The following is a 55,174-nucleotide window of genomic DNA, read 5'->3' on the forward strand; positions in this document are numbered from 1 at the left end:
CCCGCATCCTCTTCTCCCGGCTGACAATGCTGGCCAGCAGCGCGTCAGTCGAGAGGAGTTGGACGGGAGTTTTGCTCACGTGTTCGACTATACCGCAAGATCACGACCAGATAACGCCAAAAACAAAACACCATCGTGTGAACCGCCCGAACAACGACGACAAGGGGCGAAGCGAAGCGAGCCCGAACGCGGGTATTACCAACGCGGGGCACCGGTAATGACGGAACCCGACAGCGCAAACGCAACCACGCACGCAAAGCGATTGGGGCTTGACTTTGGGTGCGAGGTGCTACCCTTTTCGGATCGGGCGGGTGCGGAGCATCCGACCTTTTCCGCCCGACAAAGCGCCTCGCAAGGGACCCGAAGTCAAGCCCCAATCGCAATCGTCGCGAAGCGGCGATGACGAAACCAAAGCCCGTTCATTACCCACGCGCCCACGCTGGAACCGCAGCCCGAACACGTGGAAGGCCCCAGCGGACCAACCCGCCGGGGCCTTCGCCGTACCGATCAGGTCTTAGGCGACTGCGATCTGCACGTCGTGAACCCCAGGCCCGTCAGCCGAAACGTCGGCCTGCCCGTTCCCGGTCCGGTGCAACGCCCGAACAGTCCAGCTACCAGGAGCCGCGAAGAACCGGAAGTCGCCCTCCGGAGAGGAAACGACCTCTGCCGTGAACTCACCGGTCGAGTCCAGCAGCCGCACGTAGGCGCCACCAACGGGAGACCCGTCAGCCACGACCTTGCCCTGCAGCACGGTTTCAGAGGTCGAAACGTCGATCGAGCCGCCCTGCACGGGCGCGCCGCATGAGTCACTCACAGGAATCAGGCCTCCTTGCCGGAACCGAGTTCGATCGGCACGCCGACGAGCGAGCCGTACTCCGTCCAAGAACCGTCGTAGTTCTTGACGTCTTCGTGGCCGAGCAGCTCGCGCAGGGCGAACCAGGTGTGCGAGGAGCGCTCGCCGATGCGGCAGTACGCGATGGTCTTGCGCGAACCGTCGAAACCGGCCTCGGCGTAGATCTCGCGGAGCTCGTCCTCGGACTTGAAGGTGCCGTCCTCGTTGGCCGCCTTCGACCAGGGCACGTTCACGGCCGACGGGATGTGGCCGGCGCGCTGGGCCTGCTCCTGCGGGAGGTGCGCGGGCGCCAGGAGCTTGCCGGAGAACTCGTCGGGGGAACGCACGTCGACGAGGTTCTTGTTGCCGATGGCGTCGACGACCTCGTCGCGGAAGGCGCGGATCGAGAGGTCCTGCTCCTGCGCGACGTAAGAAGTCGCGGCGCGCGAAACCTCTTCCTTGTCCAGGGGGCGGCCGTCGAGCTCCCACTTCTTGCGGCCGCCGTCGAGGAGCTTCACGTCCCCGTGCCCGTACAGCTTGAAGTACCAGTACGCGTAGGCGGCGAACCAGTTGTTGTTGCCGCCGTAGAGGATGACGGTGTCGTCGTTGGAGATGCCCTTGGCCGAGAGCAGCTTCTCGAAGCCCTCGCGGTCGACGAAGTCGCGGCGGACCTGGTCCTGCAGCTCGGTCTTCCAGTCGATGCGGACGGCGCCCGGGATGTGTCCGCCGTCGTACGCGGTGGTGTCCTCGTCGACCTCCGCGAACACGACGCCGGGCGTCTGGAGGTTCTCCTCGGACCAGGCGGCCGAGACCAGCACGTTCTCACGGCTCATGGGACGTTGCTCCTGTAGTAGTGCGTGGGCGTTTATTGCGATTGCGGACGAGCGAGGGCGGGTGCGTACCGGCGCAGCAGCAGGTACATCTCGCACCCGAGGCACAGGCCCAGCGCGGCGTTGAGCAGCGCTGCGACGAGTGCGAAGGCCGTGGCCACCATGCCGAGCGTGGTCAGACCCGTGGCGTAGCCGAGGGTGCCGATCAGCGCGAAGACGAAACCGACGCCCTGGGCGAAGCGCAGCGGTGCCGCTTCTTCGCGTTCGGTGGTCGGGGTGATCCGGGGCTGGATCGCGTAGCGGTAGACCTGGCCCCACGGGTTGAGCTTCAGCGAGATGAACGCGCACATCGCGAACAGCACCGTCTGCGCGGCGAGGAGCCGCCACCAGCCGGTGAGGAGCACGATCGCCAGGACGATGGTGGTCATCCAGGCGGAGAAGCGCGGTCCGCGCGGGTCTACTGGGGCATCTTTGGGCACGACGACCTCCGGGCATTCGGACGAGGAGAAATTCAGTCCGTCAGAGGTGGCTGCTGGGCGTCAAGCGGCCCAATCAGCTCGTCGTGCGACACAGGCTGCTGCGCACGCGGCACAGGTCAACCGCGCGTCGCTTCGTGAGCAGCATGGTCATGCCAGCGAGGGTAGCCCTCAATCCCTCGGTCCGGGAGGTATGTCCATCTGGTGGAACAACGCAGGTTCACTCGACCGGATTAGGGCAGATGCGGTTGCAGAGCGGCCAGCAGAGTGTCGCGTTTCGGCACGCCACCGACTCGCAACACTTCGACGCCATCCGCGGTCAGCGCGAGAGTCGTCGGCGTGCGCATGACACCCAGCGACGCGGCTACGTCCGGCAGGTTCGTCACGTCCAGCTCGGCGTGCGTGAGGCCGTCGACGCGGGAAGCCAGGTCGCTCAGGATCACCTTCGCGTGCCGGCACGGCGCGCAGAACGTGGTGGAGAGCTGGACCAGCGTCACTCCCGGCGCGAGCAGGTCGCGCACGGGAGCGGGCAGGTCGGCGGAAGACTCACGAGAAGAGATGCGGCCCTCCCGGACCTTGAGCAGCACACCGATCGCACCGGCCACGGCCAGCGCGCCCAGCAGCGCCCACACACCAGTCATCGTTGGACCAACGGTACATCCGTGATCACGCCCGAAAGGACGAACGCACCCGGCTCCACCCGGACGGCGGTCGGCTTCGCCCCGAACGGCAGGGTGCCCGGGTCGATCTTCACCGCGAGTGCCTGGCGCAGCGTCGGGATGATGTTCTTGAGCGAGGTGTCGTCGAGCTCGATGTCGTCGACGGTGATCTGGATGGCGCCACCGGCCAGCGAGATCTGGCCGTACGCGGTGAGCTTGACGTCCTTGCCCGCGACGTTGGTCTGGCCGGAGAGCTTGATCGCCGCGGTCGTCTGCGGCGCGGCCGGCGTGGCGGGGGTGGTGGTCGTCGTCGTGGTCGTGGTGACGCGGTTGTCCGGGTCGATCGAGAGCTTGTCGAACGGCGTGACCTGGCTCGCGAGCCGGTTCAGGTCCAGCGACTTGATCTTGACGCTGCCCTCGACCTGGTCGATGGTCGCCTTGGAGACGTTGCCCGCCAGCAGATCCGACAGCTCGACGCGGGTGTGCCGCAGGTCGGCGTGGATGTCGAGGTCGCGCAGGTCGACGCCCTGCGCCTCGTTCTTGATCGGCACGCCGGTCGCGTCGATCGCCACGTGCGTGTAGTCGCCGCGGACCGCCTGGAGGATGAACGGGAAGCCGTTGATCCGCACCGACGGGTCCTCGTCGAGCTGCAGCTTCTCCCGCATCCGCTGGGCGATCTGGTACTCGCCGGCCGCGGCCAGCGCGAAGTCGGCCGCCACGAGCAGCAGTGCCAGCACGACCACCGTGATGAGGAGGACCTTCCCGCGCTTGGACTTCTTCTTGTGCGGGCGTGCAGGGGTGTGCGCAGTCATTCCTCGTCCTCGACTTTGCCGGCGATCCATGCCGCCATCCGGTCTACCAGGTCTGGAGTCGCGGCTGATTCCGCGTGCCGCATACCGGGCTCGATCCACAGCTCGGCATGTCCTGAGGACGCGCGGTGCAGTGACTCGGCGTGCTCCAGACCGAAATAGTGGTCCAGGTCACCGTGCACGATCAGCAGTGGGGTGGGCGTGATGCGCGCCACCACCTCCAGCGGACTCTCCGGCGGTTGTACCCAGCTGTCGCCGAGCCGAACCCCGATCGCCCGTGCCGCCAGTTTCCCGTGCGGCTGCTCCAGCAACCAATGGACCCTCCGCATCGGCGCGGTCTCCCGCGACCACCACCGGGCCGGGCCGCTCACGGACACCACGGCGTCCGGCTTGGTCTCCCCCAGCGCCGCGTGCCGGATGACGATCGACGCGCCCATCGAGAACCCGACCGTGGCGATCTTCGAGTAACCCAGTTCGCGCGCCTTGAGCACGGCCGCCTCGATGTCGTGGACCTCGTCCGCGCCGACCGTGGACCGTCCCTCGGACCGTCCGTGGCCGCGGAAGTCGAACGCCACGACACCCGCTCGAGTGGCCAAACGGGCGAGAACGCGAGCGACGTACGGCTTGGTCACGTTGTTCGTGAATCCGTGTCCCACAACGAAAGCGAGGTCGTTTTCACTCTTGTAGTGGACGCCGTGCAAGCGCACCCCGTCGTGTGACATGGATGTAACAGGCGTGACGCTTGTGGAAACAACTGTGAGCACGGCTTCTTGACCTGGGACTTTCTCGGGTTGCACCGGTATTGTCTCCGTCATCCGCAGGCAACGGGGCCCGGTCACCGTACGCCGCTGGTCTGGTCGAGGTGACCTGACCACGGCCGATTTGGAGGGCGCCGCGATGAGCATCGACGTGCTTCTGCTGACGACAGACCCGGACTCGGAGGCTGTGCTTCCCGCTCTGGCTCTGCTGCCTCACGCCGTGCGGCCGCTGCGGCCGGAGGTCTCCGCGCTCCTCGAAGCCGGACCCCACGACATCGTGCTGGTGGACGCCCGCACGGACCTGGTCGGCGCGCGCTCGCTGTGCCGCCTGCTCGACTCCTCCGGCGTGGACGTGCCCGTGGTGGCGATCGTCACCGAGGGCGGTCTGGTCGCGGTCAACTCCGACTGGTCGGTCGACGAGATCCTGCTGCCGACCTCCGGCCCCGCCGAGGTCGACGCCCGTCTGCGCCTGGTGCGCTCGCGCCGTGGCGCGACCCAGCCCGGTGGCGACGGCGCGCTGCAGCTGGGCGACCTCGTGATCGACGAGGCCACCTACACCGCGCGCCTCAAGGGCCGCCCGCTCGACCTCACCTACAAGGAGTTCGAGCTGCTCAAGTACCTCGCGCAGCACGCGGGCCGGGTCTTCACCCGCGCGCAGCTGCTGCAGGAGGTCTGGGGCTACGACTTCTTCGGTGGCACCCGCACGGTCGACGTACACGTGCGACGGCTGCGCGCCAAGCTCGGCCCCGAGCACGAGGCGTTGATCGGCACGGTTCGCAACGTGGGCTACAAGTTCGTCCGCCCGCCGCGTCCCGGTTCGTCCCGTCGGCCCGAGCTGGCCGAGGTCGACGAGGTGGGTGACTCGGTCCGCGTTCTGGATGAGCGTTTGATCGCGCGGTAGGTTCGCCTGTGTGGCGCAACTGAGCTGGTACGACGAGCTGACGACCGACCAGGCCGCTGAGGTCGAGGGCCTGCTGGCGGCTGCCGAGAGCACCGACGGCGTGGCCCCGGTCGGCGAGGCGGTGCGACTGCGGATGCGCCCTGGTGCGCAGGGCAGCAAGCACCTCCTCGCGCACCTGAACGGCGAGCTCGCCGGGTACGCGCACGTGGACATGATCGGTGACTCGGGCGGCCACAAGGTCGCCGAGTTCGCCGTGCACCCGAAGCACCGCCACGAGGGCGTCGGCGAGGCGCTCGTGAAAGCGCTCCCGCAGGAGAACTCACTGCGGATCTGGGCGCACGGCGGGCACCCGGACGCCGAGAAGCTCGCGGAGAAGCTCGGCTTCCGCAAGGTGCGCGAGCTGCTGCGGATGCGTCTGCGCGTCGAGCACGAGCTGCCGGAGCCCAAGATTCCCGAGGGCGTCACCATCAGGCCGTTCGTCCCCGGCAAGGACGAGGCCGCGGTCGTCTACGTGAACCACCGCGCGTTCGACTGGCACCCGGAGCAGGGCTCGATGTCGATCGAGGACGTCCGCGCCAAGGAAGAGGAGTCCTGGTTCGACCCGCAGGGCTTCCTTCTCGCGTTCGACGCGGACGAGCGGCTCGTGGGCTTCCACTGGACGAAGGTGCACACGCCGGACCTCGGTGAGGTCTACGTCGTCGGCGTCGATCCCGACAGTCAGGGCGGCGGTCTGGGCAAGGCGCTGACCCTCGCCGGCCTCCAGCACCTGCGGAAACAGCAGGTCAAAGAGGTCATGCTGTACGTGGAGTCGGACAACGTGGCGGCGGTGCGGGTGTACACCAAGCTCGGCTTCACCCTCTGGGATGCAGACGTCCAATACGCCCGGTAGTCAACGGACCGTCACAAAACGCATACGCGCTGGTCACGCCCTCACTCTTTCGGCCGTGTGACCGGTCACTTCCCGTTCGGTGTTCACCTTCCGTTCACCCTGTCTAGGTGGGTTGTCCACCATGGATACCTACCTTCCGAAGCGAGCGGCGACGTCCGTCGCGAAACCGCTAATGCTTCCGCAAGGTGGAGGACCAAGGTGAAGATCCAGCGGCACGGCGCCGTGCTCGGCCTCGTCGCGGCCAGCGCGCTTCTGCTCGGTGCGTGTGGCAGTGACAACAACACGGGAGCCGGCGGCAGCACGCCGACCAGCGGCGCTGCCGCTGTGCCCGTTGAGTGCGGTGGCAAGCCCAAGCTGAACGCCGAGGGTTCCTCCGCGCAGAAGAACGCGGTCGACGCGTTCGTGCAGGCGTACAAGCAGGCCTGCCCCAGCGCCGACCTCGCGTACAACCCCTCCGGCTCCGGTGCCGGCGTGAAGAACTTCAACGCCGGCCTCGTCGACTTCGGTGGCTCGGACTCCGCGCTGAAGGACGGTGCCGAGACCGAGGCGGCCACCAAGCGCTGCAAGGAGAACCCGGCCTGGAACCTGCCGCTGGTCTTCGGCCCGGTCGCCATCGGCTACAAGGTCTCCGGTGTGGACAGCCTCGTGCTGGACGCCAAGACCACCGCCGCGATCTTCTCCGGCGCGGTCAAGAAGTGGAACGACCCGGCCATCAAGGCGCTGAACGGCTCCGCGTCCCTGCCGGACAAGGACATCTCGGTCATCTACCGCTCCGACGAGTCGGGCACGACCGACAACTTCCAGAAGTACCTGAAGACGGCCGGTGGCTGGTCCAAGGGTGACGGCAAGCAGTTCAAGGGTGGCGTCGGCGAGGGCAAGGAGAAGTCCGCCGGTGTCGCGCAGGCCGTCGGCTCCATCGACGGTGCGATCACCTACGTCGAGTGGTCGTTCGCGCAGGACAACAAGCTCTCGGTCGCCAAGATCGACGCCGGTGCCGGCGCTGTCGAGCTGACCGCCGAGTCGGCCGGCAAGGCCATCGACGGTGCCAAGGTCAAGGGCACGGGCAACAACCTGGTCCTCGACCTCGACTCGATCTACGGCACCAAGACCGCCGGTGCGTACCCGCTGCTGCTCGCGACCTACGAGATCGTCTGCTCCAAGGGCTACGACGCCGACACCGCCAAGGCCGTCAAGGCGTTCCTGACCGCCGCCGCGACCACCGGTCAGGCCCAGCTCACGGAGGCCGGTTACGTGCCGCTGCCCCAGGCGTTCCAGGACAAGATCCTGACCGCTGTGAAGGCGATCGCCTGAGGTTGATGCGAAACTTCGGCTGACGCAGACGCGATGAACGATCCCGTCGTGGCCAAGCGCCCCGCCGGCTCCGGAGACACCGGAGCCGTGCGGGGCGTTGCGGCTGCTCCCACTGCCACGGAGGCTCCGATTCCCCCGACACCGGAAGCTTCAGAGACTCAGACCAAAGTTCACGTTCGGCCTGGCGACCGGATCTTCCGCGGCCTGGCGACGGGTTCCGGTGTCTTCATCGTCGCGATCATCGGCGCGATCGGGCTCTTCCTGATCCTGCAGGCGATCCCGTCGCTCGGGTTGGACAACGTCAACTTCCTGACCAGCCGCGAGTGGAACACCACGGATCCGGCGAACCTCCGGTTCGGCATCCTGGACCTGCTGCTCGTGACGGTCGTGGTCGCGTTGCTGGCGCTGCTGATCGCGATGCCGATCGCCATGGGCATCGCGCTGTTCCTCACCCAGTACGCCCCGCGCAAGCTCGCCCGGCCGTTCGCGTACGTCGTCGACCTGCTGGCCGCGGTTCCCTCGATCGTCTTCGGCCTGTGGGGCCTGTTCGTGCTCGGGCCGGTGCTGTTCCCGGTCTCGACGTGGCTGATCGACAACCTCGGCTGGATCCCGATCTTCGCCAAGGGCAACGTCAACGTGCAGCTCGGCGGCACCGTGTTCACCGCGGGCATCGTCGTCGCGGTGATGATCCTGCCGATCATCACGGCCGTCAGCCGCGAGGTCTTCGAGCGCACGCCGACCATGCACATCGAGGGCGCCATCGCGCTCGGCGCGACCAAGTGGGAGGTCGTGCGCACGACGGTGCTGCCGTTCGGCAAGGCGGGTTACATCAGCGCCTCGATGCTCGGCCTCGGCCGCGCGCTCGGTGAGACCATCGCCGTCGCGGTCATCCTGAGCACGGCGACCAGCTCGTTCGGCTTCTCCCTCTTCGACGGCGGCTCGACGTTCGCCTCGAAGATCGCCCTGGCCGCGCCGGAGTTCAACGACGCGCGTTCCGCCGGTGCCTACATCGCGGCGGGTCTCGTGCTGTTCGTGCTGACCTTCGTGGTCAACGCCATCGCGCGCTCGATCGTCGCCGGCCACAAGGAGTACGAGTGAGCACCATCTCCGCGGACCCCCAGCGCCTCGCGACGCCGCCGACGTTCCAGAAGGTCGGCGCCGCCCGCCGGTTCAAGAACGGCCTCGCCACCACCCTGGTCTGGGGCGCGTTCCTCGTCGCCATCATCCCGCTGGTGTGGGTGCTCTACACCGTCGTCCAGCGCGGTTTCCCGGTCATCCTCGACGGCGACTGGTGGTCGAAGTCGCTGTCCGGCCTGCTCGCCCGTCAGCAGGGCGGTGGCGCGTACCACGCGATCTACGGCACCCTGGTCCAAGGCCTGGTGTGCGGTGTCATCTCCGTGCCGATCGGCATCATGGTCGCGATCTACCTCGTGGAGTACGGCGGCCGCTCGAAGCTGTCCCGCGCCACCACGTTCATGGTCGACATCCTCACCGGTGTCCCGTCGATCGTGGCCGCGCTGTTCGTCTACACGGTGTGGATCACGTATTTCGGCCTCGGCCGCAGTGCTCTCGCCGTGTCGCTCGCCCTGGTGCTGCTGATGGTTCCGGTCGTCGTGCGCACCACCGAGGAGATGCTCAAGATCGTCCCGGACGAGCTGCGCGAGGCCTCCTACGCGCTGGGCATCCCCAAGTGGAAGACGATCGTGAAGATCGTCATTCCGACGGCGCTCTCCGGCATCCTCACCGGCATCATGCTCGCCCTCGCCCGCGTCATGGGCGAGACCGCGCCGGTGCTGGTGCTGGCGGCGTACGCCCCGTTCATCAACTTCAACCTGTTCGAGGGCCCGATGGCCTCGCTGCCGTTGCTGATGGTGAACGAGCGCAACAACCCAACGCAGGCGGGCTTCGAGCGCATCTGGGGCGCCGCGATCACCCTGGTGCTCCTCATCACCCTGTTCAACCTGCTGGCGACCGTGATCTCACGGGCGCTGGCGCCGAAGACGAAGTGAGCGGGCGGACATGGCCAAGCGACTCGACATCAAGGACCTGAACCTCTTCTACGGCAAGTTCCACGCCGTCGAGAACGTCTCGCTCGCGGTGCCGCCGAAGAACGTGACCGCGTTCATCGGCCCCTCCGGTTGCGGCAAGTCGACCGTGCTGCGGTCGCTCAACCGCATGCACGAGGTGGCCATCGGCGCGCGCGTCGAGGGCAAGGTGCTGCTCGACGGCGAGGACATCTACGCGTCCACTGTGGACCCGGTCGAGGTGCGCCGCACCATCGGCATGGTGTTCCAGCGGCCGAACCCGTTCCCCACGATGTCCATTCGCGACAACGTGGTGGCGGGCCTGAAGCTCGCGGGCGTGAAGAACAAGAAGGAGCTCGACGAGGTCGCCGAGCGCTCGTTGCGCGGCGCCAACCTCTGGAACGAGGTGAAGGACCGCCTGGACAAGCCGGGCGGCGGCCTCTCCGGTGGTCAGCAGCAGCGTCTGTGCATCGCCCGCGCGATCGCGGTGCAGCCGGACGTCCTGCTGATGGACGAGCCCTGTTCCGCGCTGGACCCGATCTCCACGCTGGCGATCGAGGACCTGATCACGGAGCTGAAGAAGGAGTACACGATCGTCATCGTGACTCACAACATGCAGCAGGCCGCGCGTGTGTCGGACCAGACCGCGTTCTTCAACCTGCTGGGTGTCGGTCAGCCTGGTCAGCTGATCGAGGTGGACGACACGGAGAAGATCTTCTCCAACCCCGGCCAGAAGGCGACCGAGGACTACATCTCCGGCCGTTTCGGCTAAATTGCTGGCCGTGAGCCCGCAAAGCAAGTCGCGCAAGAAGAAGCAAGGCAAGGCACCCGGCCGCCGGCCGCAGCAGCAGTCGCCCTACGCGCCGCTGCTGGAGTCGGCGGCCGCGTTGCGTTCCGAGTCCTGGCTGCTGGCCGAGTCGTGGGCGAGCGAGCTGTTCGGCACGCTGTGGCTCGGCGCCTGGCGCTTCGAGGACTGGCTCGAGGCTTTCACGTCCGAGTTCGGCCGGATGGTCGACGCCCTGAGCCAGATCGAGCAGCCGGAGGCGCTCACCGCGCTTCGTGCGTTGTCGGGGGTGGGCGACGCCGACCTCAGGGCGACGGTCACGACGGCGGCGAACGAGCTGGCGGACAAGGGTGTCGAGGAGCCTGGCTGGTACTCGGCGGGCGCGCTGCCGGTGTTCCGCGACGCGTTCCTCGTCACGAACCTGTTGGGAGACGTGGAAGTCATCGCGTTCACCCAGGACCGCGCGGGTGTCGCCGAGACGATGATGTTCATGCGGCAGCCGGTGCTCGGTGCCACCTCGATCGAGCTGTTCTCCACGCCGGACGAGGGCACGTCGGCGTTGCTGGAGGACATGATCTCCTCGACGCCCCACGCGTTCCGCGACGTCATCACGCCGCTCACCGCCGAGCAGGTGTTCGACCGGCTCTGGCCGGACGTCGAGCAGTTCTGGACCGACGGGCCGGACGAGGAAGCCGAGGAGAGCCTGATCGGTGACGACGAGGAGGCCCTGCACCCCGTCCAGCTGATCGCACTCGCCGAAGCGCGCGTGAGCCTGCTGGTGCCGGGCGACCACGAGATTCCCGCCGTCAGTCCGAAGAGGACGGACGAGGTCGTCGAGGCGTTCTTGGCGTCAGAGCACGGAATCGCGGACGTCGAGGCCGCACGTGCGTTCGCTCGCGTAGTCGCTTCCGCCGCGGTGGAACAGAACCGCGATCCGGTCGAGTACGGGCCGGCCTCGCTCACCGCGGTGCTGATCATGAACCTGGCCGCGCGCGTGCACGTCTCGGACGAGGATCTGGCGCTGCTGCCCGAAATCGTGCGGGCGTGGGCGTACTTCACCGTGGAGGCACGGGATCTGCCGCGTGCGGAAGCCCTGAAGGAGTGGGACGAGGAACTGCCCACCGTGCTCGCCGAGTTCTCCGAGGCCTACGCCGATCCGGAGCTCGCGGCAGAACGCGATGGGCAGTTTCGTTAGAGGTTCTTACAGTTCGTCGTCGGCAGCGCCGTAACCGGGCATCCTGCCGGTGACGACGAAGACGGTGCGCTTGGCGACCGACACCGCGTGGTCGCCATAGCGCTCGTAGAAGCGGCCGAGGAGCGTCACGTCGACCGCCGCGGCGACGCCGTGGCTCCACTCCTTGTCCATGATCACCGAGAACAGGTGACGGTGGATGTCGTCCATCGCGTCGTCGTCGTCCTCGAGGGCACGCGCGCGGCTGACGTCCTTGTCGCGGATGATCTCGGCGGCGTCCTGCGCGAGCTTGACCGCGATGCGGCCCATCTCGGCGAAGTAGGGCTGCACGTCCTCCGGCACGGCGACGGCCGGGTGCCTGCGCCGCGCGGCCTTGGCCACGTGCAGCGCCAGGTCGCCCATGCGCTCGACGCTCTCGGCGGCGTGGATCACCGCGAGCACGGTGCGCAGGTCGGTCGCGACCGGTGCCTGCAGCGCGAGCAGCGCGTACGACTGCTCCTCGATGCTGGAACGGACGTCGTCGACCTTCTGGTCGCCGCTGATGACCTGCTCCGCGAGGCCGAGGTCGGCCTGCAGCAGAGCAGAGGTCGCGTTCTCCATCGCTTCCGCGACCATGCCGGTCATGTCGGCCAGTCGGTCGGCGAGCTCTTCTAGCTGGTCATGGTAGGCCTCGCGCATGGCGCTCAGCCTACGTCCCGACCATCGCAGCAGCGACATGCCAGGATGAACCACAGGTGAACCCCAGGCGAATCACTTCGCGCAGGGGTCCTGTGCCGCGTTCACAATGGACAGATCGTTGCCGGCTTGTCCCTGGTTGGTGCCTGCCTGCGTACCCGCCGTCGGTGCCACGACCTTGCCGTCGAAGTTCTCGCCGAGGGTGAGCTGGAGTGCCCCGCCCATCCCGGGCGTCTCCACCAGTTCCGCCGTGGGAATCGCGGCCTTGAGCGTCGCCGCCTTGTTCTCGTTGCCCTTGGAGAACTTGATGGTGGTCTTCGACTCCGGCGGCGCGTCACCGACCTGGACGACCTTGAACCCCTGGTTCTGCAACGCGGTCGACGTGCGGCCTGCTCCACCGGGATTGGTCGTGTCACCGTTGCGGACCTGGACGGAGACTTCCTTGGGGTCGATGATCGTGCCGGGCTGGACCGGCGTGCTGTTCGGGTCACCCGGCTTCGACTCGGCCGGCTTCTCCTGCGGCAGCGGCGTTCCGTCGATGATCGTCTGGAACAGCTTCTTGACGTCGTCGTCGCGCAGCCGCTCGATGTTGTCGTCGTTCGACTTCGTCCGGCCCTCGTCGGTCCAGTGCGGCATCGTCACGAACGAAACCCGGCCGGCGTCGAGGCTCTGCAACGAGTTCGCGAGCTCCAGCAGCTGCGCGACACCGATGTTGTCGCCGACCGTGGACTTCGTGAGCGCGTTGATGAAGTTGTTGAGCTTCGTCGGGCTCAGCAGCACCTCGTTCGACAACGCCTGGCGCAGCATCGCCGACAGGAAACCCTGCTGCCGCTTGATGCGGTCGAAGTCTCCGCCGACGTCACCCGCGACCTTGCGGGCACGCACGTACGACAGGGCCTGGTCGCCCTTCAGCGTGTACTTGCCCGGCTTGTCGAGGACGACACCGAGTTCGTCGTCCTTGATCGCCTTGGGCGCGCAGATCTGCACACCGCCGATCGCCGTCGACATCTCGCGGAAGCCCGCGAAGTCGATGCTGACGAAGTGGTTGATGTTGAGGCCGGACAGCTGGGTCATCATGTTGGCCACGCACTCGGGCCCGCCGGCGCCGTAGACCGAGTTGGCCATGACCTCTTTCTCGGGAGCGAGAGGTCCGCCGTACTGGCCGTTCTCCGGGGTCCAGGCACGGCACGCCGGCCGGTCGACCCGCACGTCACGCGGCAGCGACACGATGACCATGCGCTTACGGTCCGCGGGGATGTGCGCGAGCATGATCACGTCCGACCGCGCGCCGCCGAGCTCCGGGTCGTTCGCGTTGCCGACGTTGTCCTCCGGCTTCGCGCCCGCACGCGTGTCCGAGCCGACGAGCAGGAAGTTCTCGTCGCCGAGCTGCTTCTCGGCCTGCTGCACGGCCTCTTTGTTGCCGCCCAGCGCGTCGATCTGCGGAATCTTGGAGTCGGCCCACTTCATCGCGCCCCAGCCGACGCCGGTGGACACGAACACAGCGGCCGCGGCGGCGATCGCCCCGACCCTGGCGATGCCCATCAGCTTGCGCTGCTGCGGCGTGCGACCGGCGGTCTTCTGCTCGCCCTCGGTCTCGCCCTCGGAGAGGCTGACCGGGTCGGCGAACTGGGTCGCCTCCTCCAGCTCGTCCTCGTCCTTGACCCACGGCATGAGCTTGGCGCGCCGTTCCTTGCGCTGGCGCTCCTGCTCGAGCAGCTCGTCGTGCACCGCCGAGAACCGCGCGAGCGTGTGGTCGACCTCGCGACGCTTCTTGACGTCGTCGCCGATGGCCTCCATCTCGGTGGTGAGGCACATCGGGTCCATGTCTTCGCGCTTCTCGACCTTGGCCACACCGACCGCCGCGGCGATCTGGGTGGCTTCCGGGCCGGGCGCGTCGGCCTTGGGCTCCTCGACTGGCGGGGCGGCCGGCGCGGGTGGAGCCGCCGGTGCGCCGCCTGCCGCGGGACCGGCCGGGCCACCGGGACCACCCGGACCCGCGGGAGCGCCGCCGAGCCGGTTGGAGATGGCCGCACCGCCGGGCGCGGGCCGCGGACCGCTGGACTCTGCCCTCGGGGGCATCGGCCGGGGTCCGCTCGACTCCGCGCGGGACGGCATCGGGTGCCTGCCCGTGCGCGGATCCGGCCCCTCGCCTGGGGCCGGGGGACGCGGAATGCTGTTCGAGGACGGCGCCTCACCAGGCAGAAGGCGGCGAGGAGCGCCTGCGTCCGGACCCTCGGGTGCCTTGGGGCGCGGCATGCCGTTGGCCGTCGCGTCGCCAGGTGCCTTCGGGCGCGGCATCCCGTTGGACGTCACGTCACCAGGTGCCGGCGGGCGAGCCATGCCGTTGGCCGTCGCGTCGGAGGGTGCCGGCGGGCGCGGGATGCCGTTCGACGACGGTGCGTCGCCGGGAGCGAGCCTGCGCGGCGGTGTGCCGTTGGCTTCGGGTGCCGGGCGGCGGACCGTGCCGTTGGGGGTTCCGTTGGCCTCGGGTGCCGGGCGGCGCATCGTGCCGCTGGGCATGCCGTTCGCCTCAGGAACCCCGTTCGGCGCGGGACGCCTCGGGATGCCGTTCGACGAGGGCGCGTCACCGGGCGGCACGCGGCGCGGGTCCCCGGGTGCCGGGGGGCGCTGGACGCCGTTGGACGACGGTGCGTCGCCGGGAGCGGGCCTGCGCGGAACACCGTTCGGAGCCCCGTTGGGAGCACCGTTCTGCGGCATCGGTCGCGGACCGGTCTGCTCACCGGGAACCGGCCTGCGCTGCATCCCTGTCGCGTCGGGACGCGGGCGCTGACCCGTCTGCTCACCAGGAGGCGGGAAGGCGGGCGCGTCCGGACGACGCCGCCTGCCGGTCTGCTCACCGGTGAAGTTCTGCGGTGGTGCCTGCTGCTCGGCCATCGGCGGCCGCGGGCGCGTACCCGTCTGCTCACCAGGCCGGTGGGCGACGGGCGGCTGCTGCCGCGGTTGCTGAGGCTGCTGTGCGGGCGGGTCGGGCAGTGCACGCCTGCCCGTCGCGGGTGGGTCAGGCAGGGCACGCCTGCCTGTCGTGGGAGCTTCGGGCGAGCCTGGCGGGACGGGTCGGGGGATGTTCGTCCTGCTGTGCTGCTCGATGAGGTCCGAGACGCTCAGGCCCCCAGAGCCTTCCATCGAGCGACGTCTACGGCCGGTCGGCTGGTCCTGCTGCTGGGGATCCTGATCACCACGGGAAGAGGGGCCGCCACGTCGGGGGTCGTCGGGCACCCAATCTCCCTTCTGGGTCAGAAGCTAAATGCGGTTCGTCATTACGAGTTGACGACGACCGGGACACAAGGGTTGCATCACCGGCGTGTCAGTTGCGCCCGCGATACTACGGATGTAGCCGACTTCTGACGACCACTCCGGGTGATACAGCTGCGATCTATACGCGATTACGCGCAGTCTGCTTGCCCTGAACGGGTGAGCCAGCTCACTCAGTAGTAACCGAGAACACGTGTCTCGGTGATGGCACGCCGACCACTCGCCGCACCGGCGAGGCGAACCCGTCCATCTGCACGGTACGCCACCGCGTTGCGTCCCGACTGCTTGGCCGTGTACAGCAGACTGTCGGCGCGCAGCAGCTGCTGCTCGGCACTGACCGCCGGGCGCTGGGGAGCCTCGTCCGCGGGCGGCTCGTACGCCAGACCCGCGCTGACCGTCACGCGCAACTCCGGCGCGATCTCCTGCCACGCGTGACGCTCGACACGTTCCCGTGCCGCCTCGGCGATCTCCACGGCCGTCGCGGCGTCCACCCGCGGCAGCACGAGCACGAACTCCTCGCCGCCGTAGCGGGCGCAGAAGGCGTCTTCCGGCAGGCCCTGCTGCAGCAGCTCGACCACGCGCTGCAGCACCCTGTCGCCGAGAAGATGTCCGAACGTGTCGTTGACCTGCTTGAACCAGTCGAGGTCGATCAACGCGATGGCGAGCCCGTGCCGGGACGCGCCGTGCTCGGTCAGCATGTCCATCAGCCGCTGGTCGAGGTAGCGGCGGTTGTAGGAGTCGGTGAGGCTGTCGCGCAGGCTCTGCTCGCGTGCCTCGGCGTGCTCCTTGCGCAGCCGGTCGACCTCGCGGCGCAGCTGCTCGGGAACGTGCGGCTCCTCGTCCTGGTCCGCGTGGACGAGGTCGAGAGCGGAACGCAGGTGCTGGTACGCCTGGCGCCACTGGCCGCGGGAGGCGAGCAACGTCGCGATGGACTCGTGCAGCCCCACCAGGCCGGGACCCTGCCGGTCGACGCTGGCGTCGTCCTGCGTGGTCTCTGCGATCTCGGGTCGCAGCGCGGTCATCGCGGTCACCTCCTTACTTGCCTGGTGTCGTCTCCTGAGAGGCGGCGCTTGAGCAAGAAGGACGCGTGGGGGTGGGATTTCCCCCGTCCGGTTGACCGTCAGCTGCTCCGATCAAGTGAGCTTGGAAGATCAACAACCCGTTCAGCCACCGAGGCAGGGCGCGAACCCGTACACCTCGTCGTCCAGGAGCACGACGTGCAGTGATCCGATCTGGCTGCCGACCACCGCGTCGTCCTGGCGCAGCGTGACCGTGACGGCCACGACGTAGACGTCACCCCTCGGATGGGCCTTCTCGCCAGGGGGTGCCCAGTCGGCGTCGGTGCGCAGCGTCGACCAGGTCGGCTCGACCTTGATGGTGGCGCCGCGAAGATCGCACGTTTTCTGCCGGAAGTCCGGATGTTGGGTGTCCTTCAACAGTTTCTGCTGCTGTGAAGGACTCTCGTCGCCCGCTTTGTTGAGGCGTTCGTAGTACGCCTTGAACTTCGTCTTGTTGTCCTCGGTCAGCTGGACCGGCCGTGCCGTGCCCGTGACCGGACCGGCACAACCCGCGAGCAGCGCGAGCGAGGCGAGCAGGAGCGCTCTGCGGTCAGCCACCGGAGTGCATCACGTCCGCGCCGGCCGGCACCGTCGCGTCCTCGGGGTCGTCCAGCCACCCCTCCGGCAGCACGACCTTGGCCGAGGAACCCTGCCGCCCGCGCGGGCCCTCCGCGTTCTCCGGGAAGGGAACGGTCGGGTCGAGCTGGCCGATCAGGTCGTCGAGCTGCTGCAGGCTCGAGACCATCGCGAACGCCCGGCGCGTGTCGCCGCCGACCGGGAAGCCGTGCCAGTACCAGGCCATGTGCTTGCGCAGGTCGCGCAGGCCCTTGTCCTCGCCGTAGTGGGCGGCGAGCAGCTGGGCGTGGGTTTTGAGGATCGCCGCGACCTCGCCCAGGTTCGGGCCCTCGGGAATCGGTTCGCCCCGGAACGCCGCCTGCAGATCCCGGAACAACCACGGCCGGCCGAGGCATCCGCGCCCGACCACGACGCCGTCGCAGCCGGTCTCCGCGACCATGTCCAGCGCGTCCTGCGCGCTGAAGATGTCGCCGTTGCCCAGCACCGGAACGCTCGTGACGGCTTCCTTCAGCCGCGCGATCTTGCTCCAGTCGGCCTTGCCCGAGTAGCGCTGCGACGCCGTGCGCGCGTGCAGTGCCACGGCCTGTGCGCCCTCGTCCGCCGCGATGCGTCCCGCGTCGAGGTACGTCAGGTGGTCGTCGTCGATGCCGATGCGGAACTTCACGGTGACCGGCATGTCCCCGGCGTTGCGCACCGCGGCACGGACGATCTGCCGGAACAGCTCCCGCTTGTACGGCAGCGCGGCTCCGCCACCCTTGCGCGTCACCTTGGGCACCGGGCAGCCGAAGTTCATGTCCATGTGATCGGCGAGGTTCTCGTCCACGATCATCTTCGTGGCCTCGCCGACGTTGCGCGGGTCGACGCCGTAGAGCTGCATCGACCGCGGGTTCTCGCCCTCGTCGAACGTGATCATGTGCATGGTCATGGCGTCGCGCTCGACCAGTGCCCGCGCCGTGATCATCTCGCAGACGTAGAGCCCGGCCCCGTACTGACGGCACAGCTGCCGGAACGCCACGTTGGTGATGCCGGCCATGGGGGCCAGCACGACGGGCGGGTCGACGGCGAACGGGCCGATCTTCAGGGTGGAGGGAACGGACACGCCCTTCAGGTTACGGCACTGACCAGCCGCGATCTTCGCCTGTGACCGCGGTGATGGCGTCCTGGATCGCTACCTGGCTGCGACGTTGGTCACGTGCGGCGGTGCCCCACTCGTGCTCGTGGGGGCATTCCCACTGCGGCCGGGTGCCGTCCTCGCTGAAGCCCAGCCGCACCAGCCCGGCCTTCCACGCGAGTCCCAGGTCGCCGATCATGCAGCCGTAGATGATCGGGACGCCCTTCTCGCCGCAGGTGGGGCAGAGCTCGACGACCGGCTCGGCCAGCGCCTTCGTGAGTGCGTCGTTCGTGGCATGGTCGAAGGCCACGAACCGGATCCGTTCGATGATCGGCAACGAGCGGATGGTGATCGCGGCGAGGTCCGCCGCCCGTTCGGTGGGGAAGCCGTAGATCCCGGTCGCGATGGCCGGGAACGCGATGCTCTCGAGCTCCAGCTCCTCCGCCAGCAGCAGCGACTCGATGTAGCAGCTGATGAGAACGTCGTCCTCGCCCTGGTCGCCGCCCTCCCAGACCGGCCCGACGGTGTGGATCACGTGCTTGACCGGCGCGAGGTCGAAAGCGGGCGTGGCCACGGCTTTCCCCGGTTCGCACGGGGCGAGTGCCGACCCCGCCTCCGCGAGCCTCGGTCCCGCCGCGCGGTGGATCGCCCCGTCCACCCCGCCGCCGCCCAGCAGTGACTCGTTCGCCGCCGTCACGATCGCGTCCACGTGCTCGGCCGTGATGTCGCCCCGCACAACTTCGATCGTCCCCATGCCTGGAAGCCTTGCACCTGCACGGTTGTCCCGGAGCGGACTTCACGCAACGCGAACACCCCCGGTGCCCCGATCGGGTGTCAGACCCTTCTGCCAACATGCCCTTGGAGGTGGCCTACGCGTGGGGGCGGTTCAACTGATCAGGTCCGGGTTCGAGCGGATGTTCGTCGACGGGCCCGTCGGCAAGCCGACCGGTGGCGGCGAACAGCAGGTCGTGGCCGTGCAGCAGGTGGGCGAGCTGTCGCTGCCGACGGGCAGACTCGTGGCGGCTGACCCGTTCGTGGTGTGGCCGGAGGACGCCGAGGCGTTCACCGAGACCGTCGCGCCGGGCACGTACCCCGTGTCGGTCTCGCTGGTCTCGTACCTCGACGGCGACGGCTTCCCCGATGTCCGCCAGGGCTACCGGGTCGCCGCGGCCAGGGTGACAGTGCTGGACGAGCAGGCGTACTCGTGGACGCCCGCCGTGCTGCCGGGCCGGCTGGTGCCGATGGAGGAGGAGTTCGGTTACGACGTGAAGTCGAGCACCGGTGCGTTCTTCGACCTCTCCGCCGCGGATGCCGTCGACCGCCTGGCGAGCGACGACGAGGCCGGCAACTGCGACCTCATCGACGCTCTGGGCAAGGTGGGTGGTGGCCGTGGCCCGGCGAACGTCACCGATCCGCGGTCAGGGTTGAACGTCGTGGCCTTTTCGACCGGATGGGGCGACGGGGTCTACCCGACCTGGGTCGGCCGCAACACCGCGGGCGACCCGGTCGCGTTCGTCACCGATTTCCTCGTGATCAATCGTTTCTAGAAGGGCACGTTCACGCAGGCGAGCCGCGGTCCGGCCGTTCCGGCCTCTCCCGGCTTGGTGTGCGTGTGTTCGTTGTGGACCACGACGGACTGCGCGTGCCTGGTGGTGAACTGCCAGTCCACAGTGGACGACGTGTAGGCGAACCCGTTGCCGTCGGTGTGCACGTCGAGCCAGATCTCGTTGTGGGGGTTGGCGTACGCGGGGTCGACCGACGGCTGCTTCGGGTCCACCACGTTCTGGAAGTGCGGTCCGGCCTCGGCTGGGGTCTTGCCGCACTTGCTGACGTGCACGTGCGCGCCGTACGCCCGGTGCGGCAGCAATCCCTTGAGCGTCAGGATGACCGTGGTGCCACCGCTGACCGTCGGCACGCCGAGCACGAGCACCTTGGCTCCACTCGGGACCTTCTCGTCGTAGGTGACGGCCTTGGCCTTCTCCGTGTAGCTCTCGAACTTGCCGGACGCGTGGGCCACGTGCGCGGGTTCCGCCTGCGCGGTTCCCGTGAACAGGAGAGTGGCAGCAGCCGCCACTGCGAACGTCTTCATGGTTCTTCTGCTTAGCGGTCCGGGCATTCTTCCGCCATTTTTGAGACGGTGTCGTCGTTTCAAATGGGCTCTTTCGGGGTATTTTCAGCCGGTGAGCGATGCCGTGGAATCCGAGCAGAGCAGACTCGCCCGCAACGTCAACGAGCTGCTCCAGGAGCTCCGCGTGGCACAGGCCGGCGTGCAGATCCTGTTCGGTTTCCTGCTCTCCATCGCGTTCACCGACAAATACCACGCGACCAGCGGCCACATCCGCGTCACGCACCTGGTCACGGTCCTGTGCGCGGCGCTCGCCGTCGCGTTCCTGACGGCTCCCGCGGCCTGGCACCGGGTCCTGTTCCGGCAGGGTCGCCGCGAGGAGGTCGTCCGGGTGGGCAACACGTTCGCCCTGGTCGGTCTCGCGTTCCTCGCCCTGGCCATGAGCGGCACCGTGCTGTTGCTGGCCGAGGTCATCCTGCCGACGTGGGCCGCCATCGTCGTGGGTGCGTGCGCTCTGATCGTCTTCGCCGGCCTCTGGTTCGCCGCGCCGCTCTCAGCCAAGGGTGCTCAGCACCGCGAGAGCCCCCAGTCCCAGCACTGACGGCACGGCGATCATCAGCTGCCTCCTGGTAGGTCTGGGCTGGTCGACGAGCACGCGGATTCCCAACGGCACCAACGCGACGCACAACCCGATGGTCCCCACGATCGACACGATCTCGGTGCCCTTCAGCACGCCGAGCGGTAACAGCCCCATGCTCGCCAGTGCGACCGAGCGCACCTTGCCGAGCACTCCGCTCCGGTACGCCCCGAACGCCAGCACGTACCAGCCGAACGCGATCGTGAACGACAGATAGCTGAACAGGTGCAGGTCGCCGTATCCCTCGGCCACCAGGTCGGTGGCCGCCTGAAGACCCAGATTCCTGGTCGCGCTGAACGCCGCGTGGTCCACTCCGGCGTGAAAGGTCCGCTCGAACAGGCCGACCGTGACCAGCACTGCGCCCCACACGGCCAGCACGGGTCTGGTCGCGGAGATCCGTTGCGCGAGAAGGGCGACCGCGGCCCACATCACGACGTTCCCGGCCAGGAACGCCGTGTAGGCCGCCGTCATCAGCCCCGGATGCTCCGCCGCGGCCTTGAGCTGGTCCGGGAAGAAGAAGTTGAACGGCGACCGCAACAACGTGCCCGCCAGCAGCAACAGCGGCCCGAGCACCAGTGCCGCCCCACCGATCCACACCCCAGGAGTCTTCATGTCGTGAACGGTGTCAGCGCTCGGGTTCCACCGGATCGGCCCGCGGTCCGAACTTCCGTCTCAGACCACGGTCCGATCCCCTAGGTGACGTCCCTGCTTTCCCCCTGAGCTCCGAATCCGTTGGACCCCAACGGCTTTACCGTCATTCCATGAGAGCCGCAGTGCACACCCAGTTCGGTTCACCCGACGTCGTCCAGGTGGTGGAGACCCCGGTTCCCGCCCTCCGTCCCGGCGACGTCCTGATCAAGGTCCACGCCACCACGGTCACGTCGGCCGAGACCGCGATGCGCCGCGGCGAACCCGTGTGGGGCAGGCTGATCCTCGGCCTGACCCGTCCCCGAAGATCGCTCCGCACGCTGGGTCTGGAGTTCTCCGGGGTGGTCGCCTCCGTCGCGTCGGACGTGTCGCGCTTCCGCGTGGGCGACGAGGTCTTCGGCTTCACCGGTTTCGCGGTGGGAGCGCACGCCGAGTACCTGCGCCTCCCGGCCACGGCTTCCGTCGACCTGAAGCCGTCGCAGTTGACCTTCGTCGAGGCCGCCGCGGCCGTCGACGGTGCCACGACGGCTCTCTTCTTCCTGCGGGACAAGGCGAAGGTTCGCCCCGGCCAGCGCGTCCTGGTCAACGGCGCGTCCGGCAGCATCGGCACCTACGCCGTCCAGCTGGCCAAGCACCTGGGCGCTCACGTGACCGCGGTCTGCGGGCCGTCCAACGTCGCGCTGGTCGAGTCCCTGGGCGCTGACCGCGTGATCGACTACACGGCTCACGACTTCACTGTGGATGTCGACACCTACGACGTCGTCTTCGACACGGTCACCAAGTCGTCGTTCCCGCGGGCCCGTCGAGCCCTTCGTCCCGGCGGCAGGTACCTCCCGACCACCGGTCTCGTGAACAACTTCTGGGCCCTCTGGACGGCTTTTGGCCGAAAGCGTGTGATCGTCGGCATGTCGGTCAACAAGCGGGCGACGCTGCCGTTCATCAGCGCCCTGATCGAGGAGGGCAGGCTGCGGGTGGTCGTCGACCGCACCTACCCGTTGCACGACATCGCCGAGGCTCACCGCTACGTCGACGCAGGTCACAAGCGCGGCAACGTCGTCGTGGAAGTTTTTTCGGCCTGAATGTCGATTCGCGTCCTCGTCGTTCGACCTCTAGGTAGACGGACGAGCACCCGGTCCGCTCACGGCGGAATTCGGGTGAGACCGGCTCGGATTTGAGGAAGACTCGGGCTACCGATGACTTCTCTCAGATCCACCGGTCTCTACCGGTGTCGCTTCGACATCGGCGGCCTTGGCCGCGACACGACTGCCAGCTACCTAGTGAGGGCCTGACATGCCTGCAGCGATCCAAGACCGCCCGACCGCCCAAGCGGCCCGAACACCGCTGGTCGTGCGCCTGCTGGTGCTGGCCACGTTCGTGGTGATCCTCAACGAGACCCTGATGATCAACGCGATTCCGCGCCTGATGGAGTCGATGCACGTCACCGAGCAGGCGGCCCAGTGGGTCTCCACCGCGTTCATGCTCACCATGGCCGCGGTCATCCCGATCTCCGGCTGGTTCCTGCAGCGCGTGACCACCCGCCAGGGCTACGCGATCGCGATGTGCGTGTTCCTCGCGGGCACGGCCATCTCCGCGGCCGCGCCGCACTTCTCCGTGCTGCTGGTGGGCCGCATCGTCCAGGCCGCAGGCACCGCCGTGATGATGCCGCTGCTGATGACCACGCTGATGACCGTCGTGCCCGAGCAGGACCGCGGCCGCGTGATGGGCAACGTCACCCTGGCCATCTCGGTGGCACCGGCCCTGGGCCCGGCCGTGTCCGGCCTGATCCTGCAGCTGGGCTCGTGGCGGCTGCTGTTCGTGACGGTACTGCCCATCGCCGGCGCCGTGACCTACTTCGGCCTGCGCCAGCTGAACAACATCGGCGAACCGCAGACGGGTTCCATCGACTGGCTGAGCGCGGCCCTCGCGACTCTCGGCTTCGGCGGCCTGGTCTACGGCCTGAGCCTGTTCGGCGAAGGCGACGCCAAGCTGGGGCCGACCGTCGGCATCGTCGTCGCGGGCGCCGCCACCATCGCGATCTTCGTGCTCCGCCAGCTCAAGCTGCAGCGCACGGACTCCCCGCTGATGGACCTGCGCACCCTCACCCACCGCACCTTCGCCCTGTCGCTGGCCCTGATGTGCATCGCGTTCCTGGCGATGATGGGCTCGATGATCCTGCTGCCGCTCTACCTGCAGAACCTGCGAGGGCTCACCCCGTTGCAGACGGGCCTGCTCCTCATGCCGGGCGGCCTGGCCATGGGCCTGCTCGGCCCGACCGTCGGCAAGCTCTACGACCGCCTGGGCAGCCGCCCGCTGGTCCTGCCGGGCTCGATCGGCCTGGTCCTCTCCCTCGCGGGCTTCACCCAGGTCGCCGCGGACATGCCGTACTGGCAGGTGCTGGGCCTGCACACGTTGCTGATGCTGAGCCTGGCAGCGACCTTCACCCCGATCTTCACGCTGGGAATGGGCGCCCTCCCGCCGAACATGTACGCGCACGGCAGCTCGATCCTGGGCACGCTGCAGCAGGTGGCCGCAGCCCTGGGCACCGCCCTGGTGGTGACGGTGATGTCCGCCCGCTCAGGCCAACTGGTAGCCGACGGCGCCGCCACCGCAGCCGCCCAGCTCAGCGGCATGAAGCTGGCGTTCGTCGTAGCCACCGTGCTGGCCGCGGGCACGATCGTCGCCGCGGCCCTGCTGCCCAACCGCACCTCCGAGACCTCGGACGCGGTCGCTCACTGACGCAACCAGACGCGAAGCGGCCCGAGCACGCGAAACCCGCAGGCAATCGCGTGCTCGAGGCCGCTTCCGCGTTCGTACCCGACGACCGGAAGACCAGGGCACCACGCCCTCGATGCCGCGACCGCTGCCGACCAGACCTCGGCAGCGTCGCGGCCTCCGACCGTGAACAGGTTGGAGAGCCCGACCACCCCCGAACCGCGGTTCAGCACGGCACCGCCGGCCAGCTCCCGACCTTCGTACAGACCCAGCACCAGCACGTTCGCATCGTCGAGCAGCTTCGGCCTGAAGACGTCCGGTGCCCCGTCGCCGCCGTGCCAGGCGTCCTGCCAATCGCTGAGTTCGGCAGCCGTGGACACCCGCTCGGCGCGCAGGCCTGACGTCACTCGCTGTCCCGCCTCCAGATGGATCCACCGGGCCGTGAACAGCTCGACAAAGCCGTGGGAACTCAGATCGACGGTGCCGAAGCTGTCCTTGACCGAACACCCCGGCGACGTGTCGATCTCGGCCAGGAAGTCGGCAGTCGCGTCAGGCCGCAAGGTGACAGCGTCGGGGTAGTACAGCGGCGTGCGGCTCGCGCTGCGCCACACAGTCTCGCCGAAGTCGCTCTCGATGCCGTGAGACCGGCAAACCGCGGCGCACCACTCGGCGTTGTTCCTGGCCTCACGAGTCACGAGAACCTCGCAGTTAGGTGAGGCCCCGGACATGTCCAGTCCGGGGCCTCGCTTGTCCGCCCATTTGCACACACCAGCGACTTTTAAGAGCCGGATCAGTCCTTAGGTCGCCGCGCTCTTCCGTTGAGCTACGGCCGCAAGACAGAGCGGCCAGAGGGATTCGAACCCCCACCTCAGCGAGTCTTGTCCGTACTCGGGCGATCTGGCGTTCGGCGGTAATGCTGAACCTGGAGCGAGAGTCTGAGCTTGATCCCGGCTGCCTCTACCGATTGGGCTACCCCGGCGCGCGAGTGCCGGGAGGAGGATTCGAACCCCCACTGTGACCGAGTGGTTCAGGCTGACGTTTCAGCTTCAGCTTTCGCGCTCCCTCGTGGGAACGCACCCCCGCGCTCCAGCGGGGGAGTCTTCATCGCTACCGCAGCAGGTAGTCGAACACGACCTCACCGACCCGCTGGTCGGTGATCTCCATGTTGTTGGCCTCTTCCCGGGCGAACTTCACCGCGTGCTGCAACTTCTCGACCCGGTCCACGAGCTCGTTGACCCGACGCGCAGGCAACGCCCCCGAGAACTTCACCGTGTTCCAGTACCCCACAGCGATGTCCTCGTAGTACACCTCGACCTGCGCGGGGTGCTTCTCCGTGGCCTCAGCCTTGACGTGGTTGCGCGGCACCTTCTTGGTACGAATCGTCCGCACCTGCTCAGTGCGCCAGTAGTCAGCGGACTCGTCGAAGTTCCAGTCCTCAGCCGCATCCAGCAGAGGCAGCTTCTTCACAAAGGTGTGCAGATCCGTCAGCTGCTTCTCGAGAAACAGCAGATACGACACGGGCACATCGCGAAGCAACGTCTGCCCCTCGACCACAACGTCAGCCTTGGCAACGCAGTTGGCCCAGTCCTTCGTAGCCGTGACGTCGAAGAGCCGAGTCATCACAGCCGCAGTCTTCCGCAGCACGTCCTCAGCCTTGACCTGCACGCGAGTGGACTCCGGCGGCAACACCTCGCCGTCCTCGTCCTTGGGCTGGTACGTCCGCGAGATACCGGCCAGCAGCGCGGGCTTCTGCAGCCCGTGATGAGCATCGGTGAGGTCCCGAAGCGTGCCGCCCTTGACACTCTTCTCGACCGCAATGATCTGGTTCAGCTTCGTCATGGCCACGCCCCCTTGTTCCCGCGCACCCTACGTCCTGGAAAGCGACGGAGGCACGCGATTTCCGCTGGCCACCGTGAGTGCGTCGCCCAAGGCCGTGTGCCTTGTCAGGCTCAGGCTCGTGGCGGAGATCAACGCCGCGAAGCCGCTCGATCGCCGTTCGCACCGCAACATCGGCGATGTCGACATCACCAGCCATGTGGGCAGCGGCCCATCGGTCGACCTCATCACGCGCCGTCAGCGGCACAAAGCGTGTCAAAGTTGGGCCGGCACCCCTGGCAAAGCGAAACCCCCAGGCCGATGACCTGGGGGTTTCCGGGCGAGTGGGCCGCCAGGGACTCGAACCCTGAACCCGAAGATTAAAAGTCTCCTGCTCTGCCAATTGAGCTAGCAGCCCTCGCCGCGACAGCCTACCGATCGTGGTCCGGAGGTGTCGCACGGGTTGTCTATCTCACGGTTGACAGACCTGGGATGCCCAAACGATCACTTCAGCCAGAGAGGGAGGATCAGGCAAGAGCGAGGCTGGATCGAAGTACCGCGCGACCAGGCCGGCAGGCTTCCATTGGAGTACGCCAGAACAGCGACCAAGAGGAGCCAGGAAGATGCCGCTCGACCACTACGTCACGCTCGGCCGGTCCGGTCTGCGGGTGAGCCCGTTCGCGCTCGGGGCGATGACCTTCGGCGAGGATCCCGGGGCTGCCGGGTGCAGTGTCGAGGAGTCCGAGAAGATCCTCGCCACCTACCTCGACCGCGGCGGGAACTTCATCGACACCGCCAACTTCTACACCAACGGGCATTCGGAGAAGATCCTCGGCGACTTCTTCCACGCCAACAAAAAGCGCGACCGGGTAGTACTCGCGTCGAAGTTCTTCTTCAACATGTTTCCCGGTGATCCGAACGGTGGCGGGGCCGGGCGCGGGGCCATCAGGAAGCAGCTCGACGAGACGCTCAGGCGGCTGCGGACCGACTACCTCGACCTCTACTGGATGCACAACTGGGATCGGAACACGCCCGTCGAGGAGACGATGCGCACGCTCGACGAACTGGTGGGATCGGGCAAGATCAGGTACATCGGGTTCTCCAACGTGCCGGCTTGGGTTACGGCCCAGGCGCAGACGATGGCTCTGCTCAACCGTTGGACGCCGTTGATCGCGTTGCAGGTCGAGTACTCGTTGCTCCAGCGTGAGGTCGAGGGCGAGATCGCGCCGATGGCCAGGGACCTGGGCATGTCGCTGGTGCCGTGGAGTCCGCTCAAGAACGGGTTCCTGAGCGGCAAGTACAGGAGGAACGCCCAGGTCAGCGACTCGGAGCGGGCGAAGTTCGTCCAGCCGCCGACCGAGGAGCAGTTCAAGGTCATCGACGTGGTCACCGAGATCGCCCAAGACCACAACACCACGGCGGCGGCGGTGTCGCTCGCCTGGCTCAAGCAGAAGGGATCGGTGCCGATCATCGGGGCGCGCAGGCTGGAGCACCTCACCAGCAACCTTGAGGAAGTGAGCCTCACCCCACAACAGATCAACCACCTCGACGACGTGTCCACACCGGACCTCAACTACCCCGCACCGCTGCACGGCGAGCTCAGGGCGATGCTGCAGTTCGCCGGTACCACGGTCGACGGCGAACGCTCGAACGTCTACCCGCCGCTGCTCCAGAGCAGCGTCCGGTACTGAGGTAGAGCCTGCTCCACCTGATCAACGGCAGCGTGCCTGACTGCGCCGAAAGCAAGCGGCTGAAAACCTCTAGCCATGAAGAAATTGCTGGTAGGAGTCCTGGCGGCGGCCATGTTGTGCGGTGGAACGGCCATGGCCGCGCCGGAGAACACGACGCAGAAGCAGCTCGACGGGCTCACGAAGCAGTACAGGTTTCCGGCGGCGCTGGCGACGACCACCGACCAAGGCAGGACGACGCACCAGACCTCGGGCACCGCAGAGCTGAACAAACGCGTGCCGGTGCCCAAGAACGGGCAGGTCCGTGCGGGCTCGAACACCAAGTCGTTCGTGGCCGCGGTGGTCATGCAGCTCAACGCGGAAGGCAAGGTCGAGCTGGACGCGCCGGTCACCAAGTACCTGCCGAACGCGATCAAGGACAACACCATCACCGTCCGCCAGCTGCTCAACCACACCAGCGGCCTCGCGAACTACACGAACTTCATGGGGCTCGACAAGTTCGAGGAGCAGCGCCACCGCTACTACGAGCCGCACGAGCTCCTCGACATCGCCAACGCCCACGAGCCCACGAACGCACCAGGCGAGAAGTTCAAGTACAGCAACACGAACTACGTCCTGCTCGGCCTCATCGTCCAGAAGGTGACGGGCCGCCCGATCGCCGAGAACGTCGACCAGCGGATCATCCGCAAGCTCGGCCTCAAAGACACCTACTGGCCCGCACAAGGCGACGAGACGATCAAGGGCAAGCACCCGCACGGGTACGCGAAGACGGGCAACGGCGTCGAGGACGTCACCGAGCTCGACCCCTCGTGGGGCTGGGCGGCCGGGCAGATCATCTCCACGACGAAGGACCTCAACACCTTCTTCAACGCCCTGGTCAACGGCGACCTGCTGCCCAAAGCCCAGAAGAACGAGATGAAGAAGACCGTCGACACCAAGGGCGAGATGATGCCGGGTGTCCGGTACGGCCTCGGCATCATGACCACGCCGCTCAGCTGCGGCGGCAACTACTGGGGCCACGGCGGCGACATCCACGGGTACGAGACGCGTGGTGGCGTCACCGAGAAGGGCAGGGCGTACTCCGTGGCGGTCACGGCATTGCCGGGCACTTTCCAGGACACGCCGGAGGAAGCGGAGAAGGCGCACAGCGCGGTTCAGGCCACTGTGGACAGCGCGCTCTGCGGGAACTAGGCGTACCGCAGCACCCAGAGCATGTCCTGATCCGACACCGGCCCGTCCGCGACGCACGCCATCAGCCAGTCGGTCAACGAGTCCGCGTCGATGCCCGTCCCGATCAGCACCAGCTGAGTCGGGGCGGGCTCGACCGGCGTGAACGAGATGTACGCACCCACGGTGTGCAGCATGAACGTGCCGCCGGGGAACTGCACGAAACCCTTGGCGCGGAACAACCCTTCAGGTCGCGCCGAAAGGAAGTCCATGAACAGCTTGGGGTGCAACGGATCGGTGGACTCGAAGGAAACACTGTCGTACGAGGCATGTGCGTGCGAGGAGTGATCTTCCAGGTCGTCGAACGACAGCTGCCGCGGCCCGAGATCCTCAGGACGCACTTCGAACAGCAAGGCCGGATCGACCCGCCCGTAGGAAACAGGCACCACCGGCACGGAGAACGAAGGCAGAGAAGAAACGCGGTCGACCTTGTTCAGCACCACCAGATCGGCCAGCTCCAGTGAGCGATCCAGATGCGGCACAGCGGAAAACTCCACCGCGTCGACCACGTAGATCAGCCCGCCGTAGACAACCCCTGGCGCCTGCAACACCATCCGCACCAGCGAGGAAGGCTCGGCCAACCCGGACGCTTCGATCACGATGACGTCCAGGTCCGCCGAAGCGAGCTTGACCAGCATCGAGTCCAGCTCGGTGCCGTCGACCGCGCAGCACAGGCAGCCGTTCGACAGCGACACCATCGAGTCCACCTGGGCGGACACGGCGAACGCGTCGATGTTGATCCGCCCGAAGTCGTTCACCACGACACCGATCCGCGTGCCGCCCGACGTGCGCAGCAGGTGGTTCAGCAGGGTGGTCTTGCCGGAACCGAGGAAGCCGGCGAGCACGACGACGGGGATCACCCCCGAGACGCTACTGAACCAGCCCGATGGTCTTCTCCATCACCTCGTCGACGGGCAGGTCGGACCCGCCCGGATACACGATCAGCTGCGAGACGCCAAGATCCTCGTACTCGCGCACAACGGAAGCGTCCAGCGGAACGGTCGCGATGATGTTGATCTCCAACGCGCCCAGCGAGTCGGACCGCTCGGTGATCGCCGACAACCGCCGCAAGCGACGAAGATTGGCCGCCGTCTCAGCGGGCGATCCGATGCCGAGCCACGCGTTCCCCCGCGTCAACGCACGTCGCAAAGCGCCATCTGAGGCCCCGCCAACGGCAATCCGGGCGGAAGAAGGCCGCGGGTAGGCGTCCACACCGGAAAAAGACACGTATTTGCCGTCAAAAGCAGGCGCGTCCTCGAACCACAACGCGCGCATCGCGTCGATGTACTCGTCCGTCCGACGGCCGCGATCCGCGAACGGCACCCCGAGAGCGGCGAACTCCGGCTCCAGGTACCCGGTCCCGATCCCCAGCGTGAACCGGCCACCGCTCAGCACGTCCAGCGACGCCACCTGCTTCGCCAGCACCAGCGGGTTGCGCTGCGGCAGGATCACGATCCCGGTCCCCAGTTCCAGCGTCGACGTCACCGCGGCCACGAAGCCCAGGCCGACGAGCGGGTCCAGCATCGGCTGATCCGGATCGGCCGGGGACGGATCAACACGCGGCGACGGCAGCACCACGTGCTCGACCGCCCACCACGATCGATAGCCGAGCGACTCGGCCAGCGCGGCCAGTCGACGCGTCTCCGCAGGTGAGACCGAGTCTCCCGCGTTGAGTCCCTGCACCCCCATGTCCATGATCAGGTCAACGACGCTGTGACGCCCGTCATTCCCCAAAACCTCAGGTATCAGTGCAACGGATCAGCACTCAAATACATCTGAGTGGGCAAGAAGGGGGGGCGAGGATGACCGAGTTCGTTGCTGCCGCGCTGGCGTTCCCGACCGTGCTGTTCAGCTTTCTGATGCTCGTGGTGCTGGCGTACTGGCTCACGGTCGCGCTGGTGGGCATCGACTTCGACGCCCCGGTGCTGCCGATCAGCATCTCGATGTTCGTGCTGGTCACGTGGTTCGCCGCGTTGGTCGGCACGGTGCTGACGCCGGAGGGCAAGCTCCGCTACGTCGTCCTCGCCGGGGCACTGCTCCTGGGCGCGCTCCTCACCAAGATCCTGAGCATCCCGGTCAGGAACTGGACGAGGCCCGAGAAACCCGCTTCCCGCAACGACTTCGTAGGCCGCACGGCGATCGTGAAGACGACGCGGGTCACCGAGAACTACGGACAGGCCGAGGTCACCGCCGACGACGGCGGCACGGCTGTCGTGCAAGTGCGAGCAGCACAGAGCACCGAACTGAAAGCGGGCCAGACCGCACTGATCTTCGACTACGACGCAGAGGGCGAGTTCTTCTGGGTCGTGGACATCACCACAGGGGGCTGACATGGGTGCGATCTCAACGGGGTTGCTCGTGCTGATCGCAGGGATCGTCGTCGTGCTGATCCTCGCGATGATCACGCTGAGCAGGTTGTTCAAGAAGTGCGAGCAGGGCAAGGCGCTGATCGTCTCGAAGATGCGCAAGGTCGACGTGACCTTCACCGGCACGGTCGTACTACCCGTGCTGCACAGATGCGAGACGATGGACATCTCGGTGAAGACCATCGAGATCCGCAGGGCCGGCAACGAAGGCCTGATCTGCAAGGACAACATCCGCGCGGACATCCGCATCACGTTCTTCGTGCGCGTCAACAAGACCGTCGAGGACGTCATCAAGGTCGCGCAGGCGATCGGCACCGAGCGCGCGAGCCACGAGGCCACGCTGCAGGAGCTGTTCAACGCCAAGTTCTCCGAGGCGCTCAAGACGGTCGGCAAGCAGCTCGACTTCGTTGATCTCTACACGCACCGCGACGAGTTCCGCGACCGGATCGTCCAGGTCATCGGCACCGACCTCAACGGCTACAGCCTCGAGGACGCGGCCATCGACTACCTGGAGCAGACGCCGCTCAAGCAGCTCGACCCCGCGAACATCCTGGACGCGCAAGGCATTCGCAAGATCACCGAGCTCACCGCGATCGAGCACGTCAAGACCAACGAGTTCACCCGCAACGAGGAGAAGGAGATCACGCGCCAGAACGTCAGCGCGCGTGAGGCGATCCTCGAGCTCGAACGCCGTCAGGCCGACGCCGAGATCAAGCAGAAGCGCGAGATCGAGACCGCCCGCGCGCAGCAGGAGGCCGAGACCCAGAAGGTCCAGGCCGAGGAACGGCTCAAGGCCAACACCGCGTTCATCCGCACGGAAGAGCAGCTCGGCATCCAGACCGAGAACAAGGCCCGCGAGATCGCCGTCGCCGAGAAGAACCGCGAGCGGGTGATCGCCGTCGAGACCGAGCGCATCGAGAAGGACCGGATGCTGGAGGTCATCGCCCGCGAACGCGAGACGTCGCTGCGCATGATCGAGAAGGACAAGGAGCTCGAGCACGAGCGGCGTGCCATCGCCGACCTGGTGCGCGAGCGGGTCGCGGTCGAGAAGACCGTTGCCGAGCAGGAGGAGAACATCAAGCGCCTGCGTGCGGTCGAGTCGGCCGAACGCGACCGCCAGCAGATCGTGATCATGGCCGAGGCCGAGGCGCAGCAGTCGCTGGTCAAGGACATCAAGGCCGCCGAGGCCGCGGAACAGGCCGCGCAGCACAAGGCCCGCGAGGTCGTCGTGCTCGCCGAGTCGCGTCAGCAGGCCGCTGACCTCGACGCCCGTGCCAAGATCAGGCTCGCCGAGGGCATCCAGGCCGAGTCCGCCGCGGCCGGCCTCGCGAACGTCCAGGTCAAGGAACGCGACGCCGACGCCATCGAGAAGATCGGTCGCGCCGAGGCCGTCGTCGACCGCGAGAAGGCGCTGGCCGACGCCGAGGGCATCAAGGAACGCCTCAAGGGCGAGGCGGAAGGCTTGTCGCACAAGGCGGAGGCGATGGCCGCGCTCGACAGCGCGACCCGCGAGCACGAGGAGTACCGCCTGCGCCTCGAAGCCGAGAAGGAGATCAGGCTCAAGGGCATCGACGTGCAGCGCCAGGTCGCCGAGGCTCAGGCCATGGTCCTCGCGGCCGGGCTGGAGAAGGCCGACATCGACATCGTCGGCGGCGACACGATGTTCTTCGACAGGATCGCCAGCGCGATCACCGCGGGCAAGCAGGTCGACGGGTTCGTCGGCAGCTCGGACGTGGTGCAGGCGTTGGGCGCCAAGTGGATGGACGGCAGCGCGAACTTCCCGGAGGACCTGACCAAGATCCTCAGCTCGTTCACCACCGGTGACGCGCAGAACCTCGCGGCCGCACTGGCCCTGACCCAGATGGCCAAGAACAACGGCCAGCCCGCATGACCCAGTTGGACGCCGGCACGTACGAGGTGCTGCGGGCGAGGCTGGCCGACCAGGCCGCCGAGCTCGCCCGCAGCACCGAGGCGCTGAACGCCCAGCGCGTCGAGACGTTCGGCAGCACGGCGCTCGAACTTCTGGCCACCGAACGAATCCGCACCGAGAACAACTGCGTGCCGCGCGACATCGTGGCACTCGGCGACACGATGTTGTTCGGCTACAACGTCTTCATGGGCCTCAAGCCCGAGACGACGGTCGCCGACGTCTTCGCGGCGCACGGCAGGGACTTCGGCGCGGTCGAAGCCGGGTTCCTCAACGACCCCAGGTTCCGCAACGACTTCGCCGAGCTCTACCGCTACTACCGCGAGACGCGCCTGCTGCAGCTGCGGATCGTCGAGTCACGGCTGCTCGCGGTGTTCCAGACCGGCGCGCGGATCGAGGACATCCGCGTGCTGCGCTGGGGCATCGCGGTCGACGGCAGCGTCACCTACGTCGACAACCGCGGCGACCGCGACCACGTCTTCCCGCCCTCGCACGACGTCACGTGGGTCGAGACCACGCGTGAGCAGCACGTTCTCGGCCGGCACCCGCACATCGCCATCGAGAACGAGGTGTTCGTCGAGACGGTCGGCGGCACGCTGACCGTCAAGATCGAGAACAACACCGAGGTCGGCCAGGGCATCTACGACGAGCCCGTCGACGAGCCGTTGCAGAGCCTCGCGGACGCCGACGTGCACTACGCCCGCGTCGGCCCGTTGATCCTGCTCAGGATCCGTCCGTACAACGAGACGGCGTTCAGGCACCTGGTCTTCAACACCCGCACCAAGGCCGTCGTCAGGCTCGACGGCATCGGCCAGGCGTGCCAACGACTTCCCGAGGACCAGGGGATCATCTTCCCTGGCGGGTACTACCTGGTCACGGGTGCGGACAAGACGTTCGACGTCGACACGGACGAGCTGGAGTTCGAGCGGGTCATCAGGTCGGCGAACGGCGAGGACGTGCTGTTCGTCTACCACGCCCGCCGCGAGGGCCGCAGCTTGTTGTTGCCCTACAACGTGATCCGCAAGGAGGTCGCCACCCCGATCACGTGCCACGGTTACTCGCTCTTCGCCGACGGCACGCTGGTGATCTTCCGCGAGACCAGCACCGAACCGGTGCGCGTGCACCCTATGCAGGTCTGGCGCACGCCGTTCGTCCAGGACGAGGTGCTGCCTGAGGAGAACGGTCCGCTCGCCCGCATCGGCAACGCCGAACTGGTCCGCGGCATCTCGGACTGCCTCTCAGTCACGCGCATGGCTGCCGAGATGTCGCCGTCGGCGCCGGTGTTCGAGGGCCTGATCGCCTTGTGCACCAGGGTGATCGACAGCGTGCACTGGCTCGCCGAGCTGGGTCTCAAAGAAGACGTCCTGGCCGTCCGCGCGACCGCTGAGCAGGTGCTCGACGAGTTCGAGGCCGTCCGCACGCTCACCGAGCACGCCGCTCAACAGCTCCACACAGCTGCCGAGAAGCTCGCGAGTCTGATCAGGCTTGCCCGTTCGGCCGCTCCCAGAAGCGCCGACGAGTGGGTCCGGCTGCTGGCCGACCTGAGGTCCGCCCAGGGCCGTCTGATCACCCTCAAGGACCTCAAGTACGTCGACCTCGCAGAGATCGACCGCCGCGAAGCCGAACTGGTCGAGGAACTGGGAGCGTCCGCCAGAAGGGCCGTCGCGTTCCTCAGCGGCGAGGGCGCGTTCTCCCAGTACCACGAGGAGATCGAGCAGATCGCGGCCGCGGAGCTGAAGACCGCCGCCGAGGCCAAGCCGCTGCACGAACGCCTGGCGCAGCAGCAGACCGGCCTGGAGGTGCTGACCGAGGTCGTCAGCACCCTCGACGCCGCCGACACCACGACCCGCACGGCAATTCTGGCCAGCATCGGCGAAGTCCTCGCCGCGGTGAACCGCGCACGGGCCACTGTGGACGGTCGTAGAACCGCGTTGGCGAACGCCGAGGGCAGGGCCGAGTTCGCCGCGGAGTTCGCGCTGCTCGGCCAGGCCATCACGGGCGCGCTGTCGGTCGCCGACACCCCGCAGCGCTGCGACGACCAGCTCGGCAGGCTCCTGCTGCAGCTGGAGAACCTGGAGTCGCGGTTCGGCGAGTTCGACGACTTCCTCGGCCAGATCGGGGCCAAGCGCACGGACGTCTACGAGGCGTTCTCCGCGCGCAAGCAGACGCTGCTCGACGAACGTGCCCGCAAGGCCGACCGGCTCGTGCAGTCGGCCGAACGCGTGCTGGGTACGATCCGCCGTCGCGTCGGCAAGCTCACCTCGACCGACGAGATCAACACGTACTTCGCCGGCGACCCGATGGTCGCCAAGGTCCGCACCGTGGCCGAGGAGCTCAGAACCCTCGGTGACGTGCGGGCGGACGAGCTCGACGCGAGTCTGCGCGATGCCCGGCAAGAGGGAGGCCGGGCACTGCGCGACCGGGCCGATCTGTACGACGGCGCGTCGATCGTGCTCGGTCGTCACCGCTTCCCGGTGACGACCGAGCCGATGAACCTCACCCTTGTGCCGCGCGACGGCCGGTTGTTCTACGCGGTCACCGGCACCGACTACCGCAGTGAGGTCGAGGGCTTCGAGCACACCCGACCGTTCTGGGACCAGCTGCTGGTCTCGGAAACCCAGGACGTCTACCGGTCCGAGCACCTGGCCGGCTGTCTGCTGGCGGAAGGCCGCGACGACGTGGTCAACGCCGCCGCCGAACGCTACGACGAGGGCTACGAGAAGGGCGTCCACGACCACGACGCCGCGAAGATTCTCGCTGTCCTGCAACGACTTCACGCCGCTGCCGGGCTGCTCAGGTACCCGCCGGAAGCTCGCGCCGAAGCCCAGATCTTCTGGTCCGAACAGCCGGAAGACCAACGAGCGGTGTGGACGCGCAAAGCCGAGTCGCTGTCCCGCGCCCGCACGATCTTCGGTGGTACGCACGGAATTCCCGAGCTGACCAAGCAGTTCGGGCTCCCAGATCTCGCAGCGGAGTACCTGTTCGAGGAACTCGCCTGCGAGCCGAGGGGATTCGTCACGAGCAAGGCCGCGCGCACGGTGATCGACAGGTTCAAAGCGGTCGTCACCGAGGACCTGCACGACCGCGACCTGATCGAGGCGTGGCTCAACGCGTTCCTCAAGGACGAGGACTGCCCGGAGCTGCCAGAGGTCGTCGCCGTCCTGCTCACGGACCTGCCGCGCTACGACTCCAGCGCCGCGCTGACCGAGTCGGTCACCGGCCTGCTCGGCACGCACCCGCGCGTCAGCAACCAGTCCATGGAGCTGCGCCTGGACGAAACCCTCACCAGGCTCCGGAACTTCCGCGCCGACCAGGTTCCCGCGTTCCGCGCCTACCAACGCCAGCGCGACGAGCTGCTGGCCGAGGAACGCAAGCGCCTCAGGCTCGACGACTACCGCCCCGCGGTGCTGAACACGTTCGTGCGCAACAGGTTGCTGAACGAGGTCTACCTGCCGCTGATCGGCGACAACCTCGCCAAGCAGCTGAACGACGGCACGGGCCTGCTGATGCTGATCTCCCCGCCCGGCTACGGCAAGACGACGCTGATGGAGTACGTCGCGAACCGCCTGGGCATGGTGTTCGTCAAGGTCAACGGCCCGGCCCTGGGCAGTGGCGTCACCTCACTCGACCCGGAGGAGGCACCGAATGCCACCGCACGCCAGGAGGTCGAGCGCATCAACTTCGCGTTCGCCCTCGGCAGCAACGTTCTGCTGCACCTCGACGACATCCAGCACACATCGCCTGAGCTGCTGCAGAAGTTCATCTCGCTGTGCGACGCACAACGACGCGTTGACGGCGTGTGGGACGGCGAGGCACGCACGTTCGACCTGCGGGGCAAGCGCTTCGCCGTGTCGATGGCGGGCAACCCGTACACCGAGACGGGCCGCGCGTTCCGGGTTCCCGACATGCTCGCGAACCGCGCGGACGTGTGGAACCTCGGCGACGTGCTGTCCGGTCGCGATGCCCTCTTTGCGTTGAGCTATCTGGAAAACGCGAGTGCGTCGAATCCGACTCTCAACGGCGTCGACGTGGAACCGTTGGTGCGCCTGGCGAACGGCGAACCCGTCACGCACGACTACGAAACCGTCGAGCTGGAACGGATGTTGTCCGTGGTCCGCAAGCTGCAACGGATCCAGGATGTCGTGCTCAAGGTGAACCAGGAGTACATCGCGTCGGCCGCGAGCGGTGGCGAGTTCCTGCTCCAGGGCAGCTACCGCAACATGAACCGGATGGCGGCCAGGATCGTCCCGGCGATGAACGACGCGGAGGTCGAGGCGTTGATCGAGGACCACTACCTGGGCGAGGCACAGCTCCTGGGCACGAAGGCGGAGGCGAATCTCAACAGGCTCAAGCAGTTGGTGAGCCGATAGGGGTTTCTCAGCGGTTTCACACGTCGGTCCGCCACGGTGAGAAGGCGCCGCCAACACGCCTGGACCGTTGGGAGAACTCGATGAAACGCCTGGTAGTGGCCGCACTGGTGGCAGGTGCCGCGATGTCGGTGGCAACCCCCGCACAAGCCGCGCCGACCGCCACGTTGCAGCTGTGGTCCAGTTGGCAGGCCGCGAACTTCGTGGTCAACGGCAAGACGGTGGTGGTCGACAGCGGCTACGACATGACGACTGTGCAGGTACCGCAAGGCAAGGTGAGCCTGGTCGCGCCGGCGAAGGTCGACATCGGCGCGCGGCAGTGCGGGAACTTCGACTCGTGGGCCGACGGTTCACGGACGCGGTCCCGCAGTGTCGAGGTCGGCTCGGGCGGAGCGAGCTTCATCGCCTACTACGGCAGCGGTTCCTGCTAGTCGCGGAAGTCAGTCGCAGTCGAAGTCGAGGTCGTGCTCGTGTCCGTCACGGCCTCGCACTTCGATCAGATCCAGATCCAAGTGGTGGTCTTCCACGTACTCGCACAGCTCCTTCGGAGTCAGCGGCCACGGCAGGCACCGCTCGAAGTCGTCGTCGAAGTACTTGTAGTCGCAGCGCAGGAAGTCGAAGAAGTCGTGCGGCTTCGACGACGAGGGTGCGGACGTGGGCGCGGCCGACTGCCGGGGCAGCGGGCGCGCGGGCGGGGGTGGTGGCGGCGGAACAGTGGTGACCGCCACAGGAGCGACGGCGGACACGGTCGTCGTGGCAGTCGCGGTGATCGTCTCCGGCGCAGGAGGCGGTGGGGCCACCAGCCGGATGTCCACGGGTCTCTCCGGAGGTGCGGCGAACAGCGCCGCGACCAGCGCAGCGCCCAACACCGCCACCGCGGCTGCGAAGTAGCCGCGGCGTCTGACACCAGTCATCGCTAACGCTCCCCAGGTTCCGCCTGCCCGGTAGCCGCCGTCCCCGTGGAATCGTTGCGCCCGCTAACGGTGTTACCGAGATGGCTCAACCTGTCTTGTCAGGCCCCGCGGCGGTCAGCGAAACGCGCACGATCACCCGCTGCTCGCGTTCCATCGCCGCCCGGTAGTCGTTCCAGTCGGGGTGCTCGCCGGAGATCGTCCGGTAGTACTCGACCAGCAGATCCATGGCTTCCGGCAACGGCACGACGGTCGCGGTTCCGGTGATCTGGATCCATCGCCCGAAGAAGCTGTCGGGCAGCACGCACAGCGACACCCGCGGATCGCGTTGGACCTGCTTGGTCTTGTAGGCCGTTGCCCGTGTGGAGACGAGCACGTCCCCGTTGTCGTCCAACGCGACGAGCACCGGCGACATCGCCGGCGTGCCGTCCGACTTCAACGCGCAGAACACCGCGCGGTGCTGGCTGCGAAGCACTTCCCGTGCCTGGTCGAGGTCCATGGCCATCATCTTCTCGACACGGGACGATGTCCGCATGCTCGAGCCGAACGACCCGAACTCCGTGAGCTGGCAGATGTACGCCGACCCGACGATGTGGGTCGCCGGGATCTCCAGCCTCTACCTGCAGTCCCTGCACCCGAAAGCGGTCGCGGGCGTCGTGCAGAACTCCAACTTCAAGACCGACCCGTTCGGACGGCTGCGGCGCACGGCGGACTTCGTGGGACTCGGCGTCTACGGCACGGACGAGGCGATCGAGGCCGCGGCGGCACGGGTCCGTGCCACCCATCGCGGCCTGCGCGGGGTGATCGACGGCAGGACGTTCCGCGTCGACGAGCCGGACCTGCTGCTGTGGGTGCACTGCTCGGAGGTCTACAGCTTCGAAACGGTTCTCGACCGCGCCGGTTATGGGTTAACGGACCGGCAGAAGGACCGGTACTACGCGGAACAACGGTTCGCGGCCACGCTCGTCGGGCTGCACGCGGACGAGGTGCCGGGCTCCCGCAGCGAGATGGAGGAGTACTTCGAGACCGTCAGGCCGATCTTGAGGAAGACCGCCGACTCCGAGTTGATCTACGACTTCCTGCACGGACCGGCCACGCAGGGTGTTCTGCGCCACGGCATGCCGGTCTACAAGGTGCTGGTCGGGCACCTGGCGTACTCGGTGCTGCCCGATTGGGCAATAGAACTGCACGGTCACACTCCGTACCGGAACGCGACCCTTTGGCTGCGCGTGCTGCGCCGATCGGCTCTGCTGATCCCGCCTGGACTGCGCCGGTTGGTCCCGCCGGGCCACATCCGCCGGGCCATCGCGCGCGAGGGTCGCGGTGTGACACCCAGTAAGGCGCGCCTGCCGTAGTTGTCACACATCACAGTTGATCATCGCCGCAGGTCCGTAGCATTGCGCACGAATCTCGTACAACCCCTCGGAAGGCCTGTCGTGATCCGTCGTGCTGCGCTCATCACTGCCGTAGCGGTGCTCGCCACCGCCTGTGGGAGCGGTGACACGAGCACAGTCATCGGACGTGCCGACACGGGCAAGCTCACCATCGGCATCCGCTACGACCAGCCCGGTCTGAGCCAGAAGCGCCTCGACGGCCGGTACGTCGGCTTCGACGTCGACGTGGCCAGGTACGTCGCGAACGAGCTCGGGGTGAAGGACACCGGCATCACGTTCAAGGAGGCCCGCGGCGCCGCCCGTGAGTCGATGCTGCAGAACGGCGAGGCCGACCTGATCATCGCCTCGTACTCGATCACGGACGCCCGCAAGGAGAAGGTGGGCTTCGCCGGCCCGTACTTCGAGACCGGTCAGGGCATGCTGGTCCGCTTCACCGAGCAGGCCATCCAGGGTCCGGAGACGCTGAACGGCCGCAAGCTGTGCTCCGTCAAGGGATCCACGTCCGCGCAGAAGGTGAAGAGCGACTACGCCAAGGACGCGCAGCTCATCGAGTACGGCCAGTACTCGGACTGCGTGATCGCGCTGATGGCCGGCAACGTCGACGCCGTCACGACCGACGAGGTGATCCTCGCCGGGTTCGCCGCCGAGAACCCCGAGCTGCTGAAGCTCGTCGGGAAGCCGTTCTCCAAGGAGCGCTACGGCATCGGTGTGCCGAAGGGGGACAGCAAGTCCCAGCAGGCCGTCAACGAGGCCATCGAGAAGATGATCTCGAGCGGTGAGTGGAAGCGGGCCCTCGAACGCAACGTCGGTCCGTCGGGTTACGAGATCCCGCAGCCACCCCAGATCACCGAGAAGTCCTAGGACTTCACCGCGGACTTCGCGGTCCAGTCCGCCCAGTCGATCGCCCAGTCGTAGTAGTCGCCGTTCGGCGGCCCGAGCGGGATCGAGGAACCGACGACCTCGACAGGGTCGCCCGCGATCGAGAGCTTGTAGAAGACCTCGGCGTTGGTTCCGGACAGGTTCGCGCAGCCGTGCGAGACGTTCTCCTTGCCCTGCGAGGAGATCGTGCCGTTGTTCTCGTGCACGAACTCGCCGTCCCCGGAGATCTGCACCGCCCACGTGACGTTGACGTCGTAGTTGAACACGGTGCTCCTCATCGGCCGCGAGGCCCACTTCCCCGTCACCACGTGGATGCCGGACCGGGTGATCCTGCGCTGGTCGTACTCAGCTCCGTACGACGCCGGGAAGTCGTGCAGTAGCACGCCATCGCGGTAGATCTCGAACCGGTGCGTCTGCGTGTTCGCCTTGGCCACCAGGGCCCGGTCGGCGATCTTGAACTGCACGTGCACGTCCTCGGCACCGTACGCGCCGCCCCCGAACGGCACGCCGTACACGTTGACGTCCACCGAGACCTCGGTGTTCGGCTTGAAGTACTCGCGCGGCCGCCAGTGCGCCTCGGTGTCGGACAGCCACGCCCACGCGCCCTCGGTCGGCACGGAGGTCTTGACGGTCATGGCCTTCTGCACGGATGCCTTGTCCTGCACCGGCGAGCTGAACGTGATCTTGATCGGCATCGCGATGCCGTACGTCTGGTGGTCACCGACGTTCGCCGACGCGCTGGTGAGGCGCTGCGGCTTGAGAGTGCGGAACGAACCGGTGACCGGCACGTCCGCGCCGTCCTGGCCCTTCGCCGCGCCGGACCACGTGTAGACCTTGTCGTAGCCCAGGTCCTCGGTGGCGACCCACCCGTCGGCGGCGAGGTTCCCCTTGACCACCGTGCCGTCCGAACCCGTGAGCGCGACCGAGGTGAGCGAACCCCCGGTCACCGCGACCTGGAACGGCCCTGCCGGGCTCACCCCTTCGCCCTCGGCCGGCGTCACGGTCAGTGCGGCCTTAGCCTTGTTCTCCACGACCTGCGCGGTGGGCGCCGACGGTGCGTCGGGCGCGGCGCTGCAGGCGGTCAACCCCAGTAGTGCAACCAAAAACAGTGGCCGGAACACGTGCTCCCCCAAGATCCCCTCGATCGACGCCAAGGAGACGCGCAAGGGGTCCGCCAAGTTGCATGGGAGATCGCGATCACCCACCCGGACCAGCGGGTTTCCCCCTATTGAGGCACACGACTGGCCAGTAATGACCTGTAGTGCTATGACGCATCACACGTTAGGCTGACCCGCGCAGGCCGTGGTTTCTGTGTTCGTGCTTCACACGCTCGCGGAACGACACGCGGGCGTGAGGCGCGCTCTCACGAGCGAACTGACCGCCCCCGGGACGGCCGGGGTTGCACGGTGCAGCCCCAAGCTTTCCTGCGATGGAGGCAGGTACATGGCACAGGGCACTGTCAAGTGGTTCAACTCCGAGAAGGGCTTCGGCTTCATCGCCCAGGACAACGGCGGCGCAGACGTCTTCGTCCACTACTCGGAGATCCAGGGTCAGGGTTTCCGGACCCTGGAGGAGAACCAGCGCGTGGAGTTCGAGGTCGGCCAGGGCACCAAGGGCCCGCAGGCTCAGAACGTCCGTGCGATCTGATTCGCCGCAAATCTAGTCGTACGTGAGAAGGACCCTCGGCCGGGCTCGGCCGAGGGTCCTTCTTTTCGTTTTGCCGGGTCTAGTGGCCGCGCTGACGCGCTTCCCACTCCAGTCGCTGCATGACCCACTCCGTGGCGAGCGCCTGCGGGGAGGTCTGGCGCTCCGCGGCGAGCTCCTTGAGCTGTTCGTTGGCCATCAACTGCAGCCGCAGCTGGTACACCTGCGCGTTGCCGAAGCCAGAGGCTGTCGTCTCGTTGTCCGCGTCCGGGGCCAGCGCTGCGAGGTAAGAGGTCAGCTCCTCGTCGGGCAGCGTCTCGGCCTGCGGTTCGTCCGCGGGGCGGTGACGGCCGGACTTGGAGCGTCCGAGGGATCCGATAGGCACCGGAACACGATAACGGCCCGGTCACGAAAGCCAAACCCCTGTGACCCGGGTCACCCCAAGGTGTAGATGGGGCGCACTCACAGTAGATCGGGTTCTGACATGGAGAGGCCCTCGCGCCAGGGGGAGGAACGCGAGGGCCGGAGGGGATCTCCACAGGCGCTGACCGGGGGTGTGTCAGCTGTTTGGATTGTTGCACGCGCACGAGCCGGTTGGGGAGAGTTCATCAAGAGATTCTTAAGTTGCCGATGGACGGAATCCCCGTAGTCGCAAGCTGTTGGTAACAACGAACACGCTGCTGAAGGCCATCGCGGCACCCGCGATCATCGGGTTCAACAGGCCCAGCGCCGCGAGCGGGAGTCCAGCGACGTTGTAGGCGAACGCCCAGAAAAGATTCCCCTTGATCGTGCCCAATGTCTTGCGGGACAACCGAATCGCGTCCGCCGCCACGCGCAGGTCGCCGCGCACGAGCGTCAGGTCGCTCGCCTCGATCGCGACGTCGGTGCCGGTTCCCATGGCCAGCCCCAGATCCGCGGCGGCGAGTGCGGGCGCGTCGTTCACGCCGTCGCCGACCATCGCCACAACTCGGCCCTGTGCTTGGAGATTCCTGATCGCGTCGACTTTTCCGGCGGGCAGGACGTCGGCGACGACCTCGTCGATCCCGACCTCGGCGGCCACCGCGGCGGCCACGTCGGCGTTGTCGCCCGTCAGCAGCACCGGGCGCAGGCCGAGCTCTCGAAGTTCGCGAATCGCTTGCGCGGACGTGGGTTTCACGACGTCCGACACGACGACGAGTCCGACAACCTTGTCATCAAAGGAAACCGCGACAACAGTTCGAGCGCCCTGTGCAACTGAAGCCTCGGTCAGTTCTTCCGGAAGTGAAACGTTCCAAAGCCTTCCGACCGCTACGCGCTTTCCTTCGACGACGCCGCTGACACCGACACCGTCCGTGGAAACGAAGTCCGAAACCGGCAGAAGATCCGGCACCTCGCGCACGATCGCCGCCGCGATCGGATGTTCGGACGCGTTCTCGACAGCGGCGGCGAACCGCAGCACCTCGTCGCGCGACACGCCGTCCGCGGGGATCACGTCGACCAGCGTCAAGCGCCCTGTCGTCACCGTGCCGGTCTTGTCCAGCACCACGGTGTCCACGCGCCGCGTCGACTCCAGCACCTCCGGACCCTTCACCAGGATGCCGAGCTGAGCGCCGCGCCCGGTGCCCACGAGCAACGCCGTCGGCGTCGCCAGGCCCAGCGCGCACGGGCACGCGATCACGAGCACCGCCACCGCCGTCGTCACCGCGAACTCCAGCGGCCGACCGGCGAGCAGCCAGGCGGCCAGGGCGAGCAATGCGATCACAACGACAACGGGGACGAACACAGACGACACGCGGTCCGCCAGCCGTTGCACCTCGGCCTTGCCCGCCTGCGCCTGCTCGACCAGTCGAGCCATCCGGGCGAGCTGGGTGTCCGCGCCCACGGACGTCGCTGAAACGATCAAACGACCACCCGCGTTGACCGTGCCTCCGACGACCGGTTCTCCCGCCGAAACCTCGACCGGAACGGATTCTCCGGTGACCATCGAGCGGTCCACGGCCGAGCTGCCTTCGACGACTAGGCCGTCCGTGGCGATCCGCTCACCCGGACGGACCACGAACCGTTCGCCGACCCGGAGCTGGCCGATGGGTACACGGGTCTCCACGCCGTCCCGCAGCACGGCGACGTCCTTCGCTCCCAACGCGAGCAGCGACCGCAGGGCGGCACCCGCGCTGCGCTTCGAACGGGCCTCCAGCCAGCGTCCCAGCAGCAGGAACACGGTCACGCCGACCGCGACCTCCAGGTAGATGTCCCCGGAGCCTGCGGGACGCGGCAGGAGGCTGAACTCGTGCCGCATGCCGATCGTGCCCGCCGTGCCGAACACCAGCGCGTAGAGCGACCACAGGTACGACACCGTGACGCCCATCGAGACGAGGGTGTCCATCGTGCTGGCGCCGTGCCGTGCGTTGACCGCGGCCGCACGGTGGAACGGCCAGCCGCAGACCCACACGACCACGCTCGCCAGCGCCAGCGACACCCACTGCCACGTGGGGAACTGCAGCGCCGGGATCATCGAGAACGCGATCACCGGCGCACCGAGCGCCGCCGCCAGTCCGAACCTCAGCCCCAGGTCACTCGACTCCTCGGCGACCTCGGGGGTGGGTTCCTCCGCGTCGTAGCCCGCCGCGCGCACGGTCGACACCAGGTCGTCCACGCGCAGGTTGTCCGGGAACTGGACGCTGGCCTTCTCGGTCGCGTAGTTCACGGTGGCGGAGACGCCGTCGAGCTTGTTCAGCTTGCGTTCGATGCGCCTCGCACAGGAGGCGCACGTCATGCCGCTGATGCTGAGCTCGACGTGGCGAGGCTCGGTCGTGGTCATCAGGCGACCTGGTACCCGGCCTCGCTGACCGCGGCGACGACCTCGGTGCGGTCGAGCTCGCGGTCGCTGGTCACGGTGACCGCGCCGGTCTCCAGGACGACCTCGACGCCCGTGACGCCGGCGACGTCGCCCAGCTCCTCCTTGACGGAGCTGACGCAGTGGCCGCAGGTCATGCCGGTGACGGTGTAGGTGGCAGAGACGGACATCGGAGTCCCTTCCTCGGTACGGGACGCCGATCATACCCCCCTGGGGTACGAGGTCTACTGAGGACCGTCAGGTTTCGGCTGGTCCAGGTTCTGGATGTCCGACTCGATCTTGTTCACCAGGTCGTCGAGGCCTTCGAGCATCTTGTCGAGCTCGGCCATCTTGGCGCCGAACGCGGACTCGATGTCGGCGTCGATGGCGGCGAGGTTGGCGGCGCTGATGGCCTTGAGGATCTCCTGCGGATCGACCTCGGGAGCCTCGGGTCCGGCCGGTGCGGGCGGTATCTGAGGTGTGTTTTGGCCCTCTGGTTCGGGGGAAGGCTCCGGCGTGGGATCAGTCATCCGTCCATCTTCCCTTGGCGAGATCCCCACGAGACAGGCACCACACCTGTACGGAAAGTAACGCTGGGTGGCGGTGGAATCACTCTGCGGGGGGCTGCGGCCGTTGTCCCAGGTCGCTTAGCCTCCCGACACACCTCAAGTCGGGGAGGGTGCTATGAGCGGGTCACTGGAAGTGCGGAAGTTCCTGTTCACACAGGACGACAGCATGTCGCGACAGGGCGGGCCGAACGTGCCGGCCCAGCGCAGCGGAGAGCCCTCGCGGATCTCCGACGATCAGGTTCACCGGGCGAGGCTCGCGGTGGCGCGGAGTGCGCTCGGCGCCGAGGACTGCCGGATGCTGCTCGACATGCTGGGTCTGTCACCGGGAGAGGACGGCGCAACGCCTCCAGTGCAGCGGTGAAAGCCGTGCGCACGCGAAGGCGGCCCTGACTCCAGACGCGCACCCCCCGGAGCGCGTCTGCGGGACAGGGCCGCATCTCGAAACATACCCACCGGTCTCTTTAGCGGCAACGGCTAACCTTTACCCATGCCCCAGCAGGATCGGGCGTATGCGACACGCGAGTCGATACTCCAGGCCGCGGCCGAGGAGTTCGACCGGCTCGGTTACGAGCGCACGTCGCTGACCGCCGTGCTCGCGCGCGCCGGGCTGACCAAGGGCGCCTTCTACTTCCACTTCGCTTCCAAGGAAGCGGTCGCCGTCGCGTTGATCGAACGGCAGAGCGACCTGTGGGCGCGGATGCGGGAGACGTGGCAGGCGCGGGGTGTCGACCCGTTGAGCGCTCTGCACGGGATGTTCGCCGAGTCCGCCGACCGGATGGCGGCGGACGTCGTGCTGCGTGCGGGCGTCCGGCTCAACGCCGACCGCGAGATCGGTTATCCCGGCGTGCCTTCCACTCATGTCGGGTGGGAGAAGCTGATCGCCGGCTACGTGGCGGAGGCCGCCGAGCGCGGAGATCTGCGCGAGGGCGTCGATCCCGAGGCCGTGGCGCGGACGTTGTGCGGGGCTGCTCTCGGTGCTCGGTTGATCTCCTCGGCGACGACGGCGTGTGCCGACTTCCCTGCTCGGATCCGCGAAGTTCTCGCCCATGTGCTGCCGTGCGTCGCGTCTTCGTCGTGGAAGTTGTCTGGATCACAAAACGCCGTTGACGGGGCCGATGTGCCGTGAGCAGGCATTTGTTGATCTGGGCGATCTCGGCCCGGGGGTGGTTTGAGCAGGTCAGCGCATAAGTGGGACCCCCGTTTTGGAGGTGCGCGGACCTATGCCATATGCTTACGATGCTTCCAGAGACCAGCTAGTCCCCATCATCTAGCGGCCTAGGATCCCGCCCTTTCAAGGCGGTCGCGCGGGTTCGAATCCCGTTGGGGGCACGCAGTAAAGTAAGGTACGGTAAGACAGCAAGAGCAAGGCCCAGTGGCGCAGTTGGTTAGCGCGTCGCCCTGTCACGGCGAAGGTCGCGGGTTCGAGTCCCGTCTGGGTCGCTTTACCTTTCTCATGGCCAGGTAGCTCAGTTGGTACGAGCGACCGCCTGAAAAGCGGTAGGTCGGCGGTTCGACCCCGCCCCTGGCCATCCTTCTTCGAAAGAAGCCCCGCAGTTCGCTGCGGGGCTTCTTTCGTTATGTGGTCAACCTTGCGATGGCTTGGTCGTCGTGGGTTTTGTAGCGGGGCCAACGCTTGTGCTCCGAATCACCGCGCTCTGCTTCCCGGATTCGGTCGAGTGCTTCGCCCAACGGGATTTCCGCGAGGTCCTCCCATCTGAAGAGTCCGTACTCGGTCACTCCACATGAGACGCCGTCTGTGGCGACGATCACTTTCTTGATCTCTTCGCGCGGCCAGGTCGCGGTCAGAGCCTGGTGTCCCGCAACGGGATCGGCCTCGGCGACCCAGTAGCCGTCCGGCTTGTTCTTCCACCGCAGGATGTCCGGATCCGGTCGAAGATCTTCGAGCCTGGTGTCCTCGAGCACGTGGGTCGTCTGTCCGAACGCGACTACCGGGGTGTCGCACAGGACCAGGGCGTCGATCTGCGTCTCGGTCCACCTGACGATCGCTGCCGTCGCGGACGGGGAGTCGCCGGGGATGAGGGCGTGCTCGGCGACGAGGTTGGTGATTGCCCGGGCGAGGACGTCCTGGAGCGGATCCGTTCCGTTGATCAGTTTCGCCAGCTCGTCGGCGAGTTTCGTGGCGTACCAGCCGCCGTTGCGGTCCGGTGGCCTGGTTCTGCTGGTGACGCCGTCGAGAACGATCACGGCGTTGGGCGTGACCCGGATGCGATCTTCGGTGACTCGGCCCGGAGCCCCCTGCTCAGCGGTCTCGATCTTCACGCTCTCACCGTACGTGTCAACTCTGGTTGACAGCCTTGGGTTGTCAACGTACGTTGACATCATGACTGAAGCGACGGATCTCGCCACAGCGGCTGGGGACTGCGACCCGAAGGTGGGGTTGCGGGCCGTCAGCGCACTGCGGCGACTTTTGGAACATCTGGAGGCCGCCCAGGTCCGCAGCGCGCGGGCCCAGGGCTGGTCGTGGCAGGACATCGCGGCGGAGCTCGGGGTCTCCCGTCAAGCGGTGCACAAGAAGCACGGGGGTCGATGATGATCGCGGAGAGGTTCACCAAGGAGGCCCGTGAGGCCGTGAGGGCCGCGGTGCGGGATGCGGAGAAGGTGCACGCCGGCGAGGTCGGGGTGGAGTTCCTGTTGCTGGCGTTGCTCGACGCGCCGGTGCTGGAGGGGTTCGACCTGCCGCAGGACGAGCTGGAGACGGCGTTCCGCGACTACCGGCGCAAGGGCGGGCTGACCAAGGCGGACGCGGAAGCGTTGCGGGGCTTGGGGATCGACGTCGACGCGGTGATCGACTCGGTGGAGCAGTCGCTGGGATCCGGGGTGCTGCGGCCCGGCCCGCGCCGGCGGTGGTTCGGGATGCCGTTGGAGTCCGCGTTCAAGAAGGCGCTGGAGAACGCGTTGCGCGAGGCCCGCGACCTCCGCCACAACTACCTGGGTGCTGAGCACATCCTGCTGGCTTTGTTGCAGGGCAAGGGAATCGTGGCGGAGGTGCTGGCCGAGCGCGGGGTGACCTACGCGGAGATCAGGAAGCGGGCTGCGAGCGCTCGCGCCACGTGAGCGCCGGCAGGAAGAGCTGCGACAGCGGGCCGATGCCGAGTGCGTAGAGGATCGTGCCGATGCCGACGGTGCCGCCGAGCAGCCAGCCGGTGGCGAGCACCAGCAGCTCGACGACGGTTCTCGTCAGGCGCAGCGAAACGCCTGTGCGACGGCAGAATCCGGTGACCATGCCGTCGCGCGGGCCCGGCCCGAGGCGTGACCCGACGTACGCGGCGAACGCGACGGCGTTGAGCACGATGCCCAGGGTCAGCAGCACGATCCTGGGCAGGAGTTCCTGCGGCGCCGGGATGATCGCGAGCGACACGTCGACGCTGACGGCGATGAGCACGACGTTGGCGATGGTGCCGACGCCTGGTTTCTGTCTCAGCGGAATCCACGCCAGCAGCACGACGACACCGGTGATCGCGGTGATCAGGCCGAAGCTGAGGCCGGTGCGCTTGGTGAGGCCCTCGTGCAGCACGTCCCACGGGTCGAGGCCGAGGGTCGCGCGGATCTGCATCGCCATGCTCGCGCCGTAGAGCCACAGGCCTGCGGCGAGTTGGGTGAGGCGACGGACGGGTGCGACTCGGACGGAGACCTGGTGGAGTGCGGTCATGGTGGCCATGTGGCCATCTTGAGCGTCGATTGGCCTGGTAATCCATAGCCAATTCGCGATAATTGGCCTCATGCTCCCACCAGGTGGACGTATATCGGGCGTGCGGCTCGCGCGGTTGCTCGGGTCGTGGCGACGAGGTGGCGCGCGGCAGGGGTCGGCTGACCTCGCCGCAGCCGTCCGGTTGCTGGTCACGGACGGCCGGTTGCCCGTCGGCACCCGGTTGCCGTCCGAGCGCGAGCTCACCGACGCGTTGCCGGTGAGCCGGACGACGATCACCGCGGCTTTGGACCAGCTGCGCGCCGAGGGGGTGGTGGAGTCGCGGCGCGGGTCGGGGTCGTGGATCAACGGACCGGTCGGTGCGGGTGGAGGGATCACCGGCTTCGACGACACGTTGATCGACCTGTCCCGCGCCGCGCCTCCCGCGTTGCCGTCGTTGCGGGCGGCGATGGACGTGGCGATGCTCCAAATGCCGGAGCACCTGGCGACGCACGGGTACGACGAACGGGGGCTTTTGCTGCTGCGGCAACGGATCGCCGACCGGTATGTCGCACGTGGACTGCCGACCTCCGCCGACCAGATCGTGGTGACGTCGGGAGCTCAACACGCGTGGGCGTTGGTGCTGCGGCTGTTCGTGGGTCCCGGCGACCGCGTCCTGGTGGAGCAACCCAGCTACCCCAACGCGTTGGAAGCGGTGCGTGCTTCGTACGGAGTTCCGGTGCCCGTGCCGATGCTGGCCGACGGGTGGGACGTGGACGGGTACGAGGCCGCTCTGCGTCAGGCGGGCCCCCGTTTGGCCTATCTGATCCCGGAGTTCCAGAACCCGACCGGGTTGTTGATGTCGGCCGGGCAGCGGGAAGCGCTTTCCAGCGTGCTGCGCAAGGCTCGTACGCCGATGGTCGTCGACGAGACTTTGGCCGAGCTGTCGTTGGGCTCGGCTGAGATGCCGTTGCCGATGGCGGCGTTCTGCGGGGATTCGGTGGTGACGCTGGGATCCGCGAGCAAGTCGCATTGGGGTGGACTGCGGATCGGGTGGATCAGGGCGTCGCCGGACATCGTGCACCGGTTGCTGTCGACGCGGGCGGCGATCGACCTGGGCACGCCGGTGTTCGAGCAGCTCGTGCTGGCCTCACTGCTGGAAACGCCGGAAACCGTTCTGCGGCAACGACGTGAGGAGGCTCGGGAGCAGCGGGACGTGACGGTGGCTGCTCTGCGCGAGCACTGTCCACAGTGGAGTTTTGTGGCACCGGCCGGTGGGCTCGGCGTGTGGTGCGCGCTCGACGGTCCGGTGAGCACGCGAATCGCTGTCGTGGCGCAGAACCACGGCCTGCGACTCGTGCCCGGCCCCCGGTTCGCGGTGCACGGCGGCTGCGAGAACATGCTCCGAGTGCCGTACACGCAGTCGCCCGAAGTGCTGCGCGAAGCCATCGGCCGTTTGGGCGTGGTGGCTGCATCTGTTGCAGGAACAGGGTTTCCGGCGGATGCCGAGGTTTTGGGCCCGGTCGCTTGAGACACGTCGGCCCGGTCTCCCGCAGCGGTGGAGACCGGGCCGACGAACTTGCCACCGGGTTGACCTGCGGCGGGGAACGTCCCAGGGATTGACGTCCCCCGTCCGCAGGTTTTCCCGTGCGGTCCGAGAACTGCGGGGGCAGCGCGGCACTCGGACCAGACCCGACCTGCCAGGGCGCGGTTGGCAGGTCAGGAAGACTGGGTTCCTTGCGTACAACGGGAAATGTGATCCGGAGTTACTGGCGCGACGGAACGAGACGGTCACAAATCGCGCAGAGGGCAGAGATGTCCCGTCTGACTCAGTCGGGTGACGTGCTCGGCAAGCCTTCGAGGCTGCCGGGTGAACGTCCGTCGCTGCGGTGCTCGACCGACCACGTGGTGGGCGGGAACAGCGAGTTGTGCGACGTCAGAACGGCGAGCACGCCGCGCGTGCCGCCGGAGTTGTCGGTGTGGCCGGACGACGCGGAGGCCGTCGCGACCACGGGCGCCTGCTGCGGCGTGGGCAGCGGTGCCTGCTGACCGGGTGCGGTCCAGTTGAGGTCGCTCGACTGGACGGGCTCGGTCCTGGTCTGGGACGGCACGGGCAGATCGGGCAGCTGCGGCACGACCTTTTTGACCGGAACGATCTTCGGCGCGGGCGGAGGAGGAGGCGCGGGGGCCTCGGCGGCGAGCTTCGCGGCGATCTTGGCCGCGCGCACCTGGGCCTTGGCCTTGACGACCTCGGGCGGCGCCTCGTTGCTCACGGTGCCGGACCGCGTGTTGCCCTGGGAGCCACCGGTGAAGTCGAGAACGGGCCCGTCGTCCTCGTCCGCGGGCGCTTCGTCGTGCGGCTTGGCGACCGGCGGCACGACCCTGGGGGTCTGGTGGCGGTCGAGCACGCTGTTCGTGAGCGCCTGGGCCCACCCGGCCGGGTCTTCCAGCAGCGCGGGGGCCTCCGCCGTGATCTCGACGGCCGGCGGTTGCTCTGGGCTGGCGGACGCGTCGGTCCCGCCCAGCAACCAGGCGGCGGCGGTCAGCCCGCCGAGCGCAGCGGTCCGCAGCAGCAGTGCACGAACTCCACCACCAGCCACAGGATCACCGCCCGTCCACCGTTAGGTCACCGCCAACACACAGCGCTGTCGGAGGTCGACGTTGAGCTATGTCTAGCACTGGTGAGTGATTTTGCGAACCAACTCCGAACAAAACACTCGGAAGGGCGTTCTCGTGCGGCTGTCCGTGTTGCCCTGATCAGGCATGAACACCGTCAGTGTCGTCATCGGATCGAGTGACATTGCGCCTCGCTCCCCTGTGGACCGTGTCGCGCCGGGGGATGGTGTCCGATGTGGACGCGCAAAAGCAGGTCAACAGCCTCTCTGAGCTGGTCGATCACGCCTCCCGTGCCCTTGGCCCGGTCCTGGCGCACGACGCGCTGGGTCCAAATGAGTGCTTGGTCCGTTCGGGCGAACTGATCGTCCTGCCGGCGGACGCACCCACTGTGCGCAAACGCTTGCGAGGTGTCTACTCCCACGAGGAGATCTTCGCGGGCGCCATCCGCATGCACCTGAAGGCCGTCGAGCGGGATCGCGTGGTCGAGATCGCTCGCGAGGTGGGCGCCACTCCGAACCACGTCCACCTGGCCTGCCCGATCATGATCGGCACCTCCCGTCCGGTGGTCGGCGGCCGCCTTCCGGAGCTGCTGGGCGAGGGCACAGTCGCGCTGCTCGACACCTCGCTGGAGGACCCGCACGGCGCTCTGGTCGCCGGCGTGCTCCGCCACCACGGCGCCTCGGTCCGCCCGTTCCCGGTGCTCTCGGCCTCAGGCTTCGGCGACGACCTGACACTCGCCGCAGCCCTGCGAGCCACCCGCTCCCTCCCCGTCGTCCTGGTCGCGTCCGGCACCTATTCGTTCAACGACGAATGCCCACCCGTCCTGGCCTCCTGCGGCACCAACGTCGTGGCCTCCGCCGGCAACGGCGCCTCCACCCGCCCCTGGTGGCCGGCCGCCCTCCCGTCGGTGACCGCAGTAGGAGCCTCTGCCTCGTTCTCGGGCCACGGCCCGTGGGTCAACGTCGTAGTCGACGGCGTCGACGTCCCGTCCACCGTCGGCTCGACTCAAGCCCTGTGCACCGGCACGTCCTTCGCCGCAGCCCTGCACGCCGCCACCCTCGTCCCGGTGCCGTAGCAACTGAAACCGAGGTGCGCCACAGCCCTAGCGGCCTCGACGGGATGGTCGATCCGTCGATGCACCTCCGCCATGGCCTCGCCGACCCGCGCATCCGGCACCGGCAACACGCTCGCGATCACGGCTCTGGTCCCCGCATCGAGAAACGCGCGCGCCAACCCCGACTCGCACGCCGACAGCACCACGACCTCGGGCGGGTTCTCGAGGCGGGCGATGTCGTAGCCGTAGAGCGGACCATCTGCGAGCTCCAGGAACGAGAACAACGGGTTGTCCGCGTTCGCGTGCCCGTGAGCCGCGATGTGCGCGACACCAGCGCCTTCCAACCCGCGGAGAGTCTCCTCCACAGTGGACCTAAAGATCGAGCCGCCGTGCTCACGTTGCAGCGCAGCGACTTCGCCGTGGGTCAGCCCCGGGCCGCTGATCCACACCCGCGTCGACGTGTGGCGAGGTTCGCGCCAACTCCTCAGTCGTGGCAGCACATGCACCTTTGGCCGGAGTGCGGCCCACGGCATGTCGTGCAGCGCACCGTCCGGAACAACGACGACCTCGTCCACCTCCGGCAGCAGGTCGTTCGCGACCGGTCGGCCTGCTCTCAGCGCGAGCTTGGCCGTGCGAACGAGCTCCGCCGGATCAGCCACCACGCGCAGACGTGCTCGCCCGCCCATCAGCGTCACCGCGGTCATCTCGCCTTCGCGCACGATGAAGCTGACCAACGGCAGATCGGGTGGTGTCGCCTGATCTGCCGACGACCTCGGTCCGACGGCGAGCGCCAACCGGCGGACATCTCGTTCCAGCGCCTCCATCGGCAGCCCGAACGCCCTCGCCCGCCGTAGCCGCGTGAGTGCTCGCACGAGCTCGGGTTCGTTGGGAGGCAATGACATCGTGCTGGGAGCCCGATGCTGCTCCGACCAGTGCAACACCTCGCGTGCTGTCCGTGCGAGGCCCAGCGCGTGTCCGGTGAGCTCCCGGCGCGGCCAGTCGCCGAGGTGCTCGTCGAGCAATCTGACTCCCGCGCGGCACGCGGCCAACGCCCCACGCCGATCCGACCGGCGCGCCTGCGCCAGCCACCCGAGCGTCCGCGTCTGCACCGGCCCGCGAAACCGATGTGCCGCAACAGCATCAAGCTCCCCCGCGGCGAGCATGAACTCGACGTCCGATCCCGCCAGCTTCACGGCAGGCGCGGGATCGCCGTCACGCAACGCACAACGCGCGCTCAGCACCGCGAGCTCGGGAACGTGTCTCTTGCACCGGCGCAACAACTCCAGCGCGGGTGTCAACACCCGCCGGGCCTCAGCGGTGAGTCCGGCCGCGAGCAACGCCTCGGCCCTGTCGACGAGCGCTTCCGGCCGGCTCGTCGAGTCAAGTCCGGCCTTCGCGGCCTCCTCGTACCGCCGCAGCGCCAGCGGCAGGTTGCCCGCGAGCATCGCGACGAATCCCCTGTTGTGCAGGCACATCGCCGCCCGGCCAGGCTCGCCGATGGCCTGCAGCAGGGTCTGCGCGGCGGTGAAGTCGATCTCCGCCTTGGCCAGCTGAGTGGCATTGCACCGAGCGATGCCACGGCCGACCAACGCGTTGGCGAGCCAGCGTTCGTCTCCATGCCGCCGCAAGTCCTTGATGACCGCGGTGAGTTCGGCGATCGCCAGCCGCGGTTCGGCCGAGTTGCAGAGGTGCAGTCCGCGCAAGCACCGCGCCCGAGCCAGCTCCCGCCCGCGAAGGTGCGGCGTGGCCAGGTCGAGGTGCTGCAGGCTCTGCTTGCGTCGCCCTCGGTCCAGGTCGACCCACGCCAACGTCAGGTGGAACCGCGCCTCGCCGGTGAGCCGCAACCCGCGCCCGGCAAACCGAGCGGCGATGTCGAGGTGGCCGAGCTCGACGTGGGCGATGCTCAGATCGTGTAGCGCATCTGCCCGCTGACTTCGAGTGCCGCGCACCTGAGTGCTGTCGATGGTGGCCTGCGGATGCGCGCTGGCGCTCATGCGACGAACCACCCCGTCGTCAGGCCCAGCGACGGAACGGTCACG

The 55,174-nt window shown here is 67.6% G+C and carries 59 protein-coding genes and 4 tRNA genes (2 of these 63 only partly in view); 30 read left to right on the forward strand and 33 right to left on the reverse strand.

Annotated features, from left to right (window positions below; genetic code table 11):
- The 8 genes from AB0M24_RS25230 to AB0M24_RS25265 form a co-directional block, all read right to left on the reverse strand.
- On the reverse strand, positions 1–79 hold the 5' portion of the coding sequence (locus AB0M24_RS25230; protein WP_363772469.1) for a DUF222 domain-containing protein. It extends 1,127 nt beyond the left edge of the window; the window shows 79 of its 1,206 coding nt (coding positions 1–79); it begins with the start codon at positions 77–79; its stop codon lies beyond the left edge, outside the window.
- Between the two features lie 435 nt (positions 80–514).
- Positions 515–814 (reverse strand): DUF1416 domain-containing protein, encoded by a 300-nt coding sequence (locus AB0M24_RS25235; RefSeq protein WP_363772472.1) that lies wholly within the window; start codon positions 812–814, stop codon positions 515–517.
- A gap of 5 nt (positions 815–819) precedes the next feature.
- Positions 820–1,665, reverse strand: a complete 846-nt coding sequence (locus tag AB0M24_RS25240; RefSeq protein ID WP_363772475.1) for a sulfurtransferase — start codon at positions 1,663–1,665, stop codon at positions 820–822.
- A gap of 32 nt (positions 1,666–1,697) precedes the next feature.
- Positions 1,698–2,141: a DUF4395 domain-containing protein gene (locus AB0M24_RS25245; RefSeq protein WP_363772478.1), complete on the reverse strand. Its 444-nt coding sequence runs from the start codon at positions 2,139–2,141 to the stop codon at positions 1,698–1,700.
- Positions 2,142–2,214: 73 nt separating this feature from the next.
- Positions 2,215–2,292: a putative leader peptide gene (locus tag AB0M24_RS25250; protein WP_352235731.1), complete on the reverse strand. Its 78-nt coding sequence runs from the start codon at positions 2,290–2,292 to the stop codon at positions 2,215–2,217.
- A 79-nt stretch (positions 2,293–2,371) separates the two neighbouring features.
- Positions 2,372–2,779, reverse strand: a complete 408-nt coding sequence (locus AB0M24_RS25255) for a thioredoxin domain-containing protein (RefSeq protein ID WP_363772481.1) — start codon at positions 2,777–2,779, stop codon at positions 2,372–2,374.
- Positions 2,776–3,609 (reverse strand): DUF2993 domain-containing protein, encoded by an 834-nt coding sequence (locus AB0M24_RS25260; RefSeq protein ID WP_363772484.1) that lies wholly within the window; start codon positions 3,607–3,609, stop codon positions 2,776–2,778. The genes AB0M24_RS25255 and AB0M24_RS25260 overlap by 4 nt, the downstream gene beginning before the upstream one ends.
- A complete protein-coding gene (locus AB0M24_RS25265; protein WP_363772487.1) occupies positions 3,606–4,328 on the reverse strand; it encodes an alpha/beta fold hydrolase in 723 nt (240 codons plus the stop codon). Before AB0M24_RS25265 ends, AB0M24_RS25260 begins: the two co-directional genes overlap by 4 nt.
- Positions 4,329–4,503: 175 nt before the next feature.
- Between AB0M24_RS25265 and AB0M24_RS25270 the strand changes: the two genes are divergently transcribed.
- The 7 genes from AB0M24_RS25270 (at position 4,504) to AB0M24_RS25300 (ending at position 11,468) form a co-directional block, all read left to right on the forward strand.
- The gene (locus tag AB0M24_RS25270; RefSeq protein ID WP_363772490.1) at positions 4,504–5,265 is read left to right on the forward strand and encodes a response regulator transcription factor; all 762 of its coding nucleotides are present in this window, start codon (positions 4,504–4,506) and stop codon (positions 5,263–5,265) included.
- Between the two features lie 37 nt (positions 5,266–5,302).
- Positions 5,303–6,154: a mycothiol synthase gene (mshD, locus tag AB0M24_RS25275; RefSeq protein ID WP_363772825.1), complete on the forward strand. Its 852-nt coding sequence runs from the start codon at positions 5,303–5,305 to the stop codon at positions 6,152–6,154.
- A gap of 198 nt (positions 6,155–6,352) precedes the next feature.
- Positions 6,353–7,465 carry a phosphate ABC transporter substrate-binding protein PstS gene (gene pstS, locus AB0M24_RS25280; protein ID WP_363772493.1) on the forward strand — a complete coding sequence of 371 codons (1,113 nt, stop codon included), beginning with the start codon at positions 6,353–6,355 and terminating at the stop codon, positions 7,463–7,465.
- A 33-nt stretch (positions 7,466–7,498) separates the two neighbouring features.
- Positions 7,499–8,563, forward strand: coding sequence for a phosphate ABC transporter permease subunit PstC (gene pstC / locus AB0M24_RS25285; protein WP_363772496.1), 1,065 nt, complete (start codon positions 7,499–7,501; stop codon positions 8,561–8,563).
- A complete protein-coding gene (gene pstA, locus AB0M24_RS25290; RefSeq protein WP_363772499.1) occupies positions 8,560–9,474 on the forward strand; it encodes a phosphate ABC transporter permease PstA in 915 nt (304 codons plus the stop codon). The genes pstC and pstA overlap by 4 nt, the downstream gene beginning before the upstream one ends.
- A gap of 10 nt (positions 9,475–9,484) precedes the next feature.
- Complete coding sequence (pstB, locus tag AB0M24_RS25295; RefSeq protein WP_363772502.1) at positions 9,485–10,261, forward strand: phosphate ABC transporter ATP-binding protein PstB; 777 nt, start codon at positions 9,485–9,487, stop codon at positions 10,259–10,261.
- A gap of 10 nt (positions 10,262–10,271) precedes the next feature.
- A complete protein-coding gene (locus AB0M24_RS25300) occupies positions 10,272–11,468 on the forward strand; it encodes a hypothetical protein (protein ID WP_363772505.1) in 1,197 nt (398 codons plus the stop codon).
- Positions 11,469–11,474: 6 nt separating this feature from the next.
- Here the strand turns inward: AB0M24_RS25300 and phoU are convergent, their stop codons facing one another.
- The 6 genes from phoU to AB0M24_RS25330 all read right to left on the reverse strand — a co-directional run bounded on the left by phoU (position 11,475) and on the right by AB0M24_RS25330 (position 18,912).
- Positions 11,475–12,143, reverse strand: a complete 669-nt coding sequence (gene phoU / locus AB0M24_RS25305) for a phosphate signaling complex protein PhoU (RefSeq protein ID WP_363772508.1) — start codon at positions 12,141–12,143, stop codon at positions 11,475–11,477.
- Positions 12,144–12,215: 72 nt separating this feature from the next.
- The gene (locus tag AB0M24_RS25310) at positions 12,216–15,284 is read right to left on the reverse strand and encodes an LCP family protein (RefSeq protein WP_363772511.1); all 3,069 of its coding nucleotides are present in this window, start codon (positions 15,282–15,284) and stop codon (positions 12,216–12,218) included.
- A gap of 302 nt (positions 15,285–15,586) precedes the next feature.
- Complete coding sequence (locus tag AB0M24_RS25315; protein ID WP_363772514.1) at positions 15,587–16,435, reverse strand: GGDEF domain-containing protein; 849 nt, start codon at positions 16,433–16,435, stop codon at positions 15,587–15,589.
- Between the two features lie 141 nt (positions 16,436–16,576).
- A complete protein-coding gene (locus AB0M24_RS25320) occupies positions 16,577–17,029 on the reverse strand; it encodes a hypothetical protein (RefSeq protein ID WP_363772517.1) in 453 nt (150 codons plus the stop codon).
- Positions 17,022–18,146, reverse strand: a complete 1,125-nt coding sequence (gene dusB, locus AB0M24_RS25325; protein WP_363772520.1) for a tRNA dihydrouridine synthase DusB — start codon at positions 18,144–18,146, stop codon at positions 17,022–17,024. Before dusB ends, AB0M24_RS25320 begins: the two co-directional genes overlap by 8 nt.
- A gap of 10 nt (positions 18,147–18,156) precedes the next feature.
- Positions 18,157–18,912, reverse strand: coding sequence for a macro domain-containing protein (locus tag AB0M24_RS25330; RefSeq protein WP_363772523.1), 756 nt, complete (start codon positions 18,910–18,912; stop codon positions 18,157–18,159).
- 121 nt (positions 18,913–19,033) lie between these two features.
- Here AB0M24_RS25330 and AB0M24_RS25335 point away from each other — a divergent pair, with 121 nt between their 5' ends.
- Positions 19,034–19,705 carry a DUF4241 domain-containing protein gene (locus AB0M24_RS25335; protein WP_363772526.1) on the forward strand — a complete coding sequence of 224 codons (672 nt, stop codon included), beginning with the start codon at positions 19,034–19,036 and terminating at the stop codon, positions 19,703–19,705.
- Here AB0M24_RS25335 and AB0M24_RS25340 read toward each other — a convergent pair.
- The gene (locus AB0M24_RS25340) at positions 19,702–20,247 is read right to left on the reverse strand and encodes a superoxide dismutase family protein (protein WP_363772529.1); all 546 of its coding nucleotides are present in this window, start codon (positions 20,245–20,247) and stop codon (positions 19,702–19,704) included. The genes AB0M24_RS25335 and AB0M24_RS25340 overlap by 4 nt on opposite strands.
- Positions 20,248–20,338: 91 nt before the next feature.
- On the opposite strand from AB0M24_RS25340, the gene AB0M24_RS25345 reads away from it, so the two are divergent.
- Positions 20,339–20,824 (forward strand): DUF6328 family protein, encoded by a 486-nt coding sequence (locus AB0M24_RS25345; RefSeq protein ID WP_363772532.1) that lies wholly within the window; start codon positions 20,339–20,341, stop codon positions 20,822–20,824.
- On the opposite strand, the gene AB0M24_RS25350 is transcribed toward AB0M24_RS25345, so the two are convergent.
- Positions 20,777–21,472 (reverse strand): hypothetical protein, encoded by a 696-nt coding sequence (locus AB0M24_RS25350; protein ID WP_363772534.1) that lies wholly within the window; start codon positions 21,470–21,472, stop codon positions 20,777–20,779. The two genes, AB0M24_RS25345 and AB0M24_RS25350, sit on opposite strands and share 48 nt — an antisense overlap.
- 149 nt (positions 21,473–21,621) lie before the next feature.
- Here AB0M24_RS25350 and AB0M24_RS25355 point away from each other — a divergent pair, with 149 nt between their 5' ends.
- The gene (locus AB0M24_RS25355; RefSeq protein ID WP_363772537.1) at positions 21,622–22,587 is read left to right on the forward strand and encodes an NAD(P)-dependent alcohol dehydrogenase; all 966 of its coding nucleotides are present in this window, start codon (positions 21,622–21,624) and stop codon (positions 22,585–22,587) included.
- Between the two features lie 211 nt (positions 22,588–22,798).
- Entirely contained in the window at positions 22,799–24,244 is a 1,446-nt protein-coding gene (locus AB0M24_RS25360) for an MDR family MFS transporter (RefSeq protein ID WP_363772540.1), read from the forward strand.
- Here the strand turns inward: AB0M24_RS25360 and AB0M24_RS25365 are convergent.
- Together AB0M24_RS25365 and AB0M24_RS25370 are read right to left on the reverse strand one after the other, a co-directional pair.
- The gene (locus AB0M24_RS25365; RefSeq protein ID WP_363772543.1) at positions 24,238–24,831 is read right to left on the reverse strand and encodes a hypothetical protein; all 594 of its coding nucleotides are present in this window, start codon (positions 24,829–24,831) and stop codon (positions 24,238–24,240) included. The two genes, AB0M24_RS25360 and AB0M24_RS25365, sit on opposite strands and share 7 nt — an antisense overlap.
- A gap of 496 nt (positions 24,832–25,327) precedes the next feature.
- Positions 25,328–26,059: a hypothetical protein gene (locus tag AB0M24_RS25370; protein ID WP_363772545.1), complete on the reverse strand. Its 732-nt coding sequence runs from the start codon at positions 26,057–26,059 to the stop codon at positions 25,328–25,330.
- A 118-nt stretch (positions 26,060–26,177) separates the two neighbouring features.
- On the opposite strand from AB0M24_RS25370, the gene AB0M24_RS25375 reads away from it, so the two are divergent.
- Positions 26,178–26,360 carry a hypothetical protein gene (locus AB0M24_RS25375; protein ID WP_363772547.1) on the forward strand — a complete coding sequence of 61 codons (183 nt, stop codon included), beginning with the start codon at positions 26,178–26,180 and terminating at the stop codon, positions 26,358–26,360.
- A gap of 20 nt (positions 26,361–26,380) precedes the next feature.
- Here the strand turns inward: AB0M24_RS25375 and AB0M24_RS25380 are convergent.
- Positions 26,381–26,453: transfer RNA gene (locus tag AB0M24_RS25380), tRNA-Lys, on the reverse strand.
- A gap of 205 nt (positions 26,454–26,658) precedes the next feature.
- Between AB0M24_RS25380 and AB0M24_RS25385 the strand changes: the two genes are divergently transcribed.
- The gene (locus AB0M24_RS25385) at positions 26,659–27,726 is read left to right on the forward strand and encodes an aldo/keto reductase (RefSeq protein ID WP_363772550.1); all 1,068 of its coding nucleotides are present in this window, start codon (positions 26,659–26,661) and stop codon (positions 27,724–27,726) included.
- A 75-nt stretch (positions 27,727–27,801) separates the two neighbouring features.
- Entirely contained in the window at positions 27,802–28,914 is a 1,113-nt protein-coding gene (locus AB0M24_RS25390; RefSeq protein ID WP_363772553.1) for a serine hydrolase domain-containing protein, read from the forward strand.
- Here AB0M24_RS25390 and AB0M24_RS25395 read toward each other — a convergent pair.
- Both AB0M24_RS25395 and AB0M24_RS25400 read right to left on the reverse strand, forming a co-directional pair.
- Positions 28,911–29,810 carry a GTP-binding protein gene (locus tag AB0M24_RS25395; RefSeq protein ID WP_363772556.1) on the reverse strand — a complete coding sequence of 300 codons (900 nt, stop codon included), beginning with the start codon at positions 29,808–29,810 and terminating at the stop codon, positions 28,911–28,913. The genes AB0M24_RS25390 and AB0M24_RS25395 overlap by 4 nt on opposite strands.
- 10 nt (positions 29,811–29,820) lie before the next feature.
- Positions 29,821–30,639, reverse strand: a complete 819-nt coding sequence (locus AB0M24_RS25400) for an LLM class F420-dependent oxidoreductase (RefSeq protein WP_363772559.1) — start codon at positions 30,637–30,639, stop codon at positions 29,821–29,823.
- Positions 30,640–30,752: 113 nt separating this feature from the next.
- On the opposite strand from AB0M24_RS25400, the gene AB0M24_RS25405 reads away from it, so the two are divergent.
- From AB0M24_RS25405 to AB0M24_RS25420, 4 genes are all read left to right on the forward strand, one after another.
- Positions 30,753–31,280, forward strand: coding sequence for a hypothetical protein (locus tag AB0M24_RS25405; RefSeq protein WP_363772562.1), 528 nt, complete (start codon positions 30,753–30,755; stop codon positions 31,278–31,280).
- Position 31,281: 1 nt separating this feature from the next.
- Positions 31,282–33,207, forward strand: a complete 1,926-nt coding sequence (locus tag AB0M24_RS25410) for a flotillin family protein (protein ID WP_363772565.1) — start codon at positions 31,282–31,284, stop codon at positions 33,205–33,207.
- Entirely contained in the window at positions 33,204–37,613 is a 4,410-nt protein-coding gene (locus tag AB0M24_RS25415; RefSeq protein ID WP_363772568.1) for a DNA repair ATPase, read from the forward strand. The genes AB0M24_RS25410 and AB0M24_RS25415 overlap by 4 nt, the downstream gene beginning before the upstream one ends.
- Before the next feature lie 80 nt (positions 37,614–37,693).
- Positions 37,694–38,041: a hypothetical protein gene (locus AB0M24_RS25420; RefSeq protein WP_363772571.1), complete on the forward strand. Its 348-nt coding sequence runs from the start codon at positions 37,694–37,696 to the stop codon at positions 38,039–38,041.
- 9 nt (positions 38,042–38,050) lie between these two features.
- On the opposite strand, the gene AB0M24_RS25425 is transcribed toward AB0M24_RS25420, so the two are convergent.
- Together AB0M24_RS25425 and AB0M24_RS25430 are read right to left on the reverse strand one after the other, a co-directional pair.
- Complete coding sequence (locus tag AB0M24_RS25425; protein WP_363772574.1) at positions 38,051–38,524, reverse strand: hypothetical protein; 474 nt, start codon at positions 38,522–38,524, stop codon at positions 38,051–38,053.
- 85 nt (positions 38,525–38,609) lie between these two features.
- Entirely contained in the window at positions 38,610–39,020 is a 411-nt protein-coding gene (locus AB0M24_RS25430; RefSeq protein ID WP_363772577.1) for a PPOX class F420-dependent oxidoreductase, read from the reverse strand.
- Positions 39,021–39,054: 34 nt separating this feature from the next.
- On the opposite strand from AB0M24_RS25430, the gene AB0M24_RS25435 reads away from it, so the two are divergent.
- Both AB0M24_RS25435 and AB0M24_RS25440 read left to right on the forward strand, forming a co-directional pair.
- The gene (locus AB0M24_RS25435) at positions 39,055–39,876 is read left to right on the forward strand and encodes an oxygenase MpaB family protein (protein WP_363772580.1); all 822 of its coding nucleotides are present in this window, start codon (positions 39,055–39,057) and stop codon (positions 39,874–39,876) included.
- 84 nt (positions 39,877–39,960) lie between these two features.
- Entirely contained in the window at positions 39,961–40,776 is an 816-nt protein-coding gene (locus AB0M24_RS25440) for a glutamate ABC transporter substrate-binding protein (protein WP_363772828.1), read from the forward strand.
- Here the strand turns inward: AB0M24_RS25440 and AB0M24_RS25445 are convergent.
- Complete coding sequence (locus tag AB0M24_RS25445) at positions 40,773–41,825, reverse strand: Ig-like domain-containing protein (protein WP_363772583.1); 1,053 nt, start codon at positions 41,823–41,825, stop codon at positions 40,773–40,775. The genes AB0M24_RS25440 and AB0M24_RS25445 overlap by 4 nt on opposite strands.
- Positions 41,826–42,237: 412 nt before the next feature.
- Here AB0M24_RS25445 and AB0M24_RS25450 point away from each other — a divergent pair, with 412 nt between their 5' ends.
- Positions 42,238–42,441, forward strand: a complete 204-nt coding sequence (locus tag AB0M24_RS25450) for a cold-shock protein (RefSeq protein ID WP_030473173.1) — start codon at positions 42,238–42,240, stop codon at positions 42,439–42,441.
- Positions 42,442–42,520: 79 nt separating this feature from the next.
- On the opposite strand, the gene AB0M24_RS25455 is transcribed toward AB0M24_RS25450, so the two are convergent.
- The 4 genes from AB0M24_RS25455 to AB0M24_RS25470 all read right to left on the reverse strand — a co-directional run bounded on the left by AB0M24_RS25455 (position 42,521) and on the right by AB0M24_RS25470 (position 45,780).
- Positions 42,521–42,823 carry a hypothetical protein gene (locus tag AB0M24_RS25455; RefSeq protein WP_355564606.1) on the reverse strand — a complete coding sequence of 101 codons (303 nt, stop codon included), beginning with the start codon at positions 42,821–42,823 and terminating at the stop codon, positions 42,521–42,523.
- A gap of 234 nt (positions 42,824–43,057) precedes the next feature.
- Positions 43,058–45,235, reverse strand: a complete 2,178-nt coding sequence (locus tag AB0M24_RS25460; protein ID WP_363772588.1) for a heavy metal translocating P-type ATPase — start codon at positions 45,233–45,235, stop codon at positions 43,058–43,060.
- A complete protein-coding gene (locus tag AB0M24_RS25465; RefSeq protein WP_363772591.1) occupies positions 45,235–45,441 on the reverse strand; it encodes a heavy metal-associated domain-containing protein in 207 nt (68 codons plus the stop codon). Before AB0M24_RS25465 ends, AB0M24_RS25460 begins: the two co-directional genes overlap by 1 nt.
- 54 nt (positions 45,442–45,495) lie before the next feature.
- Positions 45,496–45,780, reverse strand: coding sequence for a hypothetical protein (locus tag AB0M24_RS25470; protein ID WP_363772594.1), 285 nt, complete (start codon positions 45,778–45,780; stop codon positions 45,496–45,498).
- Between the two features lie 154 nt (positions 45,781–45,934).
- On the opposite strand from AB0M24_RS25470, the gene AB0M24_RS25475 reads away from it, so the two are divergent.
- The 5 genes from AB0M24_RS25475 to AB0M24_RS25495 all read left to right on the forward strand — a co-directional run bounded on the left by AB0M24_RS25475 (position 45,935) and on the right by AB0M24_RS25495 (position 47,348).
- Positions 45,935–46,180, forward strand: coding sequence for a hypothetical protein (locus tag AB0M24_RS25475; protein WP_363772598.1), 246 nt, complete (start codon positions 45,935–45,937; stop codon positions 46,178–46,180).
- A gap of 126 nt (positions 46,181–46,306) precedes the next feature.
- Positions 46,307–46,945: a ScbR family autoregulator-binding transcription factor gene (locus AB0M24_RS25480; protein ID WP_363772601.1), complete on the forward strand. Its 639-nt coding sequence runs from the start codon at positions 46,307–46,309 to the stop codon at positions 46,943–46,945.
- 130 nt (positions 46,946–47,075) lie between these two features.
- Positions 47,076–47,148: transfer RNA gene (locus AB0M24_RS25485), tRNA-Glu, on the forward strand.
- A gap of 37 nt (positions 47,149–47,185) precedes the next feature.
- Positions 47,186–47,259 (forward strand) — tRNA-Asp (locus AB0M24_RS25490).
- 15 nt (positions 47,260–47,274) lie between these two features.
- Positions 47,275–47,348, forward strand: a tRNA-Phe gene (locus tag AB0M24_RS25495).
- A 46-nt stretch (positions 47,349–47,394) separates the two neighbouring features.
- Here AB0M24_RS25495 and AB0M24_RS25500 read toward each other — a convergent pair.
- Entirely contained in the window at positions 47,395–48,099 is a 705-nt protein-coding gene (locus tag AB0M24_RS25500) for a protein phosphatase 2C domain-containing protein (RefSeq protein ID WP_363772604.1), read from the reverse strand.
- A 61-nt stretch (positions 48,100–48,160) separates the two neighbouring features.
- Between AB0M24_RS25500 and AB0M24_RS25505 the strand changes: the two genes are divergently transcribed.
- Positions 48,161–48,370, forward strand: coding sequence for a helix-turn-helix domain-containing protein (locus tag AB0M24_RS25505; protein ID WP_363772607.1), 210 nt, complete (start codon positions 48,161–48,163; stop codon positions 48,368–48,370).
- On the forward strand, positions 48,367–48,894 hold the full coding sequence (locus tag AB0M24_RS25510) for a Clp protease N-terminal domain-containing protein (RefSeq protein ID WP_363772610.1): 528 nt from the start codon (positions 48,367–48,369) through the stop codon (positions 48,892–48,894). Before AB0M24_RS25505 ends, AB0M24_RS25510 begins: the two co-directional genes overlap by 4 nt.
- Here AB0M24_RS25510 and AB0M24_RS25515 read toward each other — a convergent pair.
- Positions 48,860–49,498, reverse strand: a complete 639-nt coding sequence (locus tag AB0M24_RS25515) for a hypothetical protein (protein WP_363772613.1) — start codon at positions 49,496–49,498, stop codon at positions 48,860–48,862. The genes AB0M24_RS25510 and AB0M24_RS25515 overlap by 35 nt on opposite strands.
- A gap of 61 nt (positions 49,499–49,559) precedes the next feature.
- Between AB0M24_RS25515 and AB0M24_RS25520 the strand changes: the two genes are divergently transcribed.
- On the forward strand, positions 49,560–50,996 hold the full coding sequence (locus tag AB0M24_RS25520; RefSeq protein ID WP_363772616.1) for a PLP-dependent aminotransferase family protein: 1,437 nt from the start codon (positions 49,560–49,562) through the stop codon (positions 50,994–50,996).
- Positions 50,997–51,294: 298 nt separating this feature from the next.
- On the opposite strand, the gene AB0M24_RS25525 is transcribed toward AB0M24_RS25520, so the two are convergent.
- Positions 51,295–52,065 (reverse strand): hypothetical protein, encoded by a 771-nt coding sequence (locus tag AB0M24_RS25525; protein WP_363772619.1) that lies wholly within the window; start codon positions 52,063–52,065, stop codon positions 51,295–51,297.
- A 224-nt stretch (positions 52,066–52,289) separates the two neighbouring features.
- Here AB0M24_RS25525 and AB0M24_RS25530 point away from each other — a divergent pair, with 224 nt between their 5' ends.
- On the forward strand, positions 52,290–53,156 hold the full coding sequence (locus tag AB0M24_RS25530; protein ID WP_363772622.1) for a S8/S53 family peptidase: 867 nt from the start codon (positions 52,290–52,292) through the stop codon (positions 53,154–53,156).
- Here AB0M24_RS25530 and AB0M24_RS25535 read toward each other — a convergent pair.
- Both AB0M24_RS25535 and AB0M24_RS25540 read right to left on the reverse strand, forming a co-directional pair.
- A complete protein-coding gene (locus AB0M24_RS25535) occupies positions 53,087–55,129 on the reverse strand; it encodes a CHAT domain-containing protein (protein WP_363772625.1) in 2,043 nt (680 codons plus the stop codon). The genes AB0M24_RS25530 and AB0M24_RS25535 overlap by 70 nt on opposite strands.
- Positions 55,126–55,174, reverse strand: partial view of a hypothetical protein gene (locus tag AB0M24_RS25540; protein WP_363772628.1) — the end only. The gene runs 323 nt beyond the window's last position; the window shows 49 of its 372 coding nt (coding positions 324–372); its start codon lies beyond the right edge, outside the window; the stop codon is at positions 55,126–55,128. The genes AB0M24_RS25535 and AB0M24_RS25540 overlap by 4 nt, the downstream gene beginning before the upstream one ends.

This window comes from Lentzea sp. NPDC051838, assembly GCF_040681245.1.
Taxonomy (GTDB): domain Bacteria; phylum Actinomycetota; class Actinomycetes; order Mycobacteriales; family Pseudonocardiaceae; genus Lentzea.

Coding starts and splice junctions, on each gene's coding strand:
- AB0M24_RS25240 (WP_363772475.1), bottom strand. CDS start 1,665: ATGAGCCGTGAGAACGTGCTGGTCTCGGCCGCCTGGTCCGAGGAGAAC.
- AB0M24_RS25250 (WP_352235731.1), bottom strand. CDS start 2,292: ATGACCATGCTGCTCACGAAGCGACGCGCGGTTGACCTGTGCCGCGTG.
- AB0M24_RS25255 (WP_363772481.1), bottom strand. CDS start 2,779: ATGACTGGTGTGTGGGCGCTGCTGGGCGCGCTGGCCGTGGCCGGTGCG.
- AB0M24_RS25260 (WP_363772484.1), bottom strand. CDS start 3,609: ATGACTGCGCACACCCCTGCACGCCCGCACAAGAAGAAGTCCAAGCGC.
- AB0M24_RS25265 (WP_363772487.1), bottom strand. CDS start 4,328: ATGTCACACGACGGGGTGCGCTTGCACGGCGTCCACTACAAGAGTGAA.
- AB0M24_RS25270 (WP_363772490.1), top strand. CDS start 4,504: ATGAGCATCGACGTGCTTCTGCTGACGACAGACCCGGACTCGGAGGCT.
- pstC (WP_363772496.1), top strand. CDS start 7,499: ATGAACGATCCCGTCGTGGCCAAGCGCCCCGCCGGCTCCGGAGACACC.
- pstB (WP_363772502.1), top strand. CDS start 9,485: ATGGCCAAGCGACTCGACATCAAGGACCTGAACCTCTTCTACGGCAAG.
- phoU (WP_363772508.1), bottom strand. CDS start 12,143: ATGCGCGAGGCCTACCATGACCAGCTAGAAGAGCTCGCCGACCGACTG.
- AB0M24_RS25310 (WP_363772511.1), bottom strand. CDS start 15,284: ATGGAAGGCTCTGGGGGCCTGAGCGTCTCGGACCTCATCGAGCAGCAC.
- AB0M24_RS25315 (WP_363772514.1), bottom strand. CDS start 16,435: ATGACCGCGCTGCGACCCGAGATCGCAGAGACCACGCAGGACGACGCC.
- AB0M24_RS25330 (WP_363772523.1), bottom strand. CDS start 18,912: ATGGGGACGATCGAAGTTGTGCGGGGCGACATCACGGCCGAGCACGTG.
- AB0M24_RS25340 (WP_363772529.1), bottom strand. CDS start 20,247: ATGAAGACGTTCGCAGTGGCGGCTGCTGCCACTCTCCTGTTCACGGGA.
- AB0M24_RS25350 (WP_363772534.1), bottom strand. CDS start 21,472: ATGAAGACTCCTGGGGTGTGGATCGGTGGGGCGGCACTGGTGCTCGGG.
- AB0M24_RS25355 (WP_363772537.1), top strand. CDS start 21,622: ATGAGAGCCGCAGTGCACACCCAGTTCGGTTCACCCGACGTCGTCCAG.
- AB0M24_RS25360 (WP_363772540.1), top strand. CDS start 22,799: ATGCCTGCAGCGATCCAAGACCGCCCGACCGCCCAAGCGGCCCGAACA.
- AB0M24_RS25370 (WP_363772545.1), bottom strand. CDS start 26,059: ATGACGAAGCTGAACCAGATCATTGCGGTCGAGAAGAGTGTCAAGGGC.
- AB0M24_RS25385 (WP_363772550.1), top strand. CDS start 26,659: ATGCCGCTCGACCACTACGTCACGCTCGGCCGGTCCGGTCTGCGGGTG.
- AB0M24_RS25390 (WP_363772553.1), top strand. CDS start 27,802: ATGAAGAAATTGCTGGTAGGAGTCCTGGCGGCGGCCATGTTGTGCGGT.
- AB0M24_RS25400 (WP_363772559.1), bottom strand. CDS start 30,639: ATGGGGGTGCAGGGACTCAACGCGGGAGACTCGGTCTCACCTGCGGAG.
- AB0M24_RS25405 (WP_363772562.1), top strand. CDS start 30,753: ATGACCGAGTTCGTTGCTGCCGCGCTGGCGTTCCCGACCGTGCTGTTC.
- AB0M24_RS25410 (WP_363772565.1), top strand. CDS start 31,282: ATGGGTGCGATCTCAACGGGGTTGCTCGTGCTGATCGCAGGGATCGTC.
- AB0M24_RS25415 (WP_363772568.1), top strand. CDS start 33,204: ATGACCCAGTTGGACGCCGGCACGTACGAGGTGCTGCGGGCGAGGCTG.
- AB0M24_RS25420 (WP_363772571.1), top strand. CDS start 37,694: ATGAAACGCCTGGTAGTGGCCGCACTGGTGGCAGGTGCCGCGATGTCG.
- AB0M24_RS25425 (WP_363772574.1), bottom strand. CDS start 38,524: ATGACTGGTGTCAGACGCCGCGGCTACTTCGCAGCCGCGGTGGCGGTG.
- AB0M24_RS25430 (WP_363772577.1), bottom strand. CDS start 39,020: ATGGACCTCGACCAGGCACGGGAAGTGCTTCGCAGCCAGCACCGCGCG.
- AB0M24_RS25435 (WP_363772580.1), top strand. CDS start 39,055: ATGCTCGAGCCGAACGACCCGAACTCCGTGAGCTGGCAGATGTACGCC.
- AB0M24_RS25450 (WP_030473173.1), top strand. CDS start 42,238: ATGGCACAGGGCACTGTCAAGTGGTTCAACTCCGAGAAGGGCTTCGGC.
- AB0M24_RS25460 (WP_363772588.1), bottom strand. CDS start 45,235: ATGACCACGACCGAGCCTCGCCACGTCGAGCTCAGCATCAGCGGCATG.
- AB0M24_RS25465 (WP_363772591.1), bottom strand. CDS start 45,441: ATGTCCGTCTCTGCCACCTACACCGTCACCGGCATGACCTGCGGCCAC.
- AB0M24_RS25470 (WP_363772594.1), bottom strand. CDS start 45,780: ATGACTGATCCCACGCCGGAGCCTTCCCCCGAACCAGAGGGCCAAAAC.
- AB0M24_RS25475 (WP_363772598.1), top strand. CDS start 45,935: ATGAGCGGGTCACTGGAAGTGCGGAAGTTCCTGTTCACACAGGACGAC.
- AB0M24_RS25480 (WP_363772601.1), top strand. CDS start 46,307: ATGCCCCAGCAGGATCGGGCGTATGCGACACGCGAGTCGATACTCCAG.
- AB0M24_RS25505 (WP_363772607.1), top strand. CDS start 48,161: ATGACTGAAGCGACGGATCTCGCCACAGCGGCTGGGGACTGCGACCCG.
- AB0M24_RS25510 (WP_363772610.1), top strand. CDS start 48,367: ATGATGATCGCGGAGAGGTTCACCAAGGAGGCCCGTGAGGCCGTGAGG.
- AB0M24_RS25515 (WP_363772613.1), bottom strand. CDS start 49,498: ATGGCCACCATGACCGCACTCCACCAGGTCTCCGTCCGAGTCGCACCC.
- AB0M24_RS25520 (WP_363772616.1), top strand. CDS start 49,560: ATGCTCCCACCAGGTGGACGTATATCGGGCGTGCGGCTCGCGCGGTTG.
- AB0M24_RS25535 (WP_363772625.1), bottom strand. CDS start 55,129: ATGAGCGCCAGCGCGCATCCGCAGGCCACCATCGACAGCACTCAGGTG.